Here is a 53,172-nt window from a genome sequence, read left to right on the forward strand (position 1 = left end):
CGAGCCGGGAGAACTCCTCCTCGGCGCCGATCTGTTCGGGCGTGTCGTGGCCGAGCACGCTCGCGGCCTCGGCGCGCACCAGGTCGGTGAGGTGCCGGGTGCGGTCCTGCGGGCGCAGTCCGTCGAGGCGGGCGGTGAGTTCGGCGACGCGGTTGCGCCCGGCGGCGGTGCGGCGTCCGCCGATCAGGCCGCGCAGGACCGGCGGCACCGGTCCGGCGAAGGGCAGCGCGGCGCCGGCGCGGGCGGCCGTGCGCATCAGGACGGGCCGTGCGTCGTCGCGGGCGGTGGCGGCGTCGAACAGGGCGAGGCCCAGTTCGGGGTCGAGGGGCGGGGTGCCGGAGCGGTTCATGCGCCGGATGTGGTCCTCGCTCAGTCCGCCGGTCATGCCGGAGGCCTGCGCCCAGGGGCCCCAGGCCAGCGAGTGGCCGGGCCGTCCGGTGGTCGCGCGGTGCTGGGCGAGGGCGTCGAGGAAGGCGTTGGCGGCGGCGTAGTTGGCCTGACCGGGGCTGCCGACGACGCCGGCGGTGGAGGAGTAGGTGACGAACGCGTCGAGGTCCAGGTCGAGGGTGGCCCGGTGCAGGTGCCAGGCGGCGTCGGCCTTGGGCCGCAGGACGGCGTCGAAGCGGTCCGGGGTCAGGGCGTCCAGGACACCGTCGTCGAGGACGCCGGCGGTGTGGACGACGGCCGTCAGCGGGTGCTCGGCCGGGATGCCGGAGACGAGGGCGGCCACGTCGTCCGGGTCGCCGACGTCGGCGGCGGCCAGGGTGACCCGGGCCCCCTGCGCTTCGAGTTCGTCGCGCAGTTCCGCGGCGCCGGGGGCGTCGGGGCCGCGTCGGCCGACGAGCAGCAGGTGCCGTGTGCCGTGGGTGGTGACCAGGTGCCGGGCGAGGATGCGGGCCAGGCCACCGGTGCCGCCGGTGATCAGGACGGTGCCGTCGGGGCGCCAGCGGGCCGGGCCGGCGCCGGGTGTGGCGGCGGCGTCGGGTGTGGCGGCGGCGTCGGGCACGCGGGCGAGCCGTGCCACGCGCACGCGTCCCTCGCGCACCATGAACTGCTCCTCGTCCGTGTCCGGCAGAGCGGGCAGCACGGCCGTCGAGGACGCGCCGCCGTCGACGTCGACGAGGAGGAACCGGCCGGGGTGCTCCATCTGCGCGGACCGCACCAGGCCCCAGACCGCCGCGGCGCCCGGGTCGGTGACCTCCGCGCCGTGCGGTGCGACCGCGCCCCGGGTGATGAACACCATGCGGGTGCGGGCGAACCGGTCCTCGGCGAGGAACTCCTGCATCAGCGTCAGCGCGCGGTGCGTCAGCTCGCGAACCGCTCGGGCCGCGTCGTCGGGGCGGCCCGCGAGCGGTACGACGATCATCCGTACCGGCGCCCCGTCACCGTCTCGCAGTTCGGCTAGGGACTTCACTGGTTCTGCGAGCGAACCGAGGGCGAGGGCCAGGTCGGTGCCCTCGGGCCCGAGGACGTACCAGGGAACTGGGTCGGCGAGGGCGGCCGGGACGGGCCGCTCCTCCCAGTCCAGGCGGAACAGGGAGGTGCGCAGGTCGGGTCCGGCGGCGGGGGCGTCGGCCCGGCGCTCCGCGGGCCGCAGGGTGACGGCTCGGGCGGTGAGGACGGGTGCGCCGGAAGGGTCGGCGGCGACGAGGTCGCGGATGTCGCCGCTGCCGGTCAGCCGTATCCGCAGCTCGGTGGCGGACACAGCGTGCAGGGACACCTCACGCCACTGGGCGTCGAGCAGCCGCTCGGGCTCAGCGTCGTCGGCCCCGGCGACGATGTGCGCGGCGTGCAGGGCGGCGTCGAGGAGTACCGGGTGCAGTCCGAACCCGACGTGTTCGCCGGCCTCCTTGGGCAGGGCTACCTCGGCGTACAGGTGGTCGCCGTGCCGCCAGGCGGCGCGCAGGGCGCGGGCGGCGGGGCCGTGCTCGATTCCGGCGTCGGCGAGCCGGTCGTACAGGCCGTCGACGGCGAGTTCGGTGGCGTCGGGCGGGGGCCACTGGCCCGCGGCGAACCGGGTGGAGTCGAGGGCCGGTGGCTCGGGGGTCAGCCGGCCCTGGGCGTGCTCGGTCCAGGCGGCGTCCGGCTCGTGGGCGGGCCGGGTGTGGCACCACACGGGTCGGCCGCCGTCGTCGCCGGGGGCGCCGATACGGAGCTGGAGTTGGAGCGCGCCCTGGTCGGGCACGGTCACCGGCTCGGTGAGGGCCAGGTCGGCGACGTGCGGCGTGTCGAGGCGGTCTCCCGCGCGTACGGCGGCCTCCACGAGGGCGGCGCCGGGCAGCCGGACCGCGCCGTCCACGGCGCTACCGTCGAGCCAGGGGTGCAGGGTGCGCGAGAGGGTGCCGGTGAGCACCAGTTCCCCGGCTCCGGCGACCGGCAGTGCGGCGCCGAGCAGGGGGTGGTCGGTGGCGGCGAGCCCGAGTCCGGTGGCGTCGGCCGAGCGCAGGGAAGCGGTGGGCCACAGCCGGCGCCGTTGGAAGGGATAGGTCGGCAGTTCGGTCAGGCGCCGGGCGCCCGTACCGGCGTACAGGGCGGTCCAGTCGACGGTGACGCCCTCGACGTGCAGGGCGGCGAGCGCGGTCACCGCCGACGCCTCCTCGGGGCGGTCGCGGCGCAGCACCGGTACGGCGACGGCGGCCTCGGGCGCCAGGTCGGCGACGAGGGAGGTGAGTCCGCCGTCCGGGCCGATCTCCACGAACGCGTCGGCGCCCTGGCCCGCGAGTGTGCCGACGGCGTCGGCGAAGCGGACGGTCTCGCGCAGGTGCCGTACCCAGTACTCGGGCGAGGCGAGCTCGTCGCCGGCCGGGGCGCCGGTCACCGCGGACACGAAGGGGATGTGGGGCCGTTGGTGGGTCAGGGTGGCGGCGACCGACCGGAACTCGTCGAGCATCGGGGCCATCAGCGGGGAGTGGAAGGCGTGGGACACCTCCAGCCGACGGGTACGGCGGTCGCCGAGCCGGGCGAGGACGGCCTCTACCGCGGGCTCGGCGCCGGACAGCACCAGCGCGGAGGGGCCGTTGACGGCAGCGACGGCCACCTCGCCGGTGAGCAGGGGCCGTACCTCGTCCTCGGTCGCGGCGACGGCCACCATGACGCCGCCGGACGGCAGTTCACCCATCAGCCGGGCCCGGGCGCTGATCAGGGCGCAGGCGTCGTCCAGGGTCAGGACGCCCGCGACGTGGGCGGCGGCGATCTCGCCCACCGAGTGCCCGGTGACGTATTCCGGCGTGACGCCCAGGGACGTCACGAGCCGGTGCAGGGCGACCTGGAGGGCGAACAGCGCGGGCTGCGCGTTCTCGGTGCGGCTCAGCTCCTCGGCGTCCTCGCCCCAGACGATGTCCCGCAGGCCGGGCGGGAGATGGGCGAGCACCTCGTCGAAGGCGTCGGCGAAGACCGGGAAGCGGTCGTACAACTCGCGCCCCATGCCCGGCCGTTGGGTACCCTGCCCGGAGAACACCAGGGCCGGGGTGCGTTCGGCGGCTGTGCCTCGGACGGTCTCGCCGTCGGCGAGGAGCACCGCGCGGTGGGCGAAGTGCGAGCGGGAGGCGAGGGAGCGGCCCACGTCACGCGGGTCGCGGCCGCGGGCCCAGTCGGTCAGCGCGGCGAGATGGGCGTCCAGGGCCTCTTCGGTGCGGGCGGACACCGGCCACGGGGTGACTGTGGGTGCCAGAGCGGGAGGCTCCGCCTCGGCCTCGGGCGCGCCCTCCAGGACGACGTGCGCGTTCGTGCCGCTGATCCCGAACGCGGAGACGGCGATGCGCGGCGGCCTGCCCGTCTCGGGCCACTCGGTGGTGTCCTGGAGCAGGGACAGGGCGCCGGAGGACCAGTCGATACGGCTGGAGGGCGTGTCGGCGCGGAGGGTGCGCGGCAGTCGGCCGTGGCGCAGGGCGAGCACGGACTTGATGACGCCGGCGACTCCGGCGGCGGCCTGGGTGTGACCGATGTTGGTCTTCACCGACCCGAGCAGCAGCGGCCGTTCACGGTCCCGGCCGTAGGTGGCGAGCAGGGCCTGGGCCTCGATCGGGTCGCCGAGCCGGGTCCCGGTGCCGTGCGCCTCGACGGCGTCCACGTCGGCGGGGGTGAGTCGGGCACTGGCGAGGGCCTGGCGGATGACGCGCTGCTGGGAGGGGCCGTTGGGGGCGCTGAGCCCGTTGGAGGCACCGTCCTGGTTGACCGCCGACCCCCGCATCACGGCGAGGACCTCGTGCCCCTTGCGCACGGCGTCCGACAGGCGTTCCACGACGAGCATGCCGATGCCCTCGGACCACACGGTGCCGTCGGCGTCGTCGGAGAACGCCTTGCAGTGGCCGTCCTCCGCCAGACCGCCCTGGATGCTGAAGCCGACGAAGCTGACCGAGGTGGTCATCAGGGTGACGCCGCCGGCCAGGGCGAGTTCGCACTCGCCGTTGCGCAGCGCCTGCCCGGCGAGGTGCAGGGAGACGAGGGAGGAGGAGCAGGCGGTGTCGACGGTCAGGGCCGGGCCCTCCAGGCCGAACACATAGGCCAGCCGGCCGGAGATCACGCTGGCGGCGAGGCCGGTGCCGAGGTGGCCGCCGATGTCCTCACGGGCGCGGGTGGCGAGATGGACGTAGTCCTGGCCGTTGGTGCCGACGAAGACGCCGGTGCGGCTGCCGCGCAGGGCGTCGGGGTCGAGTCCGGCGCGTTCGAACGCCTCCCACGATGTCTCGAGGAGCAGACGCTGCTGCGGGTCCATCGCGAGCGCCTCGCGGGGGCTGATACCGAAGAAGGCCGGATCGAAGTCGGCGGCGTCGTAGAGGAATCCGCCGCGGGTGGTGGCGCTGCTGCCGGGGCCGGCGCCGTGCAGCGTGTCGAGGTCCCAGCCGCGGTCGTCCGGGAAGGGGCCGGTGCCGTCGCGGCCGTCGAGCATCAGCTCCCAGAACTCCTCGGGGGTGCTGACGTCTCCGGGGAAGCGGCAGGCCATGCCGACGATGGCCAGCGGCTCGTCCTGGGCCGGGCGCGCGGCCGGTTCGGCGGGCCTGTCGGCGGCCCCTTCGCCGAGCAGTTCGGCCAGCAGGTGGGTGGCGAGCCGGCGCGGGCTCGGGTAGTCGTAGACCAGCGTGGCGGGCAACTGGAGTCCGGTGGCGGCGGACAGGCGTCTGCCGAGTTCCACGGCGGTGAGCGAGTCCATGCCCAGCCGGCCGAACTCGTGGTCGGGGTCGATCTCGTCGCGGTCCCGGTGGCCGAGCACGACGGCCGTGTCGGCGCGCACCAGCCCCAGGAGGTGCCGCTCGCGCTCCTGCGGGCCGAGGGCGGCGAGCCCGTTGCTGGAAGCGGGGGCGGGTTCGGTACGGGGTTCGGGCGCGGCGACGGGGCCGCCGTCGGGCCAGTACCGCTGCCGCTGGAAGGGGTATGTCGGCAGCTCCACGCGGCGTGCCCCGGTGCCGACGCCGAGGGCGCGCCAGTCGACGGGGACACCGGCGACGTGCAGCGTGGCGAGCGCGCCGACGACGGTCTCCGCCTCGCCCCGGTCTCGGCGCAGCATCGGGGCGGCGACGGTGTCCCGGGGGCCGCCGGCCAGGATGAGGCCGCTGAGCACGCCCGCCGGGCCGACCTCCAGGAAGGCCCCGGCACCGGCCGCGCGCAGGGTGTCCACCGCGTCGGCGAACCGCACGGTCTCCCGGGCGTGCCGCACCCAGTACTCCACCGAGCACAGCTCCTCGGGCCCGGCGATACGGCCGGTGAGGGCCGACGCCACGGTGATCCGGGGCGCGCGGAACTCCAGTCCGGCCAGAGCCTGCCGGAAATCGTCCAGCATGGGCTCCATGAGCGGGGAGTGGAAGGCGTGGCTCACGGCAAGGCGCGTGTGCCGCCGCTCGCCGAGGGCCGCCACGACGGCGGTCACCTCGTCTTCGGCGCCGGAGACGACGACCGCGGTGGGGCCGTTGACCGCCGCGAGGGACACGCCGTCGGTGAGCAGCGGCCGCACCTCGTCCTCGGTCGCCTCGACCGCGACCATGACGCCGCCGGGCGGCAGCGCCGCCATCAGCCGGCCCCGGGCCGCGACCAGCGCGCAGGCATCCGTGAGGGAGAGGATCCCTGCCACGTGGGCGGCGGCCACCTCACCGACGGAGTGGCCGGTGACGTGGGCGGCGGTGACGCCCCACGACTCCAGCAGCCGGAACAGCGCCACCTCTACGGCGAACACCGCGCACTGCGCGTGGTCCGTGCGGTTGAGCAGCGCCTCGTCGGTACCCCACATCGCGTCCCGGACCGCGGTGTCGAAATGGCCGAGGGCCTCGTCGAGGGCGGTGGCGAACTCCGGGAAACGGCCGTGCAGTTCGCGGCCCATGCCGAGGCGCTGGCTGCCCTGGCCGGGGAACACTACGGCGAGGGGGCGGTCGGCGGCCAGGCCGCGCGCGAGTTCGGTGGTGCCGTCGGGGTGCAGCACGGCGCGGTGTTCGAGGGCGGCGCGGCCGCCCAGGGTCCAGGCCACGTCGCGGGCGTCGAGCCCGTCGGCGGCCGACCGGATCCGCTCGATCTGGGCGTCGAGGGCGGCCTCGGTACGGGCGGAGATCACCCACGGCAGCAGGGCGGTGGCCGTCGTACGGTCCGGCTCCGGTGCGGTGGGCGGCTGTTCGAGGAGGACGTGCGCGTTGGTGCCGCTGATGCCGAACGAGGACACACCGGCCCGGCGCGGGCGGCCGTCGTCCGGCCAGGGGAGGTTCTCGGTGAGCAGCCGCACGGCGCCGCTCGACCAGTCGACGTGCCGGGACGGCGGGTCGGCGTGCAGGGTGCGGGGCAGGACGCCGTGCCGCATCGCCATCACGGTCTTGATGAGTCCGGCGGCGCCCGCTGCGGCCTGGGTGTGGCCGAGGTTGGACTTCACCGAGCCGAGCAGCAGCGGCCGTTCGCGGCCTTGGCCGTAGGTGGCGAGCAGGGCCTGCGCCTCGATCGGGTCGCCGAGAGCGGTCCCGGTGCCGTGCGCCTCCACGGCGTCCACGTCGGCCGGGGTGAGCCCGGCGCCCGCGAGGGCCTGGCGGATGACCTGCTGCTGGGAGGGGCCGTTGGGCGCGGTGAGGCCGTTGGAGGCACCGTCGGAGTTGACGGCCGAGCCCCGCACGACGGCCAGCACCTCGTGCCCGTTGCGTACGGCGTCCGACAGCCGCTCCACGACGAGGACGGCGACGCCCTCGGACCAGCCGGTGCCGTCGGCGCCGTCACCGAAAGCCTTGCAGCGGCCGTCCGTGGCGAGGCCACCCATGCGGGAGAACCCGGCGAAGCCCACCGGGGTGGACATGACGGTGACCGCTCCGACGAGGGCGAGAGAGCACTCGCCGCCGCGCAGCGCCTGCCCGGCGAGGTGCAGGGCGACGAGCGACGACGAGCAGGCGGTGTCGACGGTCAGGGCCGGGCCCTCCAGCCCGAACACATAGGCCAGCCGGCCCGAGGCGACGCTGGTGTTGAGGCCGGTGGTGGCGTGGGCCTCGACGTCGACGGAGGACTGCATGACGAGGGTGCCGTAGTCCTGGCCGCTGAGGCCGACGAAGACGCCGGTGCGGCTGCCGCGCAGGCTGTGCGGGTCGAGGTCGGCCCGTTCGAGGGCTTCCCAGGCGGTCTCCAGCAGCAGCCGCTGCTGCGGGTCCGTCGCCACGGCCTCGCGCGGTGAGATCTCGAAGAACGCGGCGTCGAACTCGCTCGCGCCGCACAGGAATCCGCCGGCCACTCCGTCTGCCGAGGCGACGCCGGTGTGCTTCTCCCAGCCCCGGTCGTCGGGCATGCCGGAGATGGCGTCGCCGCCCGCCGCGACGAACTCCCACAGCTGTTCGGGCGAGGTGATGCCGCCGGGGTAGCGGCAGGCCATGCCGACGACGGCGAGGGGTTCGTCCGTGACGTCGGTGCCGGACGCGATCGGCGTCGCGGGGGCGTCGCCGACGACGCCCTCCTCGACGAGTTCGCCGAGCAGGTGGACCGCGAGACGGCGCGGTGTGGGGTAGTCGAAGACCAGCGTGGCGGGCAGTTGGAGGCCGGTGGCGCCGGCCAGGCGGTTGCGCAGTTCGATCGCGGTCAGCGAGTCCACGCCGAGCCTGCGGAACTCGTGGTCGGCGTCGACCGCCTCGCTCGTGCCGTGGCCAAGGACGCCCGCGGCCTCGGCCCGCACCAGTTCGACGAGGTGCCGGCGCCGCTCGTCGGCGGGCAGGGCCGCGAGCCGGTCGACGAGCGCACCGCGCGTCACGGCCGCGCCGCCCGCGGTGCGCCGTCCAGGCCGCACCAGGCCCCGCAGCAGCGCGGGCACGGCGACGGACGGGGGCAGGGGCGCGCCGCCGACGGGCAGCGGCGCGAGGGCGGCCGCGTCGGTGGCGAGCGCGGCGTCGAACAGGGCCAGGCCCTGTTCGGCCGTCAGCGGCGGCAGCCCGAGCGCCGAGGTGCGCCGCAGGTCACGCTCGGTCAGGTCGGCGGTCATGCCGCCGCCGTCCTGCGCCCAGCCGGGCCAGCGCAGCGACAGCGCGGGCAGCCCGTGGGCCTCGCGGTGCTCGGCGAGCGCGTCGAGGAAGGCGTTGGCGGCGGCGTAGTTGGCCTGGCCGGGGCTGCCCATCAGGCCGGCGGTGGACGAGTAGAGCACGAACGCGGCGAGGTCCAGGTCGCGCGTCTGCTCGTGCAGCTGCCAGGCCACGTCGGCCTTCGGCCGCAGCACGATATCGAGCCGGTCCGGGGTGAGGGCGTCCAGCACGCCGTCATCGAGGACGCCCGCCGTGTGGACGACAGCCGTCAGCGGGTGCCCGTCCGGGACGGCGTCCAGCAGGGCACGGACGGCGCCGGGCGCGGTGAGGTCGCAGGCGACGACCGCCACCTCGGCTCGCTGCTCCGTGAGTTCCTCGCGCAGTTCGCGGGCGCCGGGCGCGTCGGGTCCGCGGCGACCGGCGAGCAGGAGATGCCGTACGCCGTGGCGGGCGACGAGGTGGCGGGCAATGAGGCTGCCAAGGCCGCCAGTACCGCCGGTGATCAGGACCGTGCCGTCGGGGTCCAGGGCGGGCGGCAGGGTGAGCGCGAGTTTGCCGGTGTGCCGGGCGAGGCTCATGAAACGGAACGCCTCGGCGGCCCGCCGCACGTCCCAGGTGCTCACCGGCAGGGGCCGCAGGGCACCGTCGGCGAACAGCGCGCCGAGCGCGGTCAGCATCCGCCGGATACCGTCGGGCTCCACCCAGCCCAGGTCGAAGGGCTCGTAGCGGATGCCGTCGGGAAGGGTGTCCGCGTCGCGCAGATCGGTCTTGCCCATCTCCAGGAACCGGCCGCCCGGCCCGAGCAGTCGCAGCGAGGCGTCGACGAACTCGCCGGACAGCGCGTTGAGTACGACATGGAAGCCGTCCCCTGCCACACCCGCGAACCGGTCCGCGAAGCCGGTGTCGCGTGAGGAGGCGATGTGGTCGTCCGCCACGCCGAGTTCGCGCAGGACGGGCCACTTCGGCTCACTGGCGGTGGCGAACACCTCCGCGCCGAGGTGCCGGGCGAGCTGGATCGCCGCCATGCCGACGCCACCCGCGCCCGCGTGCACGAGGACCTTCTCGCCGGGGCGCAGTCCGGCGAGTTCGACGAGCGCCCGATAGGCGGTGAGGAACACCAGCGGCACCGAACCGGCCGTCTCCCAGGCCCAGCCGGCCGGTACGGCGGTCAACTGCCGCTCGTCCACGACGACGGTCGGCGCGAAGCCCCCGGCGACCATGCCCATGACCCGGTCGCCCGGCCGCCACAGCCCGGCCTCGGGCCCCGTCTCGACGACCACGCCCGCCGCCTCGGACCCCAGCGGACCGGCCTCGCCGGGATACATGCCGAGCGCGCTGAGCACGTCCCGGAAGTTGATGCCGGCCGCCCGCACCGCGAGCCGCACCTGACGTCCCGTCAACTCCGTTCGCTCGCAGGGCGTCAGCGCGAGCCCGTCCAGGCTCCCCCGCTCGGTCACGTCCAGCCGCCACGGCCCGCTCACGGGCGGGACGAGTGCGGCGCCGGCCCCGCGGGCCAGCCGTCCGACCCGCAGTTCCCCGTCGCGCAGGACGGCCTGCGGTTCGTCGTCGTCGAACAGGGCGGGCACGGTCGCCAGCAGCGCGGCGGAGGCCTCGTCGGTGTCCACCAGCAAGAGACGGCCGGGGTTCTCGGCCTGGGCGGACCGGACGAGTCCCCATACGGCGGCGGCGCCCAGGTCGGTCACGTCCTCGGCACCGGTCGCGGCGACAGCGCCGCGCGTCACCACCAGCAGGCGGGAGCGGCGGAATCGGTCGTCGGCGAGGAAGTCCTGCAGCAGGTCGAGCACTTGGCGGGTGGCGGCGCGGGCCGCCTCGGCGCCGTCGCCGGGCCCGGTGACGGACACGACGAGGTGGCGCGGTGCCCGCTCACCCGGCAGCGCGTCCAGCATCGGCACGTGTACGGCGCTGTCCAGATGGTCCGCGAGTCCGAACGGGTCCTCGCCGACCAGGGCCCAGGTGCCCGCCACGGCGGTCGGCACCCGGTGGGTCTGCCACTCCATCCGGAACAGCGATCCGGCCGGATCGGGCAGGGCGGCCGTAGCCGCGTCATCGGGCGCGGCCCGCAGCGTGAGCCCCGCGACCGACACGACGGGTGCCCCGTGCGCGTCGGCGGCGTCGACCACCACGGTGTCCGGTCCCGTACGCAGCAGCCGGGCCCGCAACAGTCCGGCTCCGGAGGCATGCAGCGTCACGTCACGCCACTCGAACGGCAGCAGGCGCTCGGCGTCGTGGTCCAGGGCGGCCGCGTGCAGTACGGAGTCCAGCAGGCCGGGATGGACGCCGTACTCGCCCGTGTCGCGGACCGAGGCGTCCAGGGCGATCTCCGCGAACAGTTCCTCGCCGCGCCGCCACAGGGCGCGCAGCCCGCGGAAGGCGGGGCCGTACACCAGTCCGGAGGCGGCGTAGCGGTCGTAGCGGTCCGTGATGTCGACGGGCCGGGCGTCGCGCGGCGGCCACTCGACGGCGTCGAACCGCGCCGGTTCGGCGGCGTCGGGGGCGAGCCGTCCGGTGGCGTGCAGGGTCCACGGTGCCTCGGGACGGTCGGCGGGGCGGGCATGGAACCACAGCTCGCGGCGTCCGTCCGCGTCCGGTCCGCCGACCTTCAGCTGTACCTGTACGGCGCCCTCCTCGGGCAGCACGAGCGGTACCGCGAGGGTCAGTTCGGCGACGCGGGCGCAGCCGACCTGGTCGCCGGCGCGGACGGCCAGTTCCAGGAAGCCGGTCCCGGGGAAGAAGATCATGCCGCCGACGCGGTGGTCGGCCAGCCAGGGCTGTACGGCGGTGGAGAGCACGCCGGTGAGCACGAGGTCGTCGGAGCCCGCCACCACCATCGCGGCACCGAGCAGGGGGTGCCCGACCGCTTCCAGTCCCGCGCCGGACACCTCCAGGGCGCGGGCGCCGCCGGCCGGCCAGTACCGCTCACGCTGGAAGGCGTACGTCGGCAGGTCCACGCGGCGGGCGCCGGTGCCGGCGAAGAACGCGGCCCAGTCGACGGCGACACCGTGCACGTGCAGACCGGCGAGGCCGGTGACAAGCGCGGGCTCCTCGGGCCGGTCCCGGCGCAACAGCGGCCGCACCACGGCCCGTTCGGGCAGGCAGGCGCGCGCGGCGGCGGACAGTACGGCGTCCGGGCCGACCTCCAGGAACGCGGTGGCCCCGGCCTCCGCCAGGGCCGTCACACCGTCGGCGAAGCGCACGGTCTCGCGGACGTGCCGTACCCAGTACTCCGCCGAGCACAGCTCGTCCGGCTCGGCGATCCGGCCGGTCAGCCCCGACACCACCGCGAGCTGGGGGGCGTTCCAGGTCAGTCCCGCGGCGACCTCGCGGAAGTCGTCGAGGATCGGGTCCATCAGCGGCGAGTGGAAGGCGTGGCTCACCGGGAGGCGGGTGTGCCGCCGCTCCCCCAGCGCCGTGAGCAGGCGCTCCACATCCTCGTCGGAGCCCGAGAGCACGAGGGCCCGCGGCCCGTTGACGGCGGCCACCGCCACGCCGGGCCTCAGCAGCGGCCGTACCTCGTCCTCGCTCGCCTCGACGGCAACCATCACGCCGCCCGGAGGGAGGGCCGCCATCAGCCGGCCGCGCGCCTCCACCAGTGCGGACGCGTCCTCGAGGGACAGCACCCCCGCCACATGCGCTGCGGCGATCTCGCCGACCGAGTGCCCGGCGACGAACTCGGCGCGCACGCCCCAGGACTCCAGCAGCCGGTACAGCGCGACCTCTACGGCGAACAGCGCGGCCTGCGTGTGGTCCGTACGGTTGAGCAGCGCCTCGTCCGTGCCCCACATCACTTCGCGCAGTCCGGACTCGAAGCAGGCCAGCGCCTCGTCCAGGGCGGCGGCGAACACCGGGAAACCTTCGTGCAGTTCACGGCCCATGCCGAGCCGCTGGCTGCCCTGTCCGGAGAACAGCAGGGCGAGCTTGGGCCGGCCGGTGACGGTACCGCTGATCGTGCCCGGTCCGGTGGGGTCGGCGGGGAAGGAAGCGCTGTCGTCCGCGTCGGCGACGACGGCGGTGCGGTGGTCGAGGGCGGCGCGGGTGACGGCGAGGGAGTAGGCGACGTCACGGGGACGCAGGTCGCCGTCGGCCAGGTGGGCGCGCAGCCGTTCGGCCTGGTCGCGCAGGGCGGCCGGGGTGGCGGCGGACAGCAGCCAGGGCAGCGCGCCCGGGACACGGGCGGGCGCTGTCGGCTCGGGTTCGGGGGCGGGCGGGGCCTGTTCGAGGATGACGTGGGTGTTGGTGCCGGTCACGCCGAAGGAGGAGACGCCGGCGCGGCGCGGGCGCCCGGTGTCGGGCCAGGACTGCTGGGTGCCGAGGACCCGCACCGCGCCGGACGTCCAGTCGACGAGGCGGGTGGGGGTGTCGGCGTGCAGGGTGCGGGGGGTGATTCCGTGCCGGATCGCCATGACCGTCTTGATGACGCCGGCGACACCGGAGGCGGCCTGCGCATGGCCGAAGTTGGACTTCACGGAGCCGAGCAGCAGGGGCCGTTCACGGTCCTGGCCGTAGGTGGCGAGCAGGCTCTGCGCCTCGATGGGGTCACCGAGCGGGGTGCCGGTGCCGTGTGCCTCGACGACGTCGATGTCGGCGGGAGTGAGACGGGCGGCGGCCAGGGCTGCGCGGATGACGCGTTGCTGGGAGGGGCCGTTGGGCGCGGTGAAGCCGTTGGAGGCGCCGTCCTGGTTGACGGCGGAGCCCCGCACGACGGCGAGGATCTCGCGGCCGTGCCGTTCGGCGTCGGAGAGCCGCTCCAGCAGCAGCACTCCGGCGCCCTCGGCCCACCCGGTGCCGTCGGCGCCGTCCCCGAAGGCCTTGCAGCGGCCGTCCCGGGCGAGCCCGCCCTGCCGGCTGAACTCGACGAGCGGTCCCGGCGTCGCCATCACGTTGACACCGCCGGCCAGGGCCAGGGCGCTCTCCCCGCCGCGCAGCGACTGGCAGGCCAGATGCAGGGCGACCAGGGACGAGGAACACGCCGTGTCGACGGTGAGCGCGGGACCTTCCAGGCCCAGCGTGTAGGAGAGCCGTCCGGACAGGGCGCCCGCCCCGATGCCGCTGCCGACCTCGCCGTCGGCGTCGGCCAGGGAACGCAGCACGAGATGGGCGTAGTCCTGGCCGTTGGTGCCCATGAAGACGCCGGTGCGGCTCCCGCGCAGGAGCGTGGCATCGAGGGCGGCGCGCTCGATCGCCTCCCAGGAGATCTCCAGCAGGAGTCGCTGCTGGGGGTCCATGCGCTGTGCCTCGCGCGGGGAGATGCCGAAGAACGCGGCGTCGAAGTCGGCGACCCCGTCGAGGAAGCCGCCGCGTGTGCTGAGTTCGTGCCCGTGCTCGTCGACTCCGGCGGTGCGCAGCGTGGTGAGGTCCCAGCCGCGGTCGGCGGGCAGCGCGGACACCGCGTCGGTGCCGTCGGCGACGAGTCGCCACAGGTCCTCCGGGGAGCGCACGCCGCCCGGGTAGCGGCAGCCGATGCCGATGACGGCGATCGGCTCCGCGGCGGCGGCGACCAGCTGCCTGTTCTTCCTTCGCAGGCGGTCGACGTCCTTCATGGCGGCCCGCAGGGCGTGGACGACCTGTTCGCTGGGCGTCGTGGTCATGGCTGGCTCCGTCACTCGGCGGACTCGTCGGTCGGGTCGTACGAGTCATGGGGGTCGGTGGGGTCGTCAGGGCCGGCGCCGTGGCCCTGGAGTGCGGCGCGCACGAGCTCGTCGAGCGCCATGGCGTCGATGTCGGCGTCGGGTTCGGGGGCCGCCGGGGGCTCGGAAGCGTCGTTGTCGGTGGCCAGGGCGAGGAGTTCGTCGAGCAGACCGGTCTCGCGCAGCCGGTCCAGGGGCAGTTGGGCGAGCGCCGACCGGATCCGGGCGTCTTCGGGGGTCTCGTCGGGCGAGGTGGGCGTGGCGGGCGCGGTGGGCGTCTCGGGTGCGAGGCGTTCGGTCACGTGGTGGGCGAGCGCCAGCGGGGTGGGGTGGTCGAAGACGAGGGTGGCGGCGAGGGGCAGGCCGGTGGCGGCGGTGAGCTGGTTGCGCAGTTCGACCGCGCCGAGGGAGTCGACGCCGATGTCGCGGAAGAGGCGTTCGGCGCCGATGGCGGCCGGGTCGCGGTGGCCGAGGACGGCCGCGGCCCGCGCCAGCACCAGGTCCAGGACGGCTTCGGTGCGGCGGGCGGGGGGCAGCTTGGCGAGCCGGTCCCGAAGGGCGCCGGCCGGTTCGGCGGTCTGCTCGGAGGCGGCGCCCTGCGGTCGGTCGTGGCCGGGCAGGCCGCGCAGCAGGGCGCGGGGGCGTCCGGCGGCGGGTCCGGCGAACGCGTCCGTGGCCAGACCGGCCACCAGCGCGGTCGGGTGGGGTTCGGCGACGAGCCGGCACAGCATCTCGGCGGCGAGTTCGGGGTCCATGGGTGCGATGCCGACCCGCCGCATGGCCTCCTCGGCGGCGGCGCCCCCGGCCATGCCGCCGCCTCCCCAGACGCCCCAGGCGATGGATGTGGCGGGCAGGCCCTCGGCCCGGCGCCGTTCGGCGAGCGCGTCCAGGACGGCGTTGGCGGCGGCGTAGTTGGCCTGGCCGGGGTTGCCGACGAGGGCGGTCGCCGAGGAGAACAGGGCGAACACCTCCAGGTCGCGGTCCCGGGTGAGTTCGTCGAGGAGCAGGGCCGAGGCCGCCTTGGCGCGGAAGACCGTGCCGAACCGCTCGGGGGTGAGCCGGTCCAGCACGCCGTCGTCGACCACGCCGGCGGTGTGCACCACGGCGGTCAGCGGCAGGTCGTCCGGGATCGCGGCGAGCAGTTCGCCGAGTTGTTTGCGGTCGGCGACGTCGCACGCGGCGAGCGTGACGCGGGCGCCGAGGCCGGTCAGCTCCTCGCGCAGCGCGGCGGCTCCGGGCGCGTCGGGTCCACGGCGTCCGGCGAGTACGAGGTGCGGGGCACCGGCCTTGGCGAGTCGCCGCGCGACATGGGCGGCCAGCGCTCCGGTGCCGCCGGTGATCAGCGTGGTGCCGGAGGGCTGCCAGGCGGCGTCCGCGTCAGGGCCGTCACCGGGTGCCGGGACGATACGGCCCGCGAAGACGGTGCCCCCGCGGACGGCGACCTGGTCCTCGCCGTCCTGCCCGGCGAGGACGGCGGTGAGAACGCCGAGTTCGCGGGCGGCGGGCACGGCTGCCGGCAGATCGACGAGGCCGCCCCAGCGGTCCGGGTACTCCAGCGCGGCGACCCGGCCCAGGCCCCAGACGGCGGCCTGCTCGGGGGCAGGGGCCGCGTCCGCCGCGCCGACCGACACCGCGCCGCGCGTGAGGCACCACACGGGCGCGGTCAGGCCCGCGTCGCCGAGTGCCTGGACGAGGGCGGCGGTGCCGACCGTTCCGGCGGGCATCTCGTCGTCGCCGGTGCGGTCGTCCAGTGCCAGGAGCGACAGCACTCCGGCGAATCCGCTGCCGTACGTCCGTATCCGGGTGGCGAGTTCGGCCCGGTCCGTGGTCTCGGCGCGCATCCGCACGACGCTCGCGCCGAGCCCGTCGAGGACCGTTTCCGTCCAGGCGTCGTCGGCGCCGGACGCGGGCAGCACCGCGAGCCAGGTGCCGGTGACACGGCGGGCCGTCAGGCCGGACAGCGGCTGCCAGACCACACGGTGCCGCCAGCCGTCCATGCGGCTCTCGGTGTCGCGGCCGCGCCGCCAGTCGAGCAGCGCGGGCAGCACCTTGGCCAAGGCGTCGTCGTCCACGTCGAGGCGGGCGCCGAGCTCGGCGAAGTCCTCCTTCTCGACGGCCGTCCAGAAGTCGCCGTCCGCACCGTGCGCGGCCCGCCGGGCGGTGTGCTCGGGCCAGAACCGCTCGTGCTGGAAGGGATACGTCGGCAGATCGACGCGACGCGCCCCGGTGCCGACGAAGTACGCCTCCCAGTCCACGTCGAGACCGGCGAGCCGCAGCCGGGCCAGGGCGGTGGTCAGCGACTGCGCCTCGCTGTGGTCCCGCCGCAGCAGCGGCACGGCGAGCGCGGACGCGGCCGGACCGGCGGCGGCCATGCCGAGCAGCACGCCGCCCGGTCCGACCTCCACCAGCACGGACGCCTGGCGCTCCCCCAGAGTGCGAAGGCCGTCGACGAACCGGACCGCCTCGCGCACATGCCGTACCCAGTACTCGGGCGAGCCGAAGCCGGCGTCGGCGGCGGCGAGACGCCCGGTCAGGTTGGAGACGACCGGGATCGCGGGCGCCGTGACGGTCAGGCCGGTGAGCTCGGCGCGGAAGGCGTCCAGCATCGGCTCCATGTGCGGGGAGTGGAAGGCGTGGCTGACGCGGAGGCGGCCGGTACGCCGGCCCAGGCCGGCGAAGTGCCCGGCGATGCGCAGCACTTCGTCCTCGTCGCCGGAGACGACCACCGCGTCGGGGCCGTTGACGGCGGCCAGTGACACCCGGTCGGTGAGCAGCGGCCGGACCTCGTCCTCGGTGGCCTGTACCGCGCTCATGGCGCCGCCCTCGGGCAGCCCGTCCATCAGGCGGGCCCGAGCGGCGACGAGCCGGCACGCGTCGGCGAGCGTGAGGGCGCCCGCGACATGGGCGGCGGCGATCTCACCGACGGAGTGGCCGACGACGTAGTCCGGGGTGATTCCCCAGTGCTCCAGCAGCCGGAACAGCGCGACCTCGACGGCGAACAGCGCGGGCTGGGCCGTACGGGTGCGGGCGAGAGCCGCCTCGTCCTCGCCCCACACCACCTCCCGCACGGCCGGGTCGAAGTGGCCGAGTACCTCGTCCAGCGCGGCGTGGAAGGCCGGGTGGGCGTCGTACAGCTCCCGGCCCATGCCGAGGCGCTGGCTGCCCTGGCCGGGGAAGAGGAACGCGACACGGCCGGGGCGGTGTGCGTCGGCGCGCAGGACGCCGGGGGCGTCGGCCGTGCCGGACGGGTCGGCGAGGGCGGCGAGGCCCGTCGTGAGGTCGTCGTGGCCGGTGACGGTGAGGGCGGCACGGTGCTCGAACAGGGCGCGTCCGGTGGCCAGCGCGTACGCCAGATCGGCGACGGCCGGGTTCGGGTCGGCGGTGATCCGGTCGAGCAGCCGGCGGGCCTGGTCGCGCAGGGCGGCGGGGGTGCGGGCGGAGAGCACGACGGGCAGCGGGTGCCGTACGTCCGGCGCGGGCTCATCGGCCGGCGCCGGGGGTGCCTGCTCCAGGACGACGTGGGCGTTGGTGCCGCTCGCGCCGAAGGAGGAGACGCCCGCGCGGCGCGGCCGGCCGGTGTCGGGCCAGTCGGTGGCCTCGGTCAGCAGGCGTACGGCGCCGGAGGCCCAGTCGACGTGCGGGGACGGCGTGTCGGCGTGCAGGGTGCGCGGCAGCAGACCGCTGTGCATCGCCTGCACCGTCTTGATCACGCCCGCGACACCCGAGGCGGCCTGGGTGTGCCCGATGTTGGTCTTCACCGAGCCGAGCAGCAGCGGCAGTTCACGGTCCTGGCCGTACGTGGCGAGCAGGGCCTGCGCCTCGATCGGGTCGCCGAGGCCGGTGCCGGTGCCGTGCGCCTCGACGGCGTCCACGTCGGCCGGGGTCAGTCCGGCGTTGGCCAGGGCGCGGCGGATGACGCGCTGCTGGGCGGGGCCGTTGGGCGCGGTGAGGCCGTTGGAGGCACCGTCCTGGTTGATGGCCGTGCCGCGTACGACGGCGAGCACCGGGTGCCCCAGCCGCTGGGCGTCCGAGAGCCGTTCCACGACGAGCATGCCGACGCCCTCCGCCCAGCCGGTGCCGTCCGCGTCGGCGGAGAAGGCCTTGCACCGGCCGTCGGCGGACAGCGCGCCCTGCGTGGTGAACTCGACGAAGCCGACCGGTGTCGACATCACGGTCACGCCACCGGCCAGGGCGACGGCGCACTCCCCCGCGCGCAGCGCCTGCACGGCGAGGTGCAGGGCCACCAGGGAGGAGGAGCAGGCGGTGTCGACGGAGACCGTGGGACCTTGCAGTCCCAGGGTGTAGGCGACGCGGCCGGAGAGGAGGCTGCCGGACTGTGCGGTCTCCCAGCGGCCGAGGTCGTCCGGAAGCCGGTAGTCGCCACTGGTACCGCCGACGAAGACGCCCGCGTCGCTGCCGCGCAGCCCCGTCGGGTCGATGCCAGCCCGCTCCAGCGCCTCCCAGGCGGCCTCCAGGACGAGCCGCTGCTGTGGGTCCATCACGAGGGCCTCGTTGGGCGAGATGCCGAAGAAGCCGGGGTCGAAATCGGCGGCGTCGGCGAGGAATCCACCGCGCCGGGTGATGCTGCCGCCGGGGCCGCCGGACAGCAGCCGGTCGAAGTCCCAGCCGCGGTCGAGCGGCATGTCACCGGTGGCGTCGATCCCCGCGACGACCAGGTCCCACAGGTCTTCCGGGGACCGGACGCCGCCGGGGTAGCGGCAGCTCATGCCGACGATGACGATCGGGTCGTCGGTCGCCGCGACGGGTGCGGTGGTGACCTCGCGCTCGGGCTGCCCGGTGGTACCGAGGAGCTCGGTGAGCAGGTGGTGGGCGAGTTCGTCGGGAGTGGGATGGTCGAACACGGCGGTGGCGGGCACCGTCAGGCCGGTGGCGCGGGCCAGCTGGTCGCGCAGGTCGACGGCGGCCAGCGAGTCGAAGCCGAGGTCGCGGAAGGGCCGGTCGGGTTCGATGGCATCGATGGCGGCCGTGCCGTGGTCGTGTCCGAGGACGAGGGCGCTCTTCTCCCGGACGAGGTCGAGGAGGGTGCCGGCGCGTTCGGTCCCGGGCAGGGCGAGGAGGTCGGCGCGCAGGCGGGCTGCCGGGTCGTCGCCGGGTGCCGTGCCGGTGACGGCGGCCAGCGCGTCGCGGGCCTCGGGCAGGGCGGCGAACAGGGCGGCGGAGGCGCCGCTCGTGGTGTGCGCGGGGGCGAACGTCGTCCAGTCGACGTCGGCTGCGGTGACGGCGGGCAGTCCGAGGCCGACGGCCCGGTCGAGGGCGGCGAGCGCGGTGTCCGGGTCGAGGGCGGGAAGCCCGCTGAGCCGCAGGTGCCCGGCGAGGGACGGTTCGACGGTGCCGGCCCAGGCGTTCCAGGCGATGGCCACGGCGGCCCTGCCGCGCTCCCGGCCGCGTTCGGCAACGGCCTCCAGGGCGGCACCCGCGGCGGCCTCGGCGGCCCGGCCGCGGGCGCCCCAGGTGGCGGCGAGGGAGCCGAACAGCACGAAGGTGTCCAGGTCGCGGTCGGCGAGGAGGTCGTCGAGGGCGAGCACCCCTGCGAGCCGTTCGGCGAGCCCGTCGTCGAGGGCTCCGTCCAGGGCCGTCTGCGCGGGCTCCTCGGCATGGACGACGGCGGTGAGCGCGGCGGCGTCCGGGCTGTCGAGGAGTGCGGTCAGGGCGCTGCGGTCGTCGATGTCGCAGGTGTGGACGGTGAGCCGGGCCGCACCCGTGGTGCCGGCGAGGACGCGGTCGGCGGTGTCCGGGGCGGGCGCGCGGCCGGCGAGCAGGACGTGGTCGGCGCCGCCGAGGGCGGCCCGGCGTGCGACGGCCACCCCCATCGGGCCGGTGCCGACGACGAGCACGGTGCCGCGCGGTGCCCAGTCGGCGGTGCCGGCCGCGGGGCGGGCGCGGACGATACGGCGGGCCCGCGGGCCGTCGGCGCGCAGGGCCAGTTCGCGTTCGGCGGATGCCTGGTCGGCGAGGGTGAGCAGGGCACCGAGCCGCTCGTCGGGAACGGTGTCCAGGTCGAGCAGTCCGCCCCACCGGCCGGGGGCTTCCAGAGCGGTGACCCGTCCGGCGCCCCAAGCCGCGGCGGACGCCACATCCGGCGCGGGGTCGGCCGCGTCGGCCTTCACGCCCCGGTGGGTCGCACACCACAGCGGTGCCGTGACGCCCGCCCGCTCCAGCTGCGCCAGCAGCTCGTCGGGACCGTGGGCGCGCACCGCGCCGGGCAGGGCCAGCACACCGGCCGGTTCGACGGTGACGTCCGCCATGGTCTCCGGGCCGGTCCGCAGGAGGCGCTCGGTGCCCACAGCCGCGACGGCGGCATTGGCCCACTCCTCGTCCCCGTCCCCGGCCAGCAGCAGCCAGCGCCCCGTCCCGGACGCCTCGGGCAGCGAGACCGGCACCCAGTCGGCGCGGTAGAGCAGGCCGTCGGCGGCCGCCCGGGCGCGGCGCCTACGACGCCACGTCGCCAGGGCGGCCGTCGCCTCGGAACCGAGGTCGGTGCCCAAGGTGGCGGCGAGCGCCTCGGGGTCGGACGCCTCGACGGCCTGCCAGAACTCCGCCTCCACGGGATCGGCCTGGACCACGGGCGCGGTCTCGGGCCAGTAACGGCGATGTTGGAAGGCGTAGGTGGGCAGATCCACGAGTCGGGCGCCGCTACCGGCGAAGAAGCCCGTCCAGTCCACCGGAACGCCGTCGGCGTGCAGCCGGGCGAGGGCGGTCAGCGCGGCGGTCGCCTCGTCACCGTCCCGGCGCAGCAGCGGCACCACGGGGACGGTGTCGTCGAGTTGGGAACGTACGGCGCCGCACAGCATGGCGTCGGGGCCGGCCTCGACGAACGCGCCGACGCCGGCGTCCCGCAGCGCGGCTACGCAGTCGGCGAACCGCACGGTCTCCCGGACGTGCCGCACCCAGTAGTCGGGGGTGCCCAGTTCACCGTCCGTGGCCGGGCGTCCGGTGAGGTTGGAGACGACGGTGAGCGTCGGCGGGTGGAAGGCGAGACGGCCGAGCACGGCCCGGAACTCGTCGAGCATCGGCTCCATGAGCGGCGAGTGGAAGGCGTGGCTGACCCGCAGCCGGGTGACCCGGGTGGCGTCGAGCCGGTGGAGGACCGCGTCGAGCTCGCTCTCCTCGCCGGACAACACCACCGCGTCGGGCGCGTTGACGGCGGCGACGGCGACGGTGCCGCCGAGCAACGGCCGTACGTCCTCCTCGCTCGCGCGTACGGCGGCCATGGCGCCGCCCGGCGGCAGGGCGTCCATCAGCCGGGCGCGCGCCGCGACCAGGGCGCAGGCGTCGTCGAGGGTGAGCACGCCCGCGACATGGGCGGCCGTGATCTCGCCGACGGAGTGTCCCGCGACGTACTCGGGGGTGACGCCCCAGGACTCCAGCAGCCGGAACAGGGCCACCTCGACGGCGAACAGGGCGGGCTGCGCCGTGCCGGTGCGGTCGAGGGCGGCCGCGTCGTCGCCCCACATCAGCGGGCGCAGCGGGCGGCCGACTTCCAGGTCGAGCCGGGCCAGGACGGCGTCGAGGGCGTCGGCGAACGCCGGGAAGCGGGCGTGGAGTTCGCGTCCCATGCCGAGGCGCTGGCTGCCCTGGCCGGAGAACAGGACGGTGAGCGGGCCACGGCTGCCGCGGGCCCGGCCGCGCGCGACCTCGGTCGTGCGGTCGGCTCCGGCGAGCAGGACGGCGCGGTGCGGGAGGGCGGCGCGGGCGGTGGCCAGGGTGAGGGCCACGTCGGCGGCGGTCCCGTTCAGGTCGGCGGTCCGCAGCCGGTCGAGCTGGGCGTCGAGAGCGGCGGCGGTGCGCGCGGAGACGACCCACGGCAACGGGGCATCGCTCTCGGCACCCGTTCCGGTGCCGTCCCCGGTCGGCTCTGTCGCGGCCGGCTCCTCGGGTGCCTGCTCCACGATGACGTGCGCGTTGGTGCCGCTCATGCCGAACGCGGAGACACCGGCGCGGCGCGGGCCGTACCCGGCGGGCCACTCGGTGGCCTCGGTGAGCAGGGCGAGGCCGCCCGGCGTCCAGCCGATGTGCGGGGAGGGTTCCTCGGCGTGCAGGGTGCGCGGCAGGACGCCGTGGCGCAGCGCGAGGAGCACCTTGATGACGCCGGCGACACCGGCCGCGGCCTGGGTGTGGCCTAGGTTGGACTTCACCGTGCCGAGCAGCAGGGGCCGTTCACGGTCCCGTCCGTAGGCGGCGAGCAGCGCCTCGGCCTCGATCGGGTCGCCGAGCGTCGTGCCGGTACCGTGCGCCTCGACGGCCTGGACGTCGGCGGGGCGGAGTCCGGCGTCGGCGAGGGCGTGGCGGATGACGCGCTGCTGGGCGGGGCCGTTGGGCGCGGTGAGGCCGTTGGAGGCGCCGTCCTGGTTGACGGCGGAGCCGCGGATCAGGCCGAGCACGTGGTGTCCGCGCCGGCGGGCGTCGGAGAGCCGTTCGAGGACGAGGACGCCGACGCCCTCGGACCAGGAGGTGCCGTCCGCGGTGGCGGAGAACGCCTTGCAGCGGCCGTCGGCGGCGAGTCCGCCCTGGGCGCTGAACTCGACGAAGGCGTCCGGCGCCGACATCACCGACACACCGCCCGCCAGGGCGAGGCCGCAGTCACCGTCGCGCAGCGCCCGCACGGCCCAGTGCAGGGCGACGAGCGAGGCGGAGCAGGCGGTGTCGACGGTGACGGCCGGGCCTTCGAGGCCGAGGGCGTAGGACAGCCGGCCGGAGAGCACGCTGGCGGTGTTCCCGGTGGCGGCGTAGCCCTGGACGTCGGCGGTGCCGCGCCGCAGGACGGTGGCGTAGTCCTGGCCGTTGGTGCCGACGAACACGCCGGTGGGCGTGGCGCGCAGGCCGGTCGGGTCGATGCCGGCGTGTTCCAGGGCCTCCCACGAGGTCTCCAGCAGCAGTCTCTGTTGCGGGTCCATGGCGAGGGCCTCGCGCGGGGAGATCCCGAAGAAGTCGGCGTCGAAGTCGGCGACACCGTCGAGGAATCCGCCCTCGCGGGTGGCGGACGCACCGTCGGCGAGCGCGGCCAGGTCCCAGCCCCGGTCGTCGGGGAAGGCGCCGATGGCGTCGCGGCCGTCGGCGAGCAGCCGCCACAGGTCTTCGGGTCCGGTGACGCCGCCGGGGAAGCGGCAGCCGATGCCGACGACGGCGATCGGGTCGTCGGTGACCGGGCGGGTCTGCGGCACCACGGCATCGGGCGTGGACTCCCCGGTGTCGCCGAGGAGTTCGCCGAGGAGGAAGTCGGCCAGGTGCTGTGGGGTGGGGTGGTCGTAGATCAAGGAGGCGGGCAGTGTGAGGCCGCTGGCGGCGGCGATGCCGTTGCGCAGTTCGAGGGTGGTCAGCGAGTCGAAGCCGAGGTCGCGGAAGGTCCAGTCGGCCTCGACGGTCCGCCGGTCGGTGTGGCCCAGGACGGCGGCGATGCGGGTGCGCAGCAGGTCGAGCAGGGTCCGGCCGCGTTCGGCGGGGGGCAGTGCGGCCAGTCGGGACCGCAGGTCGTCCTCGCCCGGCTCCGCCGACGCTTCGTCGGCCGGTACGGGCCCGGTGAGTTCGGTGAGAAGCGCGGCGGAGGCGGGCTGGAGAGCCGCGAGACGCGGCCAGTCGACGTCGGCGACGGTGACGGCGGTGTCGCCGTGCGCGACCGCGTCCAGCAGGGCGTCGACACCGAGTCCGGGGTCGAGTGGAGTGAGTCCGGCGCGGCGCAGTCGGCGGTCGATGTCCTCCCCGGCGGCCATGCCCGATCCGGCCCAGGGTCCCCACGCGATGGCGGTGGCGGGCAGACCGTCGGCGCGGCGGCGTGCGGCGAGCGCGTCGAGCCGGGCGTTGGCGGCCGCGTAGTTGCCCTGTCCGGCGGCGCCGAGGACACCGGCGGTCGAGGTGTACAGCACGAACGCGGTGAGCGGCAGGTCGCGGGTGAGCGCGTCGAGGTGCTCCGCGGCGGTGACCTTGGCGCGCAGTACGGCCGTGAAGTCGTCCGGCGTGAGGGCGTCGAGGACGCGGTCCTCGACGACGCCGGCGGTGTGCAGTACGGCGGTCAGGGGTGCGCCGGCGGGCAGGTCGGCGAGGACGGCGGCGAGCTGGTCGCGGTCGGCCGCGTCGCAGGCGGCCAGGGTGACCCGGGCGCCGAGGACGGTGAGTTCGTCGCGCAGCTCGGCGGCGCCGGGGGCGTCGGGGCCGCGGCGGCTGAGCAACAGCAGGTGCCCGGCGCCCTCACGGGCGAGGCGGCGCGCGGCGTGGGCGCCGAGGGCTCCGGTGCCGCCCGTGATGAGGACCGTGCCGTGCGGGTCGGCGAGACCACGGCCCGAGGTAGCCGGGGTCTCGCGGGGCGGGGCCTGGACGAGCCTGCGGACGTAGACGCCGGTATCGCGTACGGCGGTCTCGGTGTCGCCGCCCGCGAGGACGGCCCGCAGCCGGCGCGCGGTGGCGGCGTCGACCCGGTCGGGCAGGTCCACCGATCCTCCCAGGCGTCCGGGGTGTTCGAGCGCGACGACCCGGGCCAGTCCCCACACCCCGGCCTGGACCGGGTCGCGGACGGGCTCGCCCGCGCCGAGAACGGAGACGGCACCGCGGGTCACACACCACAGGGGCGCGTCGACGTGGGCGTCGCCGAGCGCCTGGCAGGCGGTGGCGGTGAGCGCGGGGGCGTCCTCGCCCGCGAGTGCGAGCAGGGACAGTACGCCGGTGAACGGCCCGGCCGGTTCACGGAGTTGGGCAGTGGTCCGCGCGCGGTCGCCGGTGACGGTGACACGGACGACGGGTGTGCCGAGCGCGGCGAGGGTGTACTCGGCCCACTCGGAGTCGCCGATGTCCTCGGGCAGCAGCGCCAGCCAGGTTCCGGTGAGGGTGGCCGTGGCGGGCTGAGCGGGCCGCCAGACGACGTGGTGGCGCAGGGTGTCGAGACGCGCACGGTCGTGGCGCCGGCGGCGCCAGGCGGCGAGGGCGGGCGCGAGCGAGCCGGCGGTGTCCGCGTCGAGGCCGAGCTGTGCGGCGAGGGCGGTGGTGTCCTCGCGTTCGACGGCGGACCAGAACGCCGCGTCGGCCGGATCGGCGGCCGATGCCGGTGCGGACGTGCCGGGTTCGGGCCAGTAGCGCTGCCGCTGGAAGGCGTAGGTGGGGAGGTCGAGGTGGTGGTCGGGGACGCCGACGGCGGCGAGGAAGGCCGCCCAGTCCACGGTCACGCCGTGCACATGGGCGCCCGCGACCGCGGTGCTGAGCTGTGCGGCCTCGGCACGGTCGCGGCGCAGCAGCGGTACGACGGCCGCGGACTCGCCGGTGGCGGGGTCGGCGTCGAGGACGGCGCGGGCCATGCCGCTGAGGACGGCGTCCGGGCCGATCTCCAGGAACGTACGCACACCACGGCCGGTGAGGGTCGTGACGGCGTCTGCGAACCGCACGGTGTCGCGCAGGTGCCGCACCCAGTGGTCGGGGGTGGCGAGTTCGTCGTCGGTGAGGACGTCGCCGGTGCGGGTGGAGACGAGCGGGAGGACGGCCGATGCCGGGTGGATCCCTGAGGCTGCCTCGGCGAACTCGTCCAGGACGGCGTCCATGCGGGGCGAGTGGAAGGCGTGGCTGACGCTGAGGCGACGGGTGCGGTGACCGCGTGCGGTGAGCGTGGCGGCGACGGCCTCGACGGCGTCCTCGTCGCCGGACAGGACCAGCGAGGCGGGGCCGTTGACGGCGGCGACGGCCACCCGCTCGTCGAGCAGCGGGGCCACCTCGTCCTCGGCCGCCGTCACGGACACCATCGCGCCGCCCTCGGGCAGCCGCGCCATGAGGCGGGCGCGGGCGGCCACCAGGGCGCAGGCGTCCGCCAGGTCGAGCGCGCCGGCCGCGTGGGCCGCGGCGATCTCGCCGACGGAGTGCCCGGCGACGTGGTCCGGCGTGAGTCCCCAGGACTCGACGAGGCGGAACAGAGCGACCTCGAAGGCGAACAGGGCGGGCTGCGTGTATCCGGTGTCGTCCAGCAACGCGGCCTCGGGGGTGCCCTCGGGCGCGAACATCACGTCCCTGAGCGGCACGTCGAGTCCGCTGTCGAGGTGGGCGAGGGCGGCGTCGAGCGCGTCGGCGAACACCGGGTGGCGGTCGTAGAGTTCACGGCCCATGCCGAGGCGCTGGCCCCCCTGCCCGGTGAAGAGGAACGCGACGCGTCCCCGTCCGGCGCCGGGCGTGGCCGGGCGGACCACGGCGGGATCGGGCTGCCCGTCGCGCAGGGCGCGCAGGCCCCGTAGCAGCTCGTCCCGGTCGTGTACGACGACGGCCGCGCGGCGTTCGAAGGCCGAGCGGTGCAGGGCGAGGGCGGCGGCGAGGCGGGCGACCGGCAGTTCGGGCCGCTCCTCGGCGAAGGTGAGCAGTCGGGCGGCCTGAGCGCGCAGGGCATCGTCACCGCGGGCGGAGACCAGGACCGGAAGCGGGCCGACGGGCTGCAGGTCTTCGGGCGTGGCGGGACGTTCGACCTGGGGTGTGTCGCCTTGCCGGACCGGCTCGGGGGCCTGTTCGAGGACGGTGTGCACGTTGGTCCCGCTGATCCCGAAGGAGGACACGGCGGCCCGTCGCGGCCGCCCCGTCTGCGGCCACTCGGTGGCCTCGGTCAGCAGCCGCACCTCACCCGCCGGCCAATCGACATGCGAGGACGGCGTTTCGGCGTGCAGCGTCGGCGGCAGCGCACCGTGCCGCAGCGCCGTGACCATCTTGATGACTCCGGCGATACCGGAGGCGGCCTGGGTGTGCCCGATGTTGGACTTCACCGAGCCGAGCAGCAGCGGGTGTTCGCGGTCCTGCCCGTACGTGGCGAGCAGTGCCTGCGCCTCGATCGGGTCGCCGAGGGCGGTGCCGGTGCCGTGGCCCTCCACGGCGTCCACGTCGCCCGGCTCCAGGCGGGCACCGGCCAGGGCGGCGCGGATGACGCGCTGCTGAGCCGGCCCGTTGGGCGCGGTGAGGCCGTTGGAGGCGCCGTCCTGGTTGACGGCGGAACCACGGACGACGGCGAGCACGGGATGCCCGTTGCGTACGGCGTCGGAGAGCCGTTCGACGAGGACCATGCCCGCGCCCTCGGCGAGCGCCATGCCGTCGGCGCCGTCGCCGTACGCCTTGCAGCGGCCGTCGGGGGCGAGGGCGCGCTGGCCGCTGAAGCCGATGAAGGTGTTCGGGGTGGCCATGAGGCTGACGCCGCCCGCGAGGGCGAGGTCGCTCTCACCGCCCCGCAGCGACTGGCAGGCCAGATGCAGGGCGGTGAGGGAGGAGGAGCAGGCGGTGTCGAGGGTGACGGCCGGGCCCTCCAGGCCGAGCAGGTAGGCGATGCGACCGGACAGGACGCTGGTGAGCGAGCCGGTCACGGCGTGCCCGTCGGCGCCCTCGCCGTGGGCGGCCGGGTAGTCGTGGTAGCTGGCGCCGATGAACGCGCCGGTACGGCTGCCGCGGATCCGCTCGGGCACGATCCCGGCCCGCTCGAACGCCTCCCAGGACGTCTCGAGGAGCAGTCGCTGCTGCGGGTCCATGGTGAGGGCCTCGCGGGGCGAGATGCCGAAGAACACCGGGTCGAAGTCGGCGGCGTCGCGCAGGAATCCGCCCTGGACTGCGTAGGTGCGGCCGGGGGTGTCCGGGTCGGGGTCGTACAACTCCTCGGCGGGCCAGCCGCGGTCGGCGGGGAAGCCGCTGATGGCGTCGGTGCCGGACATGACGAGGTCCCACAGCGCCTCGGGCGAGTCGACGCCGCCGGGGTAGCGGCAGCTCATGCCGATGACGGCGATCGGTTCGTCGGCGGTGACGGCGACGGGCGCGGCGGGACCGGCCGTTGCGGTGCCGGTGTCGTCGAGGAGAGTGCGCAGGTGCGCGGCGAGCGCCGCGGGTGTCGGGTGGTCGAAGACGAGGGTGGCGGGCAGGGTGAGCCCGGTGGCCGAGGCGATCCGGTTGCGCAGGTCGACGGCGGTGATCGAATCGAACCCGGCGTCGCGGAAGGCACGCCGCTCGGCCAGGTCGTCGGCCCCGGAGAGGCCGAGGGCGGCGGCGGCCTGTCCGCACACGGTGTCGAGCAGCAGCCGGTCGCGTTCGGCGGCCGGCAGCGCGGCCAGCCGGGCGGCGAACTCGCCGTCGGCGGAGGTCTGTTGCCGCTCGACTGTCTCGACGGCCCGCCGGGTCTCGGGCACTTCGTCGAACAGCCGGGTCTCGCGGACGGAGGTGAAGACGGGGTAGTAGCGATCCCAGTCGACGTCGGCGACGGCGAGGACCGCCTCGTCGTCGTCCAGGGCGCGGCGCATCCCGGCGAGTGCGAGATCGGCGTTCATGAACACCAGGCCCGTGCGGCGCACCTGGTCGGGGGCGACGCGGCCGACGCCGAGTTCGTTGGCCCAGATGCCCCAGTGGACGGAGGTGGCCCTCAGGCCCCGGGCGCGGCGCTCGGCGGCGATCGCGCCCAGGTGGGCATTGCCGGCGACGTACGCGGCGTGCTGCCCACTGCCCCACAGTCCGGCGACCGAGGAGAACAGCACGAACGCGTCGAGGTCGTCGTCGGCGAGGAGCGCGTCGAGGTTGCGGGCGCCGTCGACCTTGGCGTGCAGGACGCGGGAGACGGCGGCGAGGTCGGTGCCGGCGAGGGTGTGCAGCTCGATGACGGCGGCGGCGTGGATCACCGTGCGCAGGGTGTGCCCGTCGGCGCGCAGCTGGTCCAGGAGCGCGCCGAGGGCGGCTCGGTCGGTGATGTCGCAGGCCGCGGCGGTGACCTCGGTGCCCGACTCGGCCAGTTCGGCGACGAGTTCGGTGGCGCCGGGCGCCTCGGGGCCGCGCCGGCTGACCAGCACGATGCGCTCGGCGCCCTGGGCGGACAGCCAGCGGGCCACGTGGGGGCCGAGGGTGCCGGTGCCGCCGGTGACGAGGACGGTGCCGCACGGGGTCCAGCCGCCGTTCGCCGGGCGGTCGCCGGTGCGGTCGCGTACGACGCGGCGGGCGAAGACGCCGGAGGCGCGCAGCGCGAGTTGGTCCTCGGCGCTGTGCGCGCCGCCCGCGAGGAGGGCGGCGAGCCTGCGTGCGGCCCGCTCGTCGAGGGTCTCGGGCAGGTCGACGGTGCCGCCCCAGAAGCGGGGGTGCTCCAGCGCCGCGGTCCAGCCGATGCCCGCCGACTGCGCCTGCACGGCCCGGGTGACCCGGTCGGCGCGCCCGGTGGCGGCGGCGCCCCGGGTCAGCAGCCAGAGCGGGCACTCCGCGTCGAGGTCGCCGAGCGCCTGGACGAGGACGACGTTGAGCGCGGTGCCGAGGGCGGCGCCGGGGTGGCCCGGGCAGTCCTGCTCGGCGGCGGCGAGCAGCGAGACGATGCCCGCGACAGGCGTCGTATCGCCGTCGGCCGCCAGGCCCGCGTCCCGCAGCAGCGCGGCGACCGCCTCGCGGTCGAGGTGGGTGTCGTCGAGCACGAGCCGCACGGGTTCGGCTCCGTGCGCGGCGAGCGCGTCCGCGACATCCGTGCCGTCGGCGCCGTCGGCGCCGTCGGCGGTGACGACGAGCCACCGCCCGGTGGCCGTACCGCTCGGCACGGACAGCGGCACCCAGCGCACCCTGTACCGCCAGTCGTCCAGCGTGGACTGCTCGCTGCGGCGCCTGCGCCAGGCGGTGAGGCCGGGCAGTACGGCGGCCAGCGCGTCCTCGGCGACATCGAGGTCGCGGGCCAGCCCCGGCAGGTCGGACTCCTCCACGGCGTTCCAGAAGGCCGCGTCCTCCGTGCCGGCAGCGCCCTGGCCCGCCCCGGGGGTCACGGGCGGCACCCAGAGCCGCTGCTGCTGGAAGCGGTAGGTGGGCAGGTCCACCCGGCGCCGGGCACCGCCGCGGTACGCGGCGGTCCAGTCGACGTGCACGCCGCGCACGAACGCCTCCGCGAGCGAGGCCAGTACGCGTCGCGCGTCGTCCTCGCCGCGCCGCAGCGTGCCACCGACGTACGCCGCGACGCCGGTCTCCTCGACCGCGCCCTGGATGCCCAGGGTGAGCACCGGGTGGGCGCTGATCTCGATGAACGCCCGGTGCTGGGTGGCGAGGAGGTGTTCCACGGCGGGGCCGAAGCGGACCGTCTGCCGCAGGTTGCGGTACCAGTACGCGGCGTCCGTGCCACCGTCGGCCGCCGGGTCGCCGAGCCACTCGCCGGTGACCGTGGACAGCATCGGAATACGCGGTTCACTCGGCCGGACCGGGGCGAGCACGTCGAGGAGTTCGTCGTGCAGGTCGCTCACGTGCGCGGAGTGCGAGGCGTAGTCCACCGGGATCCTGCGGGCCCGGACGCCGTCGGCGGTGAGCGCGTCGTGCAGGGCGTCCAGTGCCTCGGGGTCGCCGCAGACCACGACCGAGCCGGGCCCGTTGACGGCGGCGACGGTCAGCCTGTCCTCCCACGGCTCCAGTCGGGCGGTGGCCTCGGCGACGGGGAGCGGCACCGACATCATGCCGCCGCGTCCGGCGAGGGTACGGCCGATGGCCTGGCTGCGCAGCGCCACGACGCGGGCGCCGTCCTCCAGGGACAGCGCGCCCGCGACGACGGCCGCGGCGATCTCGCCCTGCGAGTGGCCGATCACCGCGTCGGCGCGGACGCCGTAGGCCTCCCACACGGCGGCCAGGGACACCATCACGGCCCAGGTGACGGGCTGGACGACGTCCACCCGGTCGAGTCCGGGCGCGCCGGGCTCCTGGCGCAGTACGCCGGTCAGCGACCAGTCGACGAACGGGTCGAGGGCGAGGGCGCAGGCGGTGATGCGCTCGGCGAACACGGGTGACAGGTCCAGCAGGCGCGCGCCCATGCCGTCCCACTGGGTGCCCTGGCCGGGGAAGACGAACACGGTACGGCCGTCGACGTCGGCCTCGCCGTGCACGACGGGCGCGGTGGGCTCCTGACCGGCGAACGCGTCCAGCGCGGCAGCGAGTTCGGCGGCGGACGTGCCGAGGGCGACCGCTCGGTGGTCGAGCAGGGAGCGGGTGGTGACGAGGGCGTGGCCGGTGTCGGCGGGGTCGTCGGCGGGCCGTGCCGTGGCATGCGTGGCAAGGGCGGTGGCCTGGTCCCGCAGGGCGGCGCGGGCACGGGCGGACAGCAGCCAGGGCAGGGCGCCCGTCACCGGGGACGCGGTGCTCGACCTGTCGGCGGGGACGGTGCTCAACTCGTCGGCGGGTGCGGGCTCCTGAGTCGGCGCCTCCTCCAGTACGGCGTGCGCGTTGGTGCCGCTGATACCGAAGGAGGACACGGCGCACCGGCGCGGACGCCCGGTCGCGGGCCACGGCCGCTCGTCGTCGAGCAGCCGGAGCACCCCGGAGGACCAGTCGATGTGCCGGGACGGCGTGTCGACGTGCAGGGTGGGCGGCAGGACGCCGTGCCGCAGCGCCAGCACCATCTTGATGACGCCGGCGACACCGGCGGCGGACTGGGCGTGCCCGATGTTGGACTTCACCGAGCCGAGCCACACCGGCCGCTCCGGGTCCCGGTCGCTGCCGTACGTGGCGACCAGCGCCTGCGCCTCGATGGGGTCGCCGAGCGCGGTTCCGGTGCCGTGCGCCTCCACGGCGTCGATGTCACCGGGGGTGACATGGGCGTTGGCGAGGGCCTGCCGGATGACGCGCTGCTGGGAGGGGCCGTTGGGCGCGGTCAGGCCGTTGGAGGCGCCGTCCTGGTTGACGGCGGAGCCGCGGATCACGGCGAGCACGGGGTGCCCGTTGCGCACGGCGTCGGAGAGCCGCTCCACGAGCAGCAGCCCGACACCCTCGCCGAGGGTCATGCCGTCGGCGCCGTCCCCGAACGCCTTGCAGCGTCCGTCGGCGGCGAGCGCCCGCTGCCTGCTGAACGCCACGAACGAGTCCGGCGTCGTCATGACCGTCGCACCACCGGCCAGCGCGAGCGTGCTCTCGCCGCCCCGCAGCGACTGGCAGGCCAGATGCAGGGCGACCAGGGAGGAGGAGCAGGCGGTGTCGACGGTGACGGCGGGCCCTTCGAGCCCGAGGACGTACGACAGCCGCCCCGACAGCACACTCGGGCTGGACCCGGTGACCATGTGGCCCTCGGTGCCCTCTCCGGCACCACGCCCGTAGTCCTGGTAGCTGGAGCCGATGAACGCCCCTGTGCGGCTGGCGCGCAGCGTGCCCGGATCGATGCCGGCCCGCTCGACGGCTTCCCAGGCGGTCTCCAGCAGCAACCGCTGCTGCGGGTCCATCACCAGCGCCTCGCGCGGCGAGATCCCGAAGAAGGACGGGTCGAACTCGCCCGCCCCGTCCAGGAATCCGCCCTGCGTGGAGTACGTCGTCCCGCTGCGGTCGGCGTCCGGGTCGTACAGCCCCGAGACGTCCCACCCACGATCGGCCGGGAAGTCCCCGATCCCATCCGTACCGGAGGCGATCAGCTCCCAGAAGGCCTCCGGAGAGTCGACGCCACCGGGGAAGCGGCAGCTCATGCCGATGATCGCGATCGGTTCGTCGGACACGTCGGCGGCGGTGGCGACGACATCGGCCGAGTCGCCCTCGGCGAGCACCTCACCCAGCAGATGCCGGGCCAGCGCCAGCGGCGTCGGATGGTCGAAGACCATGGTGGCCGGCAACGCCATACCGACGGCCACGGTGAGCCGCTTGCGCAGCTCGACGGCCATGAGGGAGTCGAACCCGTGCTCCTGGAAGGCCCGTTCCGGCTTGACGGCGTCCGGGCCCGGATGCCCGAGAACGGCCGCCGCATGCGTACGGACCACGTCGAGAACGAACGGCAACCGGTCGTCCTCACGGGCCGCCAACAGCCGCGTACGCAACTCGGCGGCGGCACCGGCACGTTCCTGCCGCGACTGCTGCACGGCGGCCGCGATCTGCCGGGCCCCGGGGAGCGTCGTGAGGGACGCGGTGTGCCGCAGCGCGAACATGCCGTCCAGCAGCTGGGCGTCGGCGAGGTCGGCGATGACGGTGCCGGGTTGGCTCTCGGCTATGAGCTCGGCCATGGCCGCGAGGGCGAGCGCCGGTTGCAGGGCGGTTCCGGAGGCGTGCCGTCCGAGGCGCCCCTCGGCGGCCATGCCGGCCCCGCTCCAGGCGCCCCAGGCGAGGGAGGTGGCGGGCAGCCCGGCGGCGACTCGCCGGCGGGCCAGCGCGTCCAACGCGGCGTTCGCGGCGGCGTAGTTGGCCTGACCGGGGTTGCCTACGGCCCCGGCGAGGGACGAGAACAGCACGAAGGCGTCCAGGTCCCGGTCCCGGGTCAGCTCGTCGAGGACCTCGGCGGCGGTCACCTTGGCCCGGAACACCGGGTCGAACCGTTCCGGCGCCAGGCTGAGCAGCACCCCGTCGTCCAGGACACCGGCCGTGTGTACGACGGCGGTGAGCGGCGCCTCGTCCGGGATCGCGGCCAGCACCTCGGCGACCTTCGCCCGGTCGGCGATGTCGCAGGCGGCGACGGTGACACCGACGCCGAGCGCCGTCAGCTCCTCCTCCAGCGCGGCGGCATCGGGCGCCTGCGGGCCACGCCTGCTCACCAGCACCAGCCGCTCGGCCCCGTTCCGGGCGAGCCACCGCGCGACATGGGCGCCGAGCGCGCCGGTGCCACCGGTCACGAGGACGGTGCCGGAGGGCTGCCAGGCCACGGGGTGGTCGTCGGTGGGCTGCTCATCGACCGGCGCGGCGACGAGCCGTCGCCCGTACGTCCCCGACTCCCGTACGGCGACCTGGTCCTCGCCGTCGGTGCGCGCGAGCACGCTCAGGAACCGGCCCAGCAGCTGCTCGCTCGGCTCTTCCGGCAGATCGACGAGCCCGCCCCACCGCTCGGGATGCTCCAGCGCGACGACCCGCCCGAGGCCCCACACCGCGGCGGCAGCCGGCTCCGGCAGTCCACCTGCGGCGTCGTTCGCGGCCGGCACGCTCACCGCACCGCACGTCACCGCCCACACAGGGGCGTCGACCCCGGCCTCCTCCAGGGCCTGCACGAGGGTGGCGGTACCGGTCACCGACACCGGGACTCCGGAGTCCCGTACATCGGTGGCGGCGGCGAGCAGCGACACCACTCCGGCGAAGACGGCGCCGTCGTCGAGCCCGGCCACGGTCTCCCGCACCCGCCGCGCGAGGTCGTCCCGGTCGCAGCCCGCCGCGACCTCGATGAGCACGGTCTGTGCCCCGAGCGCCGCCACGACGGACCGCACCCAGGCGCCCTCGCCGCATCCCTCCGGTACGACGGCCAGCCAAGGCCCACCGTCACGCACTCCGACCGCGACCGCGTCCCCGAGCGCCTGCCACGTCTCCCGGAACCGCAGCGCGTCCACGGCCGAACGCATCCGCCGACGGCCACGCCAGGCGGACAGCGCGGGCACCACGCCGTTCAACGCCTCGGCGTCCACACGGAGTTGCGCCGCGAGACCGTTCACGTCCGCGTCATCCACGGCCGCCCAGAACTCCGCCTCGGCGGGATGGGTGAGGCGCCCGAGAGTGGCCGCTGCTCCGGACTCGGGCCAGTAGTGCAGGCGTTGGAAGGGGTAGGTGGGGGCGTCGGTGAGACGGGCGCCGGTGCCGGAGAAGAGGGACGGCCAGTCGACGGTGACGCCGTGGGTGAAGAGGCGGGCCAGGGCTGTGAGCGCGGTGATCTCTTCGGGGCGGTTCTTGCGCAGGACCGAGGTGACGACGGCGGTGTCCTCGGGCGCGGTTTGCTCGATCAGGGCAGTGAGGGTGCCGTCCGGGCCGATCTCCAGGAAACGGGTGACGCCGTGGTCGACGAGGGTGCGGATGCCGTCGGCGAAGCGGACCGTTTCGCGGACGTGGCGGACCCAGTAGTCCACCGTGTCCGGCGCGACGAAGGCGCCGGTGAGGTTGGAGACGAGCGGGATTCGCGGGGGGTTGAAGGTGATGCCGGACAGGGCCTGTGCGAAGTCGGCCAGCATCGGGTCCATCAGCGGGGAGTGGAACGCGTGCGAGACACGCAGGCGGCTTGTGCGGCGGCCGGGCAGGGCGGCGGCGACCGCGAGAACGGCCTCCTCGGTCCCCGAGAGCACCACGGAGGACGGCCCGTTGACCGCCGCGACGCTCACCTCGTCGGTGAGATGCGGCGTGATCTGATCCTCGGTGGCCTCGACCGCGAGCATCAGCCCGCCCTCGGGCAATGCCTGCATCAACCGCGCCCGCGCCGACACCAACGCCGCTGCGTCCGTCAGGGACAGCACACCGGCGACATGCGCGGCGGCGATTTCACCAACGGAATGACCGGTCAGGTACTTCGGGGTGACACCGAGGGACGTCACCAGCCGATACAGAGCCACCTCGATCGCGAAGAGCGCGGGCTGAGTGAACTCCGTACGGTTGAGAGCCTCCTCGTCCTGGCCCCAGATCACCTCACGCAAGGCGGGATCCAGTTCGGCCAGAGCCTCGTCCAGCGCCTGAGCGAACACCGGGAAACGGGCATACAACTCCCGCCCCATGCCGAGGCGTTGAGCTCCCTGACCCGAGAACACGAACGCCGACGGCCCCTCAGCCGCCACTCCCCTGGCGACTTCGGTGACGCCCTCCGCGGACCCCAGCAGCACCGCCCGATGCGGGAAGCACGCACGACCGGTGGCCAGCGTGTATGCGACATCCGCCGACGGTTCGCCCGCCTGCAGTTGCTCGATCTGCGCATCCAGCGCCTGCTCGGACCGAGCCGACACCACCAACGGCACCACGGACGGAGCCGGCACGTGGGTCGCGGGCTCGCTCCCGGCGTCCCGCCACTCCTCCAGGATGACGTGGGCGTTGGTGCCACTGAGGCCGAAGGAGGACACGCCGACGCGACGCGGCTGCCCGGTCCGCGGCCACTCCACCTGCTCCCGGACGAGCTCCACCGCGCCCGCCGACCAGTCCACGTGCGAGGAAGGAGCATCCACATGCAGGGTCGGTGCGACAGTGCCGTGCCTCATCGCCAGGATCGACTTGATCAGACCGGCGGCACCGGCGGCGGCCTGGGTGTGACCGAGATTGGACTTCACCGAACCCAGCAGCAGCGACCGTTCACGATCCCGCCCGTACGTGGCCAGCAGAGCCTGCGCCTCGATCGGATCACCGAGAGTCGTACCGGTGCCGTGCGCCTCCACCACATCGACGTCCCGGGCAGTCAGCCCGGAAGCCGCCAGCGCCTGCCGGATCACCCGCTGCTGCGACGGACCGTTAGGAGCCGTCAGCCCGTTCGACGCACCGTCCTGATTCACCGCACTACCGCGCACCACAGCGAGAATCCGGTGACCCTTACGCACCGCGTCCGACTGCCGCTCCAGCAGCAGTACGCCCACGCCCTCAGCCCAGCCCACCCCATCCGCGGAGTCGGCAAACGCCTTGCACCGCCCATCCGGCGCCAGCCCACCCTGCCGCGAGAACTCCACAAACGTCGTCGGCGTCGACATCACCGTCACACCACCGGCCAACGCCAACGAACACTCACCCGACCGCAACGCCTGCGCCGCCAGATGCACCGCCACCAACGACGACGAACACGCCGTATCAATCGAGACGGATGGCCCTTCCAGGCCGAGGCTGTACGCGACGCGGCCGGAGACGACGCTCGGGGAGCTGGCGTTGCCCCGGAAGCCCTCGAATTCGGGGCCGACCAGCAGGTTGGCGTAGTCGTTGTACATGACACCTGCGAAGACGCCGGTCTGGCTGCCCCGCAGCGACGTCGGATCGATACCCGCCCGCTCGATCGCCTCCCACGCGGACTCCAGCAGCAACCGCTGCTGCGCATCCGTCGCCAACGCCTCCCGCGGACTCATCCCGAAGAACTCGGGATCGAACCCGCCGACATCGGTGAGGAAACCGCCTTCACGGGCGGACGAGGTGCCCGTGTGCTCAGGGTCGGGGTGGTAGAGCCGCTCCAGGTCCCAGCCACGGTCCTCCGGGAAGCCGGACACCGCGTCACCGCCCTGGGACACCAGCCGCCACAGATCCTCCGGCGACGACACATCGCCCGGGAACCTGCAGGCCATGCCCACGACCACCACCGGGTCGTCGGCCACCGCCACGGCCGACGCCACCGGGGCCGCCGCACGCGACCCGAGCGCCTCGTCCAGCAGGAACCCGGCGAGAGCGCTCACGGTCGGATAGTCGAACACCAGCGTCGCGGGCAGCCGCAGCCCTGTCACCGACTGCAATCCGTTGCGCAGTTCGACGGCGAGCAGTGAGTCGAAGCCCAGGTCGCGGAAGGATCGGGAGTCGTCCATGCCGGCCGGGCTCTCGTGCCCCAGGACCAGCGCCACCTGCCCCCGCACCAGGTCCAGCAGCACCTCACGCCGCTCCACCTCGTCCAGACCGGTGAGCCGTTGGAGCAGGCCGCCCGCCGAGACCACCCGACGACGCGACCGCACCAACCCGCGCAGCATGGCGGGTACGTCACCGCGGTCGCGGATCGTGCGCAGGTCGATCGGGATGGGAAGGACGACGGCCTCGTCGTGGGCCATGGCGGCGTCGAAGAGCGTGAGACCTTGCTCGCGGGTCACGGCGGGAAAGCCGGTACGGGCGAGGCGTTCGCGTTCGGCGGGGGCGAGGTCGCCCGTCATGCCGGTGCCGTCGAGGTCCCACGGCCCCCACACGAGGGACGTGGCGGGAAGGCCGAGGGTGCGGCGGTGCTCGGCGAGGGCGTCCAGGAAGGCGTTGGCGGCGGCGTAGTTGGCCTGTCCGGTGCCACCGAAGGTACCGGCGGCCGATGAGACGAGGACGAAGGCCCGGACGTCGGGAAGGAGTTCGTGCAGGTACCAGGCCGCGTCGGCTTTGGGGGCGAGTACGGCGTGCAGTCGCTCGGGGGTCAGGCCGCCGACGAGTCCGTCGTCGAGTGCGCCCGCGGCATGAACGACGGCCGAGATCCGCCGCCCGGCCAGGGCATCGGCCAGCGCGTCACGGTCGGCGACATCACAGGCCACTGCCTCGACCCGGCCCGCCCCCAACTCCTCCAGCTCAGCAATGAGTTCGACCGCTCCCGGCGCGTCCGGGCCGCGCCGCGACAGCAGCACCAGCTCGCGTACGCCGTGAGTTCGCACAAGATGCCGGGCAAGGACCGCGCCAAGCCCTCCGGTACCGCCGGTCACCAGGACCGGACCGGCCTCCGTCCAAGGGCCGGCCACGTCGGTGGGCCCGGTGGCCCGAACGACCCGTGGGGCCTCCGATCGGCCTTCGGATACGGCTGTTTCGGGCTCGTCGAGGGCCAGCGCCCGGCGTAGCAGGTCCGTGTCGAGCGCGTCCCCGGCGGGCCAGGACAACAGGCCGACGCGCCCGGGGTGTTCGTTCTGCACCGTGCGCAGCAGTCCTCGTACGGCGCCGAGGGCCGGTCCGGACATGCCTGTGGTGGTCACTACGAGGCGGGCGTAGGGGTGCCGCTCTTGTTCGAGCCACTCCTGAACGAGCCTCAGTACGCGACCCGTTGCGTCGTGCATGGCCGTGACGACTTCGTCGTCGGTGGTGATGTCGGCCGCGACGAGGGCGAGGACGGCGCCGTGGAAGGAATCGGGGACGGAGGCGAGATCGGCGTACGCGGTGACGTCCGACGCCTCGGCGAGCCGAGTGGCTTCCTCGCCGCCCACGACGGCGAGAGGACCGCCGTAGGGCTCCGTCACGGAAACCTGTGTCCACGCGATCCGATAGATGTCGCTGCTCGTCCGGCCCGCCGAGAGACGGTCGTCGGCCGGACGAACGACCAGACGGCTCACCGACGCGACCGGGTTGCCGTCCTCGTCAGCCACGGTCACGGCGATGCCGCCGGTGCCGGTGCCGACGAGTTTGGCCCGCACCGTGGAGGCGCCGGTCGCGTGCAGGGACGCGCCTTCCCAGGCGAACGGGAGCAGGCCGCCCGCCTCCGCGGCCTCCCCTCCCGTGAAGGCCGCGGCGTGCAGCACGGCGTCCAGGAGAGCCGGGTGCAGCCCGAATCCGCCGGTCGGAACGTGCTCGGGCAACTCGGCCTCGACGAACACCTCATCGTCACGGCGCCATACGGCGCGCAGTCCTCGGAACACCGGCCCGTACGCGAACCCGTCCTCGGCCCGCGCCTCGTAGAACCCGTCGAGATCCAGCGGCCGCGCTTCTGCGGGCGGCCACGCCGTCACGTCGAGTGTCTGCGGGACGGCCTCCTGCGGGGCCAGCGTGCCGGAGGCGTGCTGGGTCCAGGCCAGGTCCTCGTCGGCCGTGTCGCGGCGGGAGTGGACGCCGACGGAACGACGGCCGTCCTCGTCCGGGGCACCCACGGCGATCTGAATCCGAACGGCCTCACGCGGGCCCAGGATCAAGGGCATACCGAGGGACAGTTCGTCGACGCGACCGCATCCGACCTCGTCACCCGCGCGCAGCACCAGGTCCAGGAAGGCGGTTGCCGGCAGCACATCGTTGCCGTGCACTTCGTGGTCGGCGAGCCAGGTCTGCGTACCTGCCGAGAGGCGTCCGGCGAGAACCACCCCGTCGGACTCCACCAACGGCACGACCGCGCCGAGCAGGGGGTGCCCGACGGGTTCCAGACCCAGTGCCACGGCGTCCTGGAGGGAGGCGGTGACGGCGGGCCAGTAGTGCCCGCGTTGGAAGGGGTAGGTGGGGGCGTCGGTGAGGCGGGCGCCGGTACCGGTGAAGAGGGACGGCCAGTCGACGGTCACGCCGTGGGTGAACAGGCGGGCCAGGGCGGTGAGGGCGGCGGTCTCTTCGGGGCGGTTCTTACGCAGGAGCGGGGCGACGACGGCGTCTTCGGGTGCCGTCTGCTCGATCAGGGCGGTGAGGGTGCCGTCCGGGCCGAGTTCCAGGAAGCGGGTGACGCCGTGCTCGGTGAGGGTGTGGATGCCGTCGGCGAAACGGACGCTCTCGCGGACGTGACGGACCCAGTAGGCGGGGTCGCACAGGTCGTCGGAGGTGGCGAGGGTGCCGGTCAGGTTGGAGACGAGCGGGATGCGCGGCGGGTGGAAGGAGATGCCGGACAAGGCATGCGCGAAGTCCGCCAGCATCGGCTCCATCAGCGGCGAATGGAAGGCGTGCGAGACGCGCAGCCGCGTCGTACGGCGATCCGGCAGAGCAGCGGCGACCGCGAGAACGGCCTCCTCGGTCCCCGAGAGCACGATGGAGGAGGGCCCGTTGACCGCCGCGATGGACACCTCACCGGTGAGATGCAGCGTGATCTCATCCTCGGTGCCCTCGACCGCGAGCATCAGACCGCCCTCAGGCAACGCCTGCATCAGCCTGGCCCGGGCCGACACCAGAGCGCACGCGTCCGACAGCGACAGCACACCCGCGACATGCGCGGCAGCGATCTCACCCACGGAGTGACCCGCGAGGTACTTGGGGGTGACGCCGAGGGAGGTCACCAGCCGGTACAGCGCGACCTCGAAAGCGAAGAGCGCGGGCTGCGTGAACTCCGTACGGTTCAGGACCTCCTCGTCCTCACCCCAGATCACCTCACGCAAGGCAGGGTCGAGCTCGGCCAGGAGCTCGTCCAGCGCCCGCGCGAACACCGGGAACCGCTCGTACAGTTCGCGCCCCATCCCCAGACGCTGGGCACCCTGACCGGAGAACACGAACGCCGTCGGGTCCTCGACCGCCACACCCCTGGCCGCCTCGGAGATGCCCTCCGCAGACGCCAACAGCACCGCACGGTACGCGAACCGCGCCCGGCCCGCGGCCAGCGTGTAAGCAACGTCCACCGACGGCTCGCCCACCCGCAGCCGCTCGATCTGCGCGTCGAGTGCCTGCTCCGACCGCGCCGACACCACCAACGGCATGACGGGAGGGCACTGAGCCGTGCCGGACGTCGGTGCACCCTCAGGCAGTTCGAGAATCACATGCGCGTTGGTGCCACTGAGTCCGAAGGAGGAGACGGCGGCCCGGCGCGGGCGGTCGCTGTCCGGCCACGCCACCGGCTCCCGTACCAGCTCCACCGCACCGGCCGACCAGTCCACGTGTGAGGACGGAGCGTCGACATGCAGGGTGCGCGGCACGACTCCATGGCTCATCGCCTGCACGCTCTTGATCACGCCGGCGACACCGGCGGCGGCCTGGGTGTGACCGAGGTTGGACTTCACCGAGCCCAGCAGCAGCGGCCGTTCACGATCCCGCCCGTACGTGGCCAGCAATGCCTGCGCCTCGATCGGATCACCGAGAGTCGTACCGGTGCCGTGCGCCTCCACCACATCGACGTCCCCGGCACCGAGCCCGGAAGCCGCCAGCGCCTGCCGGATCACCCGCTGCTGCGACGGACCATTCGGCGCCGTCAGCCCGTTCGACGCGCCGTCCTGGTTGACAGCCGACCCCTTGACGACCGCCAGAATCCGGTGACCCTTACGCACCGCGTCCGACTGCCGCTCCAGCAGCAGCACCCCCACACCCTCGGCCCAGCCGACACCGTCGGCCGCATCCGAGAACGCCTTGCACCGCCCATCCGGCGCCAACCCACCCTGCCGCGAGAACTCCACAAACGTCGTCGGCGTCGACATCACCGTCACACCACCGGCCAACGCCAACGAACACTCACCCGACCGCAACGCCTGCGCCGCCAGATGCACCGCCACCAGCGACGACGAACAGGCGGTATCGATCGTCACCGTCGGCCCCTCAAGGCCCAGCGCATAAGCGACACGACCGGACGCGATGCTCGGGGAACTGCCGCTCCCCCGGAAGCCCTCGAACTCATCGCCGGAGAGCAGGACGCCATAGTCGTTGTACATGACGCCCGCGAAGACGCCGGTCTGGCTGCCCCGCAGCGACGTCGGGTCGATGCCCGCCCGCTCGATCGCCTCCCACGCGGACTCCAGCAGCAACCGCTGCTGCGCATCCGTCGCCAACGCCTCCCGCGGACTCATCCCGAAGAACTCGGGATCGAATCCGGCGACATCGGCGAGGAAGCCACCGGCCCGGGTCGACGACGTACCCGTGTGCTCCGGGTCCGGGTGGTAGAGCCGCTCCAGATCCCAGCCACGGTCGGCCGGGAACTCCCCCACCGCGTCCACGCCCTCGGACACCAGCCGCCACAGATCCTCCGGCGACGACACACCACCCGGGAACCGGCAGGCCATACCCACGATCACCACCGGGTCGTCGACCACCGCCCCCACCGACGCCACCGGGACTGCCCCACGCGCCCCCAACACCTCACCCAGCAAGAACTCCGCCAGGACCGCAACCGTCGGATAGTCGAACACCAACGTCGCCGGCAACCGCAACCCCGTCACCGACTGCAACCCATTACGCAGCTCAACCGCCAGCAACGAATCAAAGCCCAGATCCCGGAACGACCGCGAGTCATCAACCCCCGACGCACCCTCGTGCCCCAGCACCAACGCCACCTGCCCCCGCACCAGGTCCAGCAGCACCTCACGCCGCTCCACCTCGTCCAGACCGGTCAGCCGCCGAAGCAGACCACCTGCCGCGACCACCCGACGACGCGACCGCACCAACTCACGGAAGGCGGACGGAACTTCACCAAGGTCACGCACGGCACGCAGATCGAGCGGAACGGGCAGGACCACCGGCTCACCCGTCCGCAGCGCCGCGTCGAACAAGGCCAGTCCCTGGTCAATCGTGATCGCGGGGACGCCGGTGCGGGCCATCCGCTGCGGGTCGGCCGTCATGCCTCCGGCCTGCTGCTCCCAGGGGCCCCACACAAGGGACACCGCGGGCAGACCCATGTCCCGGCGCAGGGTCACCAGGGCGTCGAGGAAGGCGTTGGCCGACGCGTAGGCCGCTTGGCCGACGCTGCCGAGTACACCGGCGACGGAGGAGAAGACGACGAACGGCGTGTCATCGGCGAGCAGTTCGTGCAGGTGCCAGGCGGCGTCGACCTTCGGACGCAGGACGGCCTCGACGCGCGCGGGAGTCAGAGTGCCGAGGAGACCGTCGTCCAGGACACCCGCGGCATGGACCACGCCCCGGACCGACCGTCCCTCCAGCACACCCGCCAGCGCCTCACGATCAGCCGCATCACACGCGACGGCGTCGACCTGCGCACCCAACTCGCCCAACTCCGCGACGAGTTCACCCGCACCCGGCGCATCCAACCCCCGGCGCGACAGCAGCACCAACTCCCGCACCCCATGCACCCGCACCAGATGCCGGGCCACCACCGCACCCAGACCACCCGTACCACCGGTCACCACGACGGCACCCGGACCGGCCCACTCCACCCCCACATCACCCGACGGACCCGCACGGACGAGGCGAGGGGCGGCGAGGACGTCACCATGCACGGCGACATCGACTTCGTCAGCTGCCAACACACGTAGCGCGGCGCCGAGTTGCTCAGGCCTGGCGTCCGTGACATCCAGCGTCGCGAACCGCCCCGGATACTCGGCCGCAGCCGACCGCACCAACCCGCGCACAGCGGCAGATACGACCGTCGAGCACTGCGTCAGCACGACCAGCCGCGCGCCACGCAACCGCTCCTCGGCGACCCACGCCTGCACCAGGGCCAACGTCCGCGCCACGGCGGCGTGTGTCCGACCGGCCACGTCCGCCATCGTGTCACCGTCAGGCCCGACGGCGGCCACGACCAGCCCCGGAACCGGCCGGTCGGCGTCGAGGGCCAGTTCGTCCAGGTCGGCATAGCTCCGGACATCGGCCACCGCGTCCCGCACCACATGGGCAAGTGCCTCGCCGACGCCGAGCATCGCCACGGCGGGAAGCTCGGCCGACGTCTCCGGCACCTCGGTCCAGTCGACCCGGAACAGTGCCCCGTCTGCCGACGCACTCGCACCACCGAGCTGTTCGCTCGTCACCGGCCGGACGACCAGCGCGGCCACACCTGCCACCGGGCGCCCCTCGGTGTCGGCGAGATCGACGGCGACCGCGTCCCGGTCGTCCCGCCGGACCAGCCGGGCCCGCACCTCGGTCGCGCCGGACGCCAGCAGCGAGACGCCCTCCCAGGCAAAGGGCAGCGCGGGGTCGCCCGTACCGCCGGCCGCGGCGACGGCGTGCAGTGCGGCGTCGAGCAGCGCCGGGTGCAGGCCGAACCCGCCGGCGTCGCTACCGGTCGGCAGCGCCACCTCGGCGAACACCTCGGCACCGCGCCGCCAGACACCGCGCAGGCCCTGGAAGAGCGGGCCGTAGGTGAGACCCGCGTCGGCCAGGTCCTCGTACAGGTCACCCGTCTCGACGCGTTCCGCGCCGGCCGGCGGCCACTGCGCGGCGTCGGACCACGCCGTCCCGACCGGCTCGTCGGAGAGGACACCGGCGGCGTGCTGCGTCCATGGGGCGTCTCCGGCCGCGTCGTCGGGACGCGCGTGCACCGTCACCGCGCGGCGCCCGGCGTCATCGGTCTCCGCGACCCGCACCTGGATCTGCACGGCACCGGTGTCGGGGACCACCAGCGGCGCGGACACGGTGAGGTCCTCAAGGGCGGCGAAGCCGACCTCGTCGCCGGCCCGCACCGCCAGTTCGACGAAGGCCGTGCCCGGGACGACCACACGCCCGAACACGACATGATCGGCCAGCCACGGGTGCGTGGCCATCGACAGCCGCCCCGACAGCACCATGTCGGCGGAGTCGGCAAGTGACACCGCGGCCCGGAGCAGCGGATGATCGGCGGCCACGAGACCCGCGGCCCGCACGTCCCCGGAACCGGTTACGTACCCGCCGACCGGCCAGTAGTTCTCGTGTTGGAAGGGATAGGTCGGCACTTCGACGAGCCGGGCGCCCGTGCCGGTGAAGAGCGCCGGCCAGTCCACTGACACGCCGTGCGCGAAGAGCTGCGCGAGGGCCGTGAGCGCCGCGCTCTCCTCGGGCCGGTCCTTGCGCAGCATGGGGACGACGAGCGTCTCGTCCGCGACGGACTGCCGCACCAGCGCGGAGAGTACGCCGTCCGGGCCGAGTTCCAGGAAGCGGGTGACGCCGTGCTCGGTGAGGGTGCGCATACCGTCGGTGAAACGGACGGTCTCGCGGACGTGACGGACCCAGTAGGCGGGGTCGCACAGGTCGTCGGGGGTGGCGAGGGTGCCGGTGAGGTTGGAGACGAGCGGGATGCGCGGCGGGTGGAAGGAGGTGCCGGACAGGGCATGCGCGAAGTCGGCCAGCATCGGGTCCATCAGCGGCGAGTGGAAGGCGTGCGACACGCGCAGCCGCGTCGTACGGCGATCCGGCAGAGCAGCGGCGACCGCGAGAACGGCCTCCTCGGTCCCCGAGAGCACGATGGAGGAGGGCCCGTTGACCGCCGCGATGGACACCTCGCCGGTGAGGTGTGGGATGACTTCGGCTTCCGTGGCCTCGACCGCGAGCATCAGCCCGCCCTCGGGCAACGCCTGCATCAGCCTGGCCCGGGCCGACACCAGAGCGCACGCGTCCGACAGCGACAGCACACCCGCGACATGCGCGGCAGCGATCTCACCCACGGAGTGACCCGCGAGGTACTTGGAGGTGACGCCGAGGGAGGTCACCAGCCGGTACAGCGCGACCTCGAAAGCGAAGAGCGCGGGCTGCGTGAACTCCGTACGGTTCAGGACCTCCTCGTCCTCGCCCCAGATCACCTCACGCAAGGCAGGGTCGAGCTCGGCCAGGACCTCGTCCAGCGCCCGCGCGAACACCGGGAACCGCTCGTACAGTTCGCGCCCCATCCCCAGACGCTGGGCACCCTGACCGGAGAACACGAACGCCGTCGGGTCCTCGACCGCCACACCCCTGGCCGCCTCGGAGATGCCCTCCGCAGACGCCAACAGCACCGCACGGTACGCGAACCGCGCCCGGCCCGCGGCCAGCGTGTAAGCAACGTCCACCGACGGCTCGCCCACCCGCAGCCGCTCGATCTGCGCGTCGAGTGCCTGCTCCGACCGCGCCGACACCACCAACGGCATGACGGGAGGGCACTGAGCCGTGCCGGACATCGGTGCACCCTCAGGCAGTTCGAGAATCACATGCGCGTTGGTGCCACTGAGGCCGAACGAGGACACACCAACGCGACGCGGGCGGTCGGAGTCCGGCCAGGCCACCGGCTCGCGCACCAGCTCCACCGCCCCCGCCGACCAGTCCACGTGCGACGACGGAGCATCCACGTGCAGGGTGCGCGGCACGACACCATGCCGCATCGCCAGGATCGACTTGATCACACCCGCCACACCCGCAGCCGCCTGGGTATGCCCCAGGTTGGACTTCACCGAGCCCAGCAGCAGCGGCCGTTCACGATCCCGCCCGTACGTGGCCAGCAATGCCTGCGCCTCGATCGGATCACCGAGAGTCGTACCGGTTCCGTGCGCCTCTACCGCGTCCACATCAGCGGCCGACAGCCCAGCCGACGCCAACGCCTGCCGGATCACCCGCTGCTGCGACGGACCATTCGGCGCGGTCAGCCCGTTCGACGCGCCGTCCTGGTTGACAGCCGACCCCTTGACGACCGCCAGAATCCGGTGACCCTTACGCACCGCGTCCGACTGCCGCTCCAGCAGCAGCACACCCACACCCTCGGCCCAGCCAACCCCATCCGCGGAGTCGGCAAACGCCTTGCACCGCCCATCCGGCGCCAACCCACCCTGCCGCGAGAACTCCACAAACGTCGTCGGCGTCGACATCACCGTCACACCACCGGCCAACGCCAAGGAGCACTCCCCCGACCGCAACGCCTGCGCCGCCAGATGCACCGCCACCAACGACGACGAACACGCCGTATCGATGGACACCGTCGGCCCTTCGAAGCCGAACGTGTACGCCACACGACCGGACGCGATGCTCATCGCGCTCCCGTTGCCGCGCAGGCCCTCGAACTCGCGGCCGTCGAGGAGGAGCCCGTAGTCGTTGTACATGACGCCCGCGAAGACGCCGGTCTGGCTGCCCCGCAGCGACGTCGGGTCGATGCCCGCCCGCTCGATGGCCTCCCACGCGGACTCCAGCAGCAACCGCTGCTGCGCATCCGTCGCCAACGCCTCCCGCGGACTCATCCCGAAGAAGTCCGCGTCAAAGCCTCCGGCCTCCCGGAGGAAGCCACCGGCGCGGGTGGACGACGTACCGGTGTGCTCGGGGTCCGGGTGGTAGAGCCGCTCCAGATCCCAGCCACGGTCGGCCGGGAACTCCCCCACCGCGTCCACGCCCTCGGACACCAGCCGCCACAGATCCTCCGGCGACGACACACCACCCGGGAACCGGCAGGCCATACCCACGATCACCACCGGGTCGTCGACCACCGCCCCCACCGACGCCACCGGGACCGCCCCACGCGCCCCCAACACCTCACCCAGCAAGAACTCCGCCAGGACCGCAACCGTCGGATAGTCAAACACCAACGTCGCCGGCAACCGCAACCCCGTCACCGACTGCAACCCATTACGCAGCTCAACCGCCAGCAACGAGTCAAAACCCAGATCCCGGAACGACCGCGAGTCATCAACCCCCGACGCACCCTCGTGCCCCAGCACCAACGCCACCTGCCCCCGCACCAGGTCCAGCAGCACCTCACGCCGCTCCACCTCGTCGAGCGAGGCGAGCGTGCGGACCAGGTCGGGTGTGCCGGTGCCGCCATTCGCCGTGCGGCGACCGGGGCGTACGAGTCCACGGAGGAGTGCGGGAATCTCGGTGCGGGCCCGTGCCGCCCGCAGGTCCAGCGGGACGGGAAGGACGACGTCCGCATCGCATGCGAGGGCCGCGTCGAACAGGTTCAGGCCCTCCTCGGCGGACACCGGGCGGATGAGCGCGGGCTCGTCGTTCGCCTCGGTGGGCTGTCCGGCCGCCATGCCGGCGCCGTCGAGCCGCCACGGTCCCCAGGCCAGGGAGACGGCGTGCAGCCCCTGAGCACGGCGGTGGGCGGCGAGTGCGTCGAGGTAGGCGTTGGCGGCGGCGTAGGCGGTCTGGCCCACGGGGCCGAAGGTGCCGGCGGCGGACGAGACGAGGACGAAGGCCTGGGCGTCGGGCAGGAGTTCGTGCAGATGCCAGGCGGCACCGGCCTTCGGAGCGAGTACGGCGCGCAGGCGCTCGGGCGTCAGAGTCCCGACGAGGCCGTCGTCCAGGACACCCGCGGCATGCACCACACCCCGGACCGACCGCCCCGCCAGCGCACCCGCCAACGCCTCACGATCCGCCACATCACACGCCACCACCTCAACGCGGGCCCCCAACTCGCGCAACTCGGCGGCGAGTTCATCGGCACCCGGCGCATCCAGCCCCCGCCGCGACAGCAGCACCAACTCCCGCACCCCATGCACCCGCACCAGATGCCGAGCCACCACCGCACCCAGACCACCCGTACCGCCCGTCACCACCACGGCACCCGGACCGGCCCACTCCACCCCCACATCACCCGACCGACCCGCACGCGCCAGCCGGGGAACGGTGACGCGGCCGTCGGTGAGGGCGGTCTCCCGCTCGCCGCTCGCGAGGGCTTGACGCAGCCGTGTCCCGTCCACGGGCTCTGTGCTGCCCAGGACCAACAGGCCGATACCGCCCGGGTGTTCGGACTCGGCGGCGCGCAGCAGTCCGCGGACGGCAGCGGTCGCGGGGCGGTCGTCGCGGAGGGTGACCACCAGGCGGGTGGCGCGGAGGCGATCGTCGCTCTGCCAGTGGCGGACCAGTTCGAGGGCTCGGGTGGTGAGGGTGTGGAGTTCGGTTACGGGGTCGGTCTCCGCGGGGTCGGCCATGAGGGGGGCCAGGACCACGTCGGGCAGCGGTGCCGCGTCCGCGAGTTCGGTGAGGTCGGCGTGGACGGGCACGCCGAGCGCCTCGCCGATCTCCTGGGTGACCAGGGCGTCGGCGGAGTGAGCGAGGACAGCGAGGGGGCCCTCGTAGGAGGCCGTCTCGGCGGCCGGGAGCCAGTCGACGCGGTACAGGGTGTCGGCGGCGGTCGTGGGGCCGGGGCGAGCGGTGCCGAGGGGGCGGGTGGTGAGGGCGTCCACGGTCAGGACGGGGGCGCCCATGGAGTCCACTACGTCGATCGCGACGGTGTCCTCGCCCTGCGGGGTGATGCGGGCGCGCACCTTGGTGGCGCCGGTGGCGTACAGGCCGACGCCTTCCCAGGCGAACGGCACGCCGAGTCGGCCGTCGCCGCCGTGGGCGACGGCGTGGAGGAGGGCGTCCAGCAGGACGGGGTGGAGGGCGAAGCCCGCGGTGCGGTTGCCTGCGGGGAGTTCGGCCTCGACGTAGAGGTCGCCGTCGTGGCGCCACAGGGAGCGCAGGCCGCGGAAGGCGGGGCCGTAGGTGAAGCCGTGGTCGGCGAGGGCGTCGTAGGCGCCGTCGAGGGGGACGGGTTCGGCGCCGGCGGGAGGCCACTGTGTGGTGTCGAGGGCCGGGGGTGTGGCGGTTTCCGTGCCGGGGCTGAGGCGGCCGGTCGCGTGCGCGGTCCAGGGGTGGTCGTCGGGACCGTCGGGGCGGGCGTAGATGGTGAGGGGGCGGTGGCCGGCGGCGTCGGGGCCGCCGACGAAGGTCTGGATCTGTACGGCGCCGTGCTCGGGCAGTTCGAGCGGGGCCGGGAGGGCGAGTTCGGCCACGCGGTCGCAGCCGAACTCGTCGCCCGCGCGCAGGGCGAGTTCGACGAAGGCGGCGCCGGGGAGGAGGACACGGCCGTCGATGCGGTGGTCGGCCAGCCAGCGGTGGGTGGCGAAGGACAGGCGGCCGGAGAGCAGGGCTCCGTCGGAGTCGGCGAGGGACACCGCGGCCCCGAGCAGGCCGTGTTCGGCGGGGGCGAGGCCGACCGCACGGACGTCCCCGGCACCGCCGACACCCGCGGCCGGCCAGTGCCGGCGGCGCTGGAAGGCGTAGGTGGGGAGGTCGATGTGGTGGGCGGGGGTGTCGGCGAAGTAGCGCGTCCAGTCGACGTGGGCGCCGGTGGTGTGCAGGCCGGCGAGGGCCGTGGTGAGGGCGGTGGTCTCGGGGATGTCCTTGCGCAGGGTGGAGAGCGCGACGCCGTCCTCGGGTACCGCCTCGGGGACCAGTCCGGTGAGGACGGCGTCGGGTCCGAGTTCGAGGAAGGTGCGTACGCCGTGCCCGGCGAGGGTGCCGAGGCAGTCGCCGAAACGGACTGTCTCGCGGACGTGGCGGACCCAGTGGTCCCGGTCGCACAGGTCGTCGGGGGTGGCGAGGCTGCCGGTCAGGTTGGAGACGAGCGGGATGCGCGGCGGGTGGAAGGAGATGCCGGACAGCGCTTCCGCGAAGTCGGCCAGCATCGGCTCCATCAACGCCGAGTGGAAGGCGTGCGAGACCCGCAGGGGTGTGGTGCGGTGCCCGTCGGCGGCGAGCCGTTCGGCGATTTCGGCCACGGCGTGGGTGGGGCCGGAGAGGACCACGGAGGCGGGGCCGTTGACGGCGGCCACGGCGACGTCGGCGGTGAGGTACCGACGTACCTGCTCCTCGGATGCGCGTACGGCGGTCATGGCGCCGCCCTCGGGGAGGTCGGCCATCAGCGAGGCGCGGGCGGTGACCAGGGTGCAGGCGTCCGCGAGGGACAGCACACCGGCGACGTGCGCGGCGGCGACCTCGCCGATGGAGTGCCCGGCCACGAAGTCGGGCCGCGCGCCCCAGGATTCGAGGAGCCGGAAGAGCGCCACCTCCAGGGCGAAGATGGCGGGCTGGGCGATGCCGGTGTGGTTCAGGGCGGACGCGTCGGTGCCCCACATCGCCTCGCGGACGCCGGGCGGCAGCAGGGCGAGCGCCTCGTCTAGTGCGGCGCGGAAGACCGGGTGGCGGTCGTACAACTCGCGTCCCGCACCGAGGCGTTGGGCGCCCTGACCGGAGAAGAGGAAGGCGGTGGGGGTGTCGGTCGCGGTGTGCCGCAGCAGGCCGGGGGCGGGGGTGCCGTCGGCGAGGGCGGTGAGGGCGGCCGTGACGGTGGCGGGGTCGGCGGCGACGAAGGCGGCACGGTGCTCGAAGGCGGTGCGGGTGGTGGCGAGGGCGCGAGCGAGGGCGGCCGGCCGGAGCGGTGCGTCGGCTCGGTCCAGGGCGGTGCGCAGGCGAGCCGCCTGGTCGGCGAGGGCCTGCGGGGTGCGGCCGGACAGGACGAGCGGTACGGGGGCGGGCGCCGGGTCGGCGGCTGGGTCGGGGGTGTCGCCGGCGGGGGCCTGTTCGATGACGGCGTGGGCGTTGGTGCCGCTGATGCCGAAGGAGGAGACGGCGGCGCGGCGGGGCCGCCCGGTCTCGGGCCAGGGAGTGTTCCCGGTGACGACGCGTACCGTGCCGTCCGACCAGTCGACGTGGGTGTTGGGCTCGTCGACGTGCAGCGTGCGGGGCACGATGCCGTGCCGGACGGCCTGCACCATCTTGATGACGCCGGCGACGCCCGCCGCGGCCTGCGTGTGACTGAGATTGGACTTCACCGAGCCGAGCAGGAGCGGGCGTTCGGCGGTGTGGGCGCGGCCGTAGGTGGCGAGGAGGGCCTGGGCCTCGACGGGGTCGCCGAGGGTGGTGGCGGTGCCGTGTGCCTCGACTGCGTCGATCTGGTCGGCGGAGAGGCGAGCGTTGACCAGGGCCTGCTCGATGACGCGTTGCTGGGAGGGGCCGTTGGGCGCGGTGAGGCCGTTGCTGGCGCCGTCCTGGTTGACGGCGGAGCCCCGGACGACGGCGAGGACGCGGTGGCCGTTGCGGCGGGCGTCGGAGAGGCGTTCCAGCAGCAGCACACCGACGCCCTCGGACCAGCCGGTGCCGTCGGCGGAGTCGGCGAAGGATCGGCACAGTCCGTCGGCCGACAGGCCGCCCTGCCGGCCGAACTCCAGGTGGGTGGAGGGGGTCGACATGACGGTGACGCCGCCGACGAGGGCGAGGGTGCACTCGCCGGTGCGCAGGGCGTGTGCGGCGAGGTGGAGGGCGACGAGGGAGGAGGAGCAGGCGGTGTCGACGGTGAGCGCCGGCCCGGTCAGGCCGAGGGTGTAGGCGATACGGCCGGACAGGACGCTGCCGGCGTTGCCGGTCAGGTGCAGGCCCCGGGCGCCGTCCTCCGCTCCGGCGCGGTACTCCTGGGCCATGGCACCCATGAACACGGCGGTCTCGCTGCCGCGCAGGGCCGTGGGGTCGATGTGCGCGGACTCGATGGCCTCCCAGGTGGATTCGAGCACGATCCGTTGCTGGGGGTCCATGGCGACCGCTTCGCGCGCGGAGATACCGAAGAACTCGGCGTCGAAGTCGGTGGCGTCGTACAGGAAGCCGCCCCCCGAGGCGGTCGCCGAGACCGCGTCGAGGTCCCAGCCGCGGTCGTCGGGGAAGGGTCCGATGCCGTGTCCGCCGTCGACGAGCAGGTCCCAGAGCCCGTCGGGGTCGGTCACCCCGCCCGGGTAGCGGCAGGCCATCCCGATGATGGCGATGGGCTCGTGAGCGGCGGCCTCGAGTTCCTGGACGCGTTGCCGGCTGTGCCGCAGGTCGGCGGTGGCCCGCTTCAGGTAGTCCCTGAGCTTGTGTTCGTTGTTCATCTCAAGTCACCTCGACAGCGGTTACCGATGCGGGATGTCGTCGACCGGCCCCGGGCCGGTGTGATCACGGACCGTTGCGCCTGCCCGGCGCGGGCGCGGGCACGAACGTGCACGCAGAGGGCGGCCGCCCCCGGGGGGATGGGCGGCCGCCCCGTCGGAATGACCTGGGCCGGAAGCCGGGTCGAACGCGGCGCGTCGGCTCAGCTCAATTGGCTTGTTCTGCGGGTTCTCTCGGGTGTGGCACGGCGAAAGTCTCGATCCGGCAGGACGGGAAAAACCCTAGTAACGCCGGTACAGCGGGACACGGTTGACGCGAAGGCACGCCGAAGCCGGGCGACCGGGCGTGCTTGACCAGGGTCGCGTCCGGGCTGGCCGACATCAGGGCCGCCGGGTCGGTCGCTCTCCGTCGCGGACAGCGGGGGGCTCAGAGGGCGCTTGATGTAGGCCGTTTATTTCCTAGTAGGTTCCTCGCCAGGTGGGTGCGGTCTCGTCCGTTATGCGCTTGGTGAGGTTGTCGATCGAGGCGATGTGGATCACGGCTTCGGAGCTGGCGGGCAGGGTCTCGTAGTCGCGGGCGAGGCGGCGATGCATCATGATCCATCCGATGCTCCGTTCCACTACCCAGCACCTTTTGACGACATGAAAGCCACGGATTTCAGGGTTTCGGTTGACGACCTCGACGTCGATTCCAATCTGCGCCCCGTGCTCGATGACGGCGTCCTTGAAGCCGGTGTCGGCCCAGGGTCATTGCATGTTCGGGATCTGTCCGGGTTCGTCACGTGAGGCCGAGGGTTCGTAGGGGCCGGAGGTAGTCGCGGCCGGCGTGGCGGAGGG

The 53,172-nt window shown here is 74.3% G+C and carries 2 protein-coding genes and 1 pseudogene (1 of these 3 only partly in view); all 3 read right to left on the bottom strand.

The window, feature by feature from the left end; all coding sequences use genetic code 11:
- On the bottom strand, window positions 1-14,065 hold the 5' portion of the coding sequence (locus ACIA8X_RS35710) for an SDR family NAD(P)-dependent oxidoreductase (RefSeq protein WP_399460039.1). Its footprint begins 404 nt before the window's first position; the window shows 14,065 of its 14,469 coding nt (coding positions 1-14,065); its start codon is at window positions 14,063-14,065; the stop codon falls past the left edge of the window.
- Between the two features lie 11 nt (window positions 14,066-14,076).
- The gene (locus ACIA8X_RS35715) at window positions 14,077-52,338 is read right to left on the bottom strand and encodes a type I polyketide synthase (protein ID WP_399460040.1); all 38,262 of its coding nucleotides are present in this window, start codon (window positions 52,336-52,338) and stop codon (window positions 14,077-14,079) included.
- A gap of 456 nt (window positions 52,339-52,794) precedes the next feature.
- A pseudogene (locus ACIA8X_RS35720) lies at window positions 52,795-53,079 on the bottom strand (transposase); the annotation flags it as partial.
- Window positions 53,080-53,172 lie beyond the last annotated feature (93 nt).

It is taken from the genome of Streptomyces sp. NPDC051738 (genome assembly GCF_044453205.1).
In the GTDB taxonomy this organism is placed as follows: Bacteria; Actinomycetota; Actinomycetes; order Streptomycetales; family Streptomycetaceae; genus Streptomyces.

What these genes read in the sequence shown, in the direction of transcription:
- ACIA8X_RS35715 (WP_399460040.1), bottom strand. Translation starts at nt 52,338, where the DNA reads ATGAACAACGAACACAAGCTCAGGGACTACCTGAAGCGGGCCACCGCC.